The organism is Bacteroides sp. AM54-2NS, from assembly GCF_003602935.1.
GTDB lineage: Bacteria > Bacteroidota > Bacteroidia > Bacteroidales > Bacteroidaceae > Bacteroides > Bacteroides xylanisolvens.
Genome location: NZ_QTMZ01000022.1, coordinates 1 through 57,671, shown reverse-complemented (window position 1 = coordinate 57,671; position 57,671 = coordinate 1). Strand labels below are relative to the sequence as shown.

The 57,671-nt window shown below is 42.8% G+C and carries 42 protein-coding genes, 11 pseudogenes and 2 riboswitches (1 of these 55 running past the window's edge); of the genes and pseudogenes, 31 read left to right on the top strand and 22 right to left on the bottom strand.

The window, feature by feature from the left end:
• The 6 genes and pseudogenes from DXA05_RS14730 to DXA05_RS14710 form a co-directional block, all read left to right on the top strand.
• Positions 1-495 carry the 3' portion of an HU family DNA-binding protein gene (locus DXA05_RS14730; protein ID WP_049702164.1) on the top strand. The gene continues 18 nt to the left of window position 1, outside the view, so the window shows 495 of its 513 coding nt (coding positions 19-513); its start codon lies beyond the left edge, outside the window; the stop codon is at positions 493-495.
• 584 nt (positions 496-1,079) lie between these two features.
• Positions 1,080-1,963 (top strand): annotated as a pseudogene (locus tag DXA05_RS14725) (Rpn family recombination-promoting nuclease/putative transposase).
• Positions 1,964-2,271: 308 nt separating this feature from the next.
• Positions 2,272-2,461, top strand: a riboswitch (cobalamin riboswitch).
• A gap of 10 nt (positions 2,462-2,471) precedes the next feature.
• Positions 2,472-4,829, top strand: a pseudogene (locus DXA05_RS14720) (anaerobic ribonucleoside triphosphate reductase).
• Positions 4,793-4,885 (top strand): anaerobic ribonucleoside-triphosphate reductase, encoded by a 93-nt coding sequence (gene nrdD, locus DXA05_RS28410; protein ID WP_347812606.1) that lies wholly within the window; start codon positions 4,793-4,795, stop codon positions 4,883-4,885. The pseudogene DXA05_RS14720 and the gene nrdD overlap by 37 nt, the downstream one beginning before the upstream one ends.
• Before the next feature lie 194 nt (positions 4,886-5,079).
• Entirely contained in the window at positions 5,080-5,538 is a 459-nt protein-coding gene (nrdG, locus tag DXA05_RS14715; RefSeq protein ID WP_004313428.1) for an anaerobic ribonucleoside-triphosphate reductase activating protein, read from the top strand.
• Between the two features lie 235 nt (positions 5,539-5,773).
• A complete protein-coding gene (locus DXA05_RS14710) occupies positions 5,774-7,168 on the top strand; it encodes an MFS transporter (protein WP_128859307.1) in 1,395 nt (464 codons plus the stop codon).
• 83 nt (positions 7,169-7,251) lie between these two features.
• On the opposite strand, the gene rseP is transcribed toward DXA05_RS14710, so the two are convergent.
• The 7 genes and pseudogenes from rseP to tsaB form a co-directional block, all read right to left on the bottom strand.
• Positions 7,252-8,607, bottom strand: a complete 1,356-nt coding sequence (rseP, locus tag DXA05_RS14705) for an RIP metalloprotease RseP (RefSeq protein WP_004317003.1) — start codon at positions 8,605-8,607, stop codon at positions 7,252-7,254.
• Positions 8,608-8,731: 124 nt separating this feature from the next.
• Positions 8,732-9,898, bottom strand: a pseudogene (locus DXA05_RS14700) (1-deoxy-D-xylulose-5-phosphate reductoisomerase).
• Positions 9,899-9,995: 97 nt separating this feature from the next.
• Positions 9,996-10,856, bottom strand: a complete 861-nt coding sequence (locus DXA05_RS14695; RefSeq protein WP_004317001.1) for a M23 family metallopeptidase — start codon at positions 10,854-10,856, stop codon at positions 9,996-9,998.
• 139 nt (positions 10,857-10,995) lie between these two features.
• Complete coding sequence (gene rimM, locus DXA05_RS14690) at positions 10,996-11,547, bottom strand: ribosome maturation factor RimM (RefSeq protein ID WP_004317000.1); 552 nt, start codon at positions 11,545-11,547, stop codon at positions 10,996-10,998.
• Positions 11,544-12,848, bottom strand: coding sequence for a UDP-N-acetylglucosamine 1-carboxyvinyltransferase (murA, locus tag DXA05_RS14685; protein ID WP_087317904.1), 1,305 nt, complete (start codon positions 12,846-12,848; stop codon positions 11,544-11,546). The genes rimM and murA overlap by 4 nt, the downstream gene beginning before the upstream one ends.
• Before the next feature lie 150 nt (positions 12,849-12,998).
• Positions 12,999-13,610: a DUF4290 domain-containing protein gene (locus DXA05_RS14680; protein ID WP_004316998.1), complete on the bottom strand. Its 612-nt coding sequence runs from the start codon at positions 13,608-13,610 to the stop codon at positions 12,999-13,001.
• Between the two features lie 29 nt (positions 13,611-13,639).
• Positions 13,640-14,329 (bottom strand): tRNA (adenosine(37)-N6)-threonylcarbamoyltransferase complex dimerization subunit type 1 TsaB, encoded by a 690-nt coding sequence (gene tsaB / locus DXA05_RS14675; protein WP_004316997.1) that lies wholly within the window; start codon positions 14,327-14,329, stop codon positions 13,640-13,642.
• 89 nt (positions 14,330-14,418) lie between these two features.
• Here tsaB and DXA05_RS14670 point away from each other — a divergent pair, with 89 nt between their 5' ends.
• The 3 genes and pseudogenes from DXA05_RS14670 to nadD form a co-directional block, all read left to right on the top strand.
• Positions 14,419-15,297, top strand: a complete 879-nt coding sequence (locus DXA05_RS14670) for a YicC/YloC family endoribonuclease (RefSeq protein ID WP_004316996.1) — start codon at positions 14,419-14,421, stop codon at positions 15,295-15,297.
• Between the two features lie 186 nt (positions 15,298-15,483).
• Positions 15,484-16,053: a guanylate kinase gene (gene gmk / locus DXA05_RS14665; protein ID WP_008641270.1), complete on the top strand. Its 570-nt coding sequence runs from the start codon at positions 15,484-15,486 to the stop codon at positions 16,051-16,053.
• A gap of 208 nt (positions 16,054-16,261) precedes the next feature.
• Positions 16,262-16,834, top strand: a pseudogene (nadD, locus tag DXA05_RS27695) (nicotinate (nicotinamide) nucleotide adenylyltransferase); the annotation flags it as partial.
• Between the two features lie 22 nt (positions 16,835-16,856).
• Here nadD and DXA05_RS14650 read toward each other — a convergent pair.
• Positions 16,857-18,146 (bottom strand): ATP-binding protein, encoded by a 1,290-nt coding sequence (locus DXA05_RS14650; RefSeq protein ID WP_004316992.1) that lies wholly within the window; start codon positions 18,144-18,146, stop codon positions 16,857-16,859.
• A 197-nt stretch (positions 18,147-18,343) separates the two neighbouring features.
• A complete protein-coding gene (locus tag DXA05_RS14645; protein ID WP_128859325.1) occupies positions 18,344-19,423 on the bottom strand; it encodes a metallophosphoesterase in 1,080 nt (359 codons plus the stop codon).
• Between the two features lie 160 nt (positions 19,424-19,583).
• Between DXA05_RS14645 and DXA05_RS14640 the strand changes: the two are divergent.
• Positions 19,584-20,476: pseudogene (locus DXA05_RS14640) on the top strand (1,4-dihydroxy-2-naphthoate polyprenyltransferase).
• A 3-nt stretch (positions 20,477-20,479) separates the two neighbouring features.
• Here DXA05_RS14640 and rfbB read toward each other — a convergent pair.
• The 3 genes from rfbB to DXA05_RS14625 form a co-directional block, all read right to left on the bottom strand.
• Entirely contained in the window at positions 20,480-21,616 is a 1,137-nt protein-coding gene (gene rfbB / locus DXA05_RS14635; protein ID WP_004316989.1) for a dTDP-glucose 4,6-dehydratase, read from the bottom strand.
• A gap of 22 nt (positions 21,617-21,638) precedes the next feature.
• Positions 21,639-22,508, bottom strand: a complete 870-nt coding sequence (gene rfbA, locus DXA05_RS14630; RefSeq protein ID WP_117809290.1) for a glucose-1-phosphate thymidylyltransferase RfbA — start codon at positions 22,506-22,508, stop codon at positions 21,639-21,641.
• 99 nt (positions 22,509-22,607) lie between these two features.
• Entirely contained in the window at positions 22,608-23,102 is a 495-nt protein-coding gene (locus tag DXA05_RS14625; protein WP_009038686.1) for a metallophosphoesterase family protein, read from the bottom strand.
• A gap of 55 nt (positions 23,103-23,157) precedes the next feature.
• Here DXA05_RS14625 and DXA05_RS14620 point away from each other — a divergent pair, with 55 nt between their 5' ends.
• From DXA05_RS14620 to DXA05_RS14575, 11 genes and pseudogenes are all read left to right on the top strand, one after another.
• On the top strand, positions 23,158-24,822 hold the full coding sequence (locus DXA05_RS14620) for a polyphosphate kinase (protein ID WP_284515569.1): 1,665 nt from the start codon (positions 23,158-23,160) through the stop codon (positions 24,820-24,822).
• Positions 24,819-25,238, top strand: a complete 420-nt coding sequence (locus DXA05_RS27690) for a hypothetical protein (RefSeq protein WP_284515568.1) — start codon at positions 24,819-24,821, stop codon at positions 25,236-25,238. Before DXA05_RS14620 ends, DXA05_RS27690 begins: the two co-directional genes overlap by 4 nt.
• A 513-nt stretch (positions 25,239-25,751) precedes the next feature.
• Positions 25,752-28,000, top strand: a pseudogene (locus DXA05_RS14610) (inorganic phosphate transporter).
• Between the two features lie 235 nt (positions 28,001-28,235).
• Positions 28,236-28,742 carry an Imm9 family immunity protein gene (gene imm9 / locus DXA05_RS14605; RefSeq protein WP_128859305.1) on the top strand — a complete coding sequence of 169 codons (507 nt, stop codon included), beginning with the start codon at positions 28,236-28,238 and terminating at the stop codon, positions 28,740-28,742.
• Positions 28,743-29,024: 282 nt separating this feature from the next.
• The gene (locus DXA05_RS14600) at positions 29,025-29,651 is read left to right on the top strand and encodes an HU family DNA-binding protein (RefSeq protein ID WP_004314900.1); all 627 of its coding nucleotides are present in this window, start codon (positions 29,025-29,027) and stop codon (positions 29,649-29,651) included.
• 116 nt (positions 29,652-29,767) lie between these two features.
• A complete protein-coding gene (locus tag DXA05_RS14595) occupies positions 29,768-30,706 on the top strand; it encodes a site-specific integrase (RefSeq protein WP_008641278.1) in 939 nt (312 codons plus the stop codon).
• A gap of 403 nt (positions 30,707-31,109) precedes the next feature.
• Complete coding sequence (locus tag DXA05_RS14590) at positions 31,110-33,686, top strand: hypothetical protein (protein WP_121960492.1); 2,577 nt, start codon at positions 31,110-31,112, stop codon at positions 33,684-33,686.
• Positions 33,687-33,712: 26 nt separating this feature from the next.
• On the top strand, positions 33,713-34,579 hold the full coding sequence (locus DXA05_RS14585) for a BT1926 family outer membrane beta-barrel protein (RefSeq protein ID WP_049702173.1): 867 nt from the start codon (positions 33,713-33,715) through the stop codon (positions 34,577-34,579).
• Between the two features lie 26 nt (positions 34,580-34,605).
• A complete protein-coding gene (locus tag DXA05_RS27685; RefSeq protein ID WP_004296821.1) occupies positions 34,606-34,767 on the top strand; it encodes a hypothetical protein in 162 nt (53 codons plus the stop codon).
• Positions 34,727-35,205: pseudogene (locus tag DXA05_RS14580) on the top strand (DUF4369 domain-containing protein). Before DXA05_RS27685 ends, DXA05_RS14580 begins: the two are co-directional and overlap by 41 nt.
• A gap of 341 nt (positions 35,206-35,546) precedes the next feature.
• On the top strand, positions 35,547-36,467 hold the full coding sequence (locus DXA05_RS14575) for a hypothetical protein (protein WP_128859304.1): 921 nt from the start codon (positions 35,547-35,549) through the stop codon (positions 36,465-36,467).
• 206 nt (positions 36,468-36,673) lie between these two features.
• Here the strand turns inward: DXA05_RS14575 and DXA05_RS14570 are convergent.
• Together DXA05_RS14570 and DXA05_RS14565 are read right to left on the bottom strand one after the other, a co-directional pair.
• A pseudogene (locus DXA05_RS14570) lies at positions 36,674-37,569 on the bottom strand (MBL fold metallo-hydrolase).
• Between the two features lie 41 nt (positions 37,570-37,610).
• A complete protein-coding gene (locus tag DXA05_RS14565; protein ID WP_128859303.1) occupies positions 37,611-38,891 on the bottom strand; it encodes an O-acetylhomoserine aminocarboxypropyltransferase/cysteine synthase family protein in 1,281 nt (426 codons plus the stop codon).
• 130 nt (positions 38,892-39,021) lie between these two features.
• Between DXA05_RS14565 and DXA05_RS14560 the strand changes: the two are divergent.
• Positions 39,022-40,115, top strand: a pseudogene (locus DXA05_RS14560) (N-acetylmuramoyl-L-alanine amidase).
• Between the two features lie 601 nt (positions 40,116-40,716).
• Here the strand turns inward: DXA05_RS14560 and DXA05_RS14555 are convergent.
• From DXA05_RS14555 to accC, 3 genes and pseudogenes are all read right to left on the bottom strand, one after another.
• A complete protein-coding gene (locus tag DXA05_RS14555) occupies positions 40,717-42,252 on the bottom strand; it encodes an acyl-CoA carboxylase subunit beta (protein ID WP_128859302.1) in 1,536 nt (511 codons plus the stop codon).
• 19 nt (positions 42,253-42,271) lie between these two features.
• The gene (locus DXA05_RS14550; RefSeq protein WP_004316076.1) at positions 42,272-42,781 is read right to left on the bottom strand and encodes an acetyl-CoA carboxylase biotin carboxyl carrier protein subunit; all 510 of its coding nucleotides are present in this window, start codon (positions 42,779-42,781) and stop codon (positions 42,272-42,274) included.
• Positions 42,782-42,804: 23 nt separating this feature from the next.
• Positions 42,805-44,318 (bottom strand): annotated as a pseudogene (accC, locus tag DXA05_RS14545) (acetyl-CoA carboxylase biotin carboxylase subunit).
• Positions 44,319-44,449: 131 nt separating this feature from the next.
• Positions 44,450-44,654, bottom strand: a riboswitch (cobalamin riboswitch).
• Positions 44,655-44,712: 58 nt separating this feature from the next.
• Here accC and DXA05_RS27680 point away from each other — a divergent pair.
• The 4 genes and pseudogenes from DXA05_RS27680 to DXA05_RS14530 form a co-directional block, all read left to right on the top strand.
• Positions 44,713-44,835 (top strand): annotated as a pseudogene (locus DXA05_RS27680) (pyridoxamine 5'-phosphate oxidase family protein); the annotation flags it as partial.
• 95 nt (positions 44,836-44,930) lie between these two features.
• Positions 44,931-45,254, top strand: a complete 324-nt coding sequence (locus tag DXA05_RS14540; RefSeq protein WP_004308986.1) for a thioredoxin family protein — start codon at positions 44,931-44,933, stop codon at positions 45,252-45,254.
• A 238-nt stretch (positions 45,255-45,492) separates the two neighbouring features.
• Entirely contained in the window at positions 45,493-45,810 is a 318-nt protein-coding gene (locus DXA05_RS14535; protein WP_004308987.1) for a type II toxin-antitoxin system RelE/ParE family toxin, read from the top strand.
• A gap of 7 nt (positions 45,811-45,817) precedes the next feature.
• A complete protein-coding gene (locus DXA05_RS14530; RefSeq protein ID WP_004308988.1) occupies positions 45,818-46,132 on the top strand; it encodes a HigA family addiction module antitoxin in 315 nt (104 codons plus the stop codon).
• A 1-nt stretch (position 46,133) separates the two neighbouring features.
• On the opposite strand, the gene pncB is transcribed toward DXA05_RS14530, so the two are convergent.
• Positions 46,134-47,300, bottom strand: a complete 1,167-nt coding sequence (gene pncB / locus DXA05_RS14525) for a nicotinate phosphoribosyltransferase (protein ID WP_004308989.1) — start codon at positions 47,298-47,300, stop codon at positions 46,134-46,136.
• 166 nt (positions 47,301-47,466) lie between these two features.
• On the opposite strand from pncB, the gene DXA05_RS14520 reads away from it, so the two are divergent.
• On the top strand, positions 47,467-49,356 hold the full coding sequence (locus DXA05_RS14520; protein ID WP_004308990.1) for a hypothetical protein: 1,890 nt from the start codon (positions 47,467-47,469) through the stop codon (positions 49,354-49,356).
• A gap of 170 nt (positions 49,357-49,526) precedes the next feature.
• Here DXA05_RS14520 and DXA05_RS14515 read toward each other — a convergent pair whose 3' ends face one another.
• Together DXA05_RS14515 and DXA05_RS14510 are read right to left on the bottom strand one after the other, a co-directional pair.
• Entirely contained in the window at positions 49,527-50,306 is a 780-nt protein-coding gene (locus tag DXA05_RS14515; protein WP_004308991.1) for an SDR family NAD(P)-dependent oxidoreductase, read from the bottom strand.
• 372 nt (positions 50,307-50,678) lie between these two features.
• Positions 50,679-51,617, bottom strand: a complete 939-nt coding sequence (locus DXA05_RS14510) for a DUF1848 domain-containing protein (RefSeq protein WP_004308992.1) — start codon at positions 51,615-51,617, stop codon at positions 50,679-50,681.
• 437 nt (positions 51,618-52,054) lie between these two features.
• On the opposite strand from DXA05_RS14510, the gene DXA05_RS14505 reads away from it, so the two are divergent.
• From DXA05_RS14505 to DXA05_RS14495, 3 genes are all read left to right on the top strand, one after another.
• Positions 52,055-52,924 carry a hypothetical protein gene (locus DXA05_RS14505; protein ID WP_128859301.1) on the top strand — a complete coding sequence of 290 codons (870 nt, stop codon included), beginning with the start codon at positions 52,055-52,057 and terminating at the stop codon, positions 52,922-52,924.
• 266 nt (positions 52,925-53,190) lie between these two features.
• Complete coding sequence (locus tag DXA05_RS14500) at positions 53,191-53,994, top strand: helix-turn-helix domain-containing protein (RefSeq protein WP_128859300.1); 804 nt, start codon at positions 53,191-53,193, stop codon at positions 53,992-53,994.
• Positions 53,995-54,088: 94 nt separating this feature from the next.
• Positions 54,089-54,460, top strand: a complete 372-nt coding sequence (locus tag DXA05_RS14495) for a VOC family protein (protein ID WP_004317320.1) — start codon at positions 54,089-54,091, stop codon at positions 54,458-54,460.
• Between the two features lie 218 nt (positions 54,461-54,678).
• On the opposite strand, the gene DXA05_RS14490 is transcribed toward DXA05_RS14495, so the two are convergent.
• On the bottom strand, positions 54,679-55,536 hold the full coding sequence (locus DXA05_RS14490) for an AraC family transcriptional regulator (protein ID WP_004308996.1): 858 nt from the start codon (positions 55,534-55,536) through the stop codon (positions 54,679-54,681).
• A 311-nt stretch (positions 55,537-55,847) separates the two neighbouring features.
• Between DXA05_RS14490 and DXA05_RS14485 the strand changes: the two genes are divergently transcribed.
• A complete protein-coding gene (locus DXA05_RS14485) occupies positions 55,848-56,072 on the top strand; it encodes a winged helix-turn-helix domain-containing protein (RefSeq protein ID WP_004308997.1) in 225 nt (74 codons plus the stop codon).
• A gap of 261 nt (positions 56,073-56,333) precedes the next feature.
• Here the strand turns inward: DXA05_RS14485 and DXA05_RS14480 are convergent, their stop codons facing one another.
• Positions 56,334-57,437: an AAA family ATPase gene (locus tag DXA05_RS14480; protein ID WP_004317316.1), complete on the bottom strand. Its 1,104-nt coding sequence runs from the start codon at positions 57,435-57,437 to the stop codon at positions 56,334-56,336.
• Between the last annotated feature and the right edge of the window lie 234 nt (positions 57,438-57,671).

Genomic DNA, 57,671 nt, shown 5'->3' with positions numbered 1-57,671 from the left:
CCGTATCAGGCAACGCTTGCCAACAAGGAAGGACAGAAACTTTATTATCCCCGTCTGGTGAAATTCGGGAAAATGGTCAATACGCAGAAAATGGCGGAATTGATTGCAGAAAAAGCCTCGCTGACAGCGGGTGATGTTCATAACGTTATTCGTAACCTGATGTCGGTGATGCGTGAACAGTTGCTCAATAGCCGCACGGTGCGCCTCGAAGGCTTGGGGACGTTTACTATGATTGCCAAGGCAAACGGGAAAGGGGTAGAGTTGGAAAATAAGGTCAGCAGTTCGCAGATCACTTCATTGCGTTGCCAGTTTACGCCCGAATACACTCGTGCCGCCAACGGAAGTGCTACCCGTGCGTTGACCACCGGAGTGGAGTTTGTGCACATCAAGGATGTAGCGGGTTCGTTTGTGGCCGACGATGTCATTGACAAAGACCCGGATGACGATAATAAACCTGGTGGTGGAAGCGGAGAAGCGCCGGACCCGGCAGCTTAACCGGTAACTTGACTGTCAGCCGGACACGACCGACGGTTGACGGTTGACAGTCAAATCCCAACGGATATATAAACGGATCCCAACGGACATAAAACGGATTATTAACTTTTAAAAAGAAAACGGATGAGACTATTATTGGAGAAGTTGCTGGATATTCTTGAAGCAGTTCTGCGTTTCCGCCACCGGAGAAACGGCAAGGCAGAAAAGGATTAGCTAGCTGGAAAAGGCTTGGCATACCTGAAAAAAAAGGTATGAAACGGAATGACGTAAAAACATAGAACGTGCCGTCTGCACGTAGCTCGCGGAACAAGTAAAAAAAACGTGTAGCAACTCATAGAGTAAACATAAGTAAGGAGCAAGTAAAGAAGCTGTCTCGAATGGACGAGGCAGCTTTTCTTTTTTTCGTATTCCGAAAATACTTTTTCGGAAATATGGCGGAAACGAGAATTTTGATGATAATTTTTTTAAGACAGAAATATTTCTGAATGAGGCAGCTTTTTTTGTATCCATTTATTTTCTTCTATTCTTGACCGTATTCAACAAAAAAACTCTATCTTTGTTTTATAATTGAGACACAGCATATAATGGGAAGATTTATCAATCCCTTTACCGATTTTGGCTTTAAGTTTTTATTCGGCAGAGAGGTAGAAAAGGAGTTGTTAATCGACTTCTTGAACGATTTGCTCGTAGGCGAGCACGTAATCACCGACATCAGGTTCCTTAACAACGAACAGCCGCCGGAAGTAAAAACAGAACGAGGTCTTATCTACGACATCTATTGCGTAACCGATACCGGTGAACGTATTATCGTAGAAATGCAGAACCGGGAACAGCCTTATTTTAAAGATCGTGCCCTCTTCTATCTTTCTAGGGCCATTACGCAGCAAGCGAAAAGGGGAGTTTGGAACTTCCAGTTGGATGCCGTGTACGGAGTGTTCTTCATGAATTTCGTGATGGATAAGGATATGCCTCTAAAATCAGAACGGACATCGTTCTTTCTGACAGGGATACGGGGAAGCTCTTCAGCAACAAGTTCCGGCAGATTTTTATCGAACTGCCGAACTTCAACAAAGAAGAGGATGAATGTGAAAATGATTTTGAACGCTGGATTTATATACTAAAGCATATGGATACACTTGACCGGATGCCTTTCAAGGCTCGCAAGGCCGTCTTCGAGCGACTTGAAAAGTTGGCTTCCAAAGCAAATATGACCCAGGAGGAAAGAGCCCAGTATGAAGAAGAATGGAAAGTTTATAACGATTATTTTAATACGTTGGACTTTGCTGAACAGAAAGGCTTACAAAAAGGATTACAGAAAGGATTACAGAAAGGATTACAGAAAGGATTACAGAAAGGCTTGCAAAAAGGTAAAGAAGAAACAGCTCGTAATTTGAAAGAATTAGGTGTGGCTGACGATATTATTATGAAATCTACCGGGCTTTCGAAAGAAGAAATAGAAAAATTATAATTTCTTTCATTCTATTGGAAAGAAAGGTTTTGTCGAAAGTGAAAAAATAGTCTATAACTTATGAAGCAAACGATAGTTGTGGAGACTTTTAACACATCCTTTTTTCGCTTAACACATCCTTTTTTCGCTAAGGGTAAAGTATCTAAAAACTATATATGTCTTTGGGGTGAAATAAACGAATTTGGAATATTATCCACGTTAAAATCAGAAAAAAGTTTTCCGTTTTGGAAAACTTTCTGTATCAGCGAGAAAGAATAGTTTCCCGAAATTTAATGTTAAAAGCTAACCAAGCTATGATATAATCTCCTATCTTTGTATCCGGTTTCGGAACTAAAAAGAGGTTTAGTCAATGAGGGAACGCTGTGCAAATCGGCGACAGTACCCGCTGCTGTAATTCTCTAAGAATCCGCACAATAGGCCACTGCATCGATGCCGGTGTGGGAAGGTGTTGCGGGGGAGGGATAAGTCAGAAGACCTGCCGAAGAGATTTTCTATTTTTAATTTATTAATGCTTTCGGGAGTTAAAGTTATGAACTACGCGGAAATTTGTATCATCAAACGTGATGGTAAAAGAGAAGATTTCTCTATCAGTAAGATTAAGAATGCAATCAGTAAAGCATTCAGTGCAAGTGGAATTCAGGATGAGCAGCAGTTGGTTGCTGACATCACCATGAATGTTATCAGTCAGTTTGCTACCCCCACGATCACCGTAGAAGAGATTCAGGACTTGGTAGAAAAGTCGTTGATGAAAGTGCGGCCGGAAGTAGCGAAGAAATACATCATCTATCGCGAATGGCGGAATACGGAGCGTGATAAGAAAACCCAGATGAAACAGGTGATGGACGGCATTGTGGCTATCGACAAGAACGATGTCAATTTGAGCAACGCCAACATGAGCAGTCACACGCCTGCCGGGCAGATGATGACGTTCGCTTCCGAAGTAACTAAAGATTATACCTATAAATACTTGTTGCCGAAACGTTTTGCCGAAGCGCACCAGTTGGGAGACATTCACATCCACGACCTGGATTATTATCCGACAAAGACGACAACCTGCATCCAATATGATATGGATGACCTCTTTGAACGCGGTTTCCGCACAAAGAACGGTAGCATCCGCACCCCGCAAAGCATCCAAAGCTATGCTACGCTGGCTACTATCATCTTTCAGACCAACCAAAATGAGCAGCATGGCGGACAGGCGATTCCGGCTTTCGACTTCTTCATGGCAAAAGGAGTGGCCAAATCTTTCCGCAAGCATCTGGCATCGTTCATCAACTTCTATGTGGCTATGGAAAACGGAAATCAGGCCGATGAAAAATCCATCCGCACGTTGATTAAAGAATACCTTCCGTCTATCAAGTCCACCGAGGCCGAACGCGAAACATTGCGCATCGCTCTGGTCGCTTTACAGATCATTATAGATAAAGAACACCTTGCCCGCATCGTCGAAAAAGCCTACCAACAGACCCGTAAAGATACACATCAGGCAATGGAAGGATTCATCCACAACCTGAATACGATGCATTCTCGTGGCGGTAACCAAGTGGTATTCAGTTCCATCAACTACGGAACGGACACTTCTGCCGAAGGCCGCATGGTGATCGAAGAACTGCTGAAAGCTACCATTGAAGGCCTCGGCACCAGAGGAGAAGTGCCCGTATTCCCTATCCAGATATTCAAGGTGAAAGACGGCGTTTCTTACTCGGAGAAAGACTTTGAGAAAGCAATGAAAGCGGAGAACATCGAAGAGGCAATGACCGACAGTTACGAGGCTCCCAACTTCGACTTGTTATTAAAGGCTTGCCAGACTACTGCGAAAGCGTTGTTCCCGAACTTCATGTTCCTCGACACACCTTTCAACAAGAACGAGAAATGGAAAGCCGACGATCCGCAGCGTTACATTTACGAACTGGCAACAATGGGTTGCCGTACCCGTGTTTTTGAAAATGTGGCCGGAGAAAAATCTTCTTTAGGACGTGGCAATCTTTCGTTCACCACACTGAATATGCCAAGACTGGCTATCGAAGCCCGTATCAAAGCGGAAAATCTGGTAGAAGATGAACGCAACAAGGACGCCATCGAACAAAAAGCAAAAGAAATTTTCATCGAATCTGTACACCAAATGTCTGCGCTCGTAGCCGACCAGCTTTACGAACGTTATCAGTATCAGCGTACGGCCCTGGCACGCCAGTTCCCGTTCATGATGGGAAATAATGTGTGGAAAGGCGGTGGCGAACTGAATCCGAACGAACAGGTAGGAGACGCCTTGCGCAGCGGTACACTGGGGATCGGATTTATCGGCGGGCATAACGCGATGGTGGCTCTCTACGGACAAGGTCACGGACACAGCCAGAAAGCATGGGACACGCTGTATGAAGCGGTGATGGAAATGAATAAAGTGGTAGACGAATATAAAGAGAAATATAACCTGAACTACTCCGTTCTGGCTACTCCTGCCGAAGGACTTTCGGGACGTTTCACGAAAATGGACCGCCGGAAATATGGAAAAATCCCCGGAGTGACAGATCGCGACTATTACGTCAACTCTTTCCACGTAGACGTGAAAGAACCGATCAGCATCGTTGAGAAAATCAAGCGTGAAGCTCCGTTCCACGCTATTACACGCGGCGGACACATCACGTATGTGGAGCTGGACGGTGAAGCGCAGAAGAATGTGCGTGCCATTGCCAAGATTGTGAAAGTGATGCACGACGAAGGAATTGGATACGCTCTATCAATCACCCGGTAGACACTTGTCATAACTGTGGTTACAAGGGGGTTATCTTCGATAAATGCCCTGTATGCCAGAGTGAAAGTATTCTCCGTATGCGCCGTATCACCGGTTATCTGACGGGCGATTTAAGCTCTTGGAACTCTGCCAAACGGGCAGAAGAGAAGGACCGTGTAAAACATTTGTAGAATAAATGTTTGATAATTGATGAATGGATAATGAACGGTGCTTGATGAAAGCGTTACGGTTCATTATCCATTATTCGGTTATTGCTTGCAGCACGTTACTCTCATCTTGTACTGTTCTGTAACGAGTATTTATTCCACATTTATATGGTTATCATCCATTCTCAAATCTTTATTTTTCATTAGCTATTAAAGAAGTGAATTTACTAGGAACTTATTCTGAAACGATCGTTGACGGTGAAGGTATCAGGTATTCTATTTATCTTGCCGGCTGCTCCCATCATTGTCCCGGTTGCCACAACCCGGAGAGTTGGAATCCGGGAGCAGGGGAAGAACTGACGGAGGAGAAAATACAGTCCATCATCCGTGAAATCAAAGCGAATCCTTTGTTGGACGGCGTTACTTTTTCCGGCGGTGATCCGTTTTTTCATCCGGAAGCGTTCCTGCTTTTACTGAAACGGGTGAAAGAGGAAACAGGGATGAACGTGTGGTGCTACACCGGATACACATACGAAGAAATTAAGGCGCAGCCTCGTTTGAGTGCCGCTCTTGATTATATTGATGTATTGGTGGACGGACGCTTCGAACAGGCTCTTTTCTCTCCATATCTGGAGTTCAGGGGAAGCAGTAATCAGCGGATTTTGAAGCTGAAGTAAATGTAATTCGACATTTAGAGTAAGTTGAATCCAGTAGTTGAGCACTAAAAAAACTTATTTTTCAAAGGAAACAAAAACACCTGTACCGTTGTTTTGTTTACCTTTACGAAACCAAGTGAATCATTTTTCATCACAGAGTAACGCGGTGCTTTTTGGTAGCCGGTGGGGCTTGCGTCTGTGTTTGTGTCTGCTTGATGGTGAAGAAATAAACGACTACTTACAAGAATAAGTTTTTATGGTACAACCAATAAATCCAACTCAAAAAAACGATGAGACCGATGGCTTGCCAATGCCTAAACGTATTTGGGCGGTGGTGTCTGTCGGCTTTGCTCTTTGTATGTCAGTACTGGATATTAACATCGTCAATATCGTACTACCTACACTTTCACATGATTTTGGGACTTCTCCCGCTGTAACCACCTGGATTATCAACGGCTATCAGCTGGCCATCGTTATATCGCTACTGTCTTTTTCCGCTTTGGGTGAAATCATCGGTTACCGGAAAGTCTTTCTTTCGGGCATCGGATTGTTTTGCGTCACTTCATTGATCTGTGCCTTGTCCGATTCGTTTTGGACTTTGACGGTTGCCCGTATCTTTCAAGGGTTCAGCGCTTCCGCCATCACTAGTGTGAATACGGCACAGCTGCGTTACATCTATCCGAAGAGCCAGATCGGGCGGGGGATGGGGATCAATGCAATGGTAGTCGCTATATCGGCTGCCGCCGGACCATCTGTGGCGAGCGGTATTCTTTCCATTGCCAGTTGGCACTGGTTGTTTGCCATCAATGTGCCGTTAGGACTCACTGCATTGCTTCTCGGCATCAAACATCTGCCACGACAGGAGGAGCGTACGAAACGTAAATTCGATTACATCAGTGCCATCGCGAATGCGGTCACTTTCGGTCTGCTCATTTACACGCTGGACGGATTTGCCCACCATGAGAAAATGGACTTCCTTTTCATTCAACTGATTGTGTTGGCAGTGGTCGGTACCTACTACGTGCGCCGGCAACTGACGCAGACCACTCCGCTGCTCCCTCTTGATCTGCTGCGGATTCCGATTTTCCGGCTGTCCATCCTGACTTCCATCTGTTCTTTCATAGCACAAATGACAGCGATGGTTTCTTTGCCTTTTTTCCTCCAGAACACTTTGGGACACAGCGAAGTCATGACCGGACTTCTACTCACACCGTGGCCGTTGGCTACGCTTGTCACGGCTCCGTTGGCAGGATATCTTGTCGAGCGCATCCACCCCGGTATCTTGGGAAGTGTCGGGATGGCTCTGTTTGCCGTCGGACTTTTCTCGCTTTCCAGTCTGACTGCCGAGTCGTCCGATATTAGTATCATTCTGCGTTTGATGCTGTGTGGTGCAGGATTCGGATTGTTCCAGACACCGAACAACAGTACGATTATCTCTTCCGCTCCTACGCAACGTTCGGGCGGAGCCAGTGGTATGTTGGGAATGGCCCGCCTGTTGGGACAGACCACCGGGACAACATTGGTCGCATTACTTTTCAGCTTCGTTGCTCATGACCGGAGTACGGCTGTCTGCCTTATGGTAGGAAGTGGATTTGCTGTTGTGGCGGCTATCGTCAGCAGCTTGAGACTATCGCAGCCTTCCACTCTATAAAAAAAGTATCCCGGATGAGAGAGGAGTGAATACCTGTTCTCATCGGGATTGTTTTTTATGTTTTTCTTCTGTCGTTTGGTCTGTTAGAAGAAGAACCTTAGAATATCGTTGAAGTTAGCCCATATCAACAGACCGAAGAGTAGAATCATACCGGTCATTTGAGCGTATTCCATAAATTTGTCGCTCGGTTTGCGGCGAGCTATCATCTCGTAGAAGAGGAAGAGCACGTGGCCGCCGTCCAATGCGGGGATAGGGAGGATATTCATGAAAGCCAGAATGATGGAAAGGAAGGCTGTCATATACCAGAACTGGTGCCAATCCCATGTAGCAGGGAAGATACTGCCGATTGTTCCGAAGCCACCTAGCTGTTTGGCTCCTTCTTTCGAAAAGAGGTATTTCATGTTTCCTACATATCCTTTCAGGGTTTTTACGCCGAGGGAGACACCTGCCGGGAAGGATTCGAAGAAAGTATATTCTTTTTTCACCATAGGGAGCAGGCGGTCTGTGACGAGACAGGCGGTTACACCCATCAGGTAGGCGGAGTCTACACGCATATTCAATGTGTCGGTTACGCCGCCACGCACATAGGTCAGTGTAATCAGGCGCGGATCTATGCTGTCTTTGAGCAGGGTTTCCGCGTTTTTCTTACGTTCTGCCATCGCTTCTTTGAAGTCGGAGAAAGAAATCGGTGTTCCGTTCAGGGCGATAATGCTGTCGCCTGGTTGGATGCCTGCTTGTGCGGCAGGAGAATTCACCATCACACTGTCTATCACATACGGGAAACGGTAGGAGGCAAAACGGATGCTGTCTGCCAGAAGGCGTTGCATCAAGTCTTCAGGGATATAAACGGAGGCTTTCGCACCGTTGCGGATAACGCTTACTTCGCGGGCGTCGGCAATCTGGCTCAACATATCGCCGTCATAACGTTCAAAAGGAACGCCGTCGGCAGAAAGAAGGATGTCGCCGTCCTGAAAACCTACGGATTTGGCTGTTTCGTTGAAATCCATACCGAGAGGAGCTTCCTGCACCTTTATATATTGGTCGCCCCACGCAAATAGAATCATCGAGTAGATGAACAGGGCCAACAGAAAGTTGAACAGTACGCCACCCACCATGATTAGCAGACGTTGCCACGCCGGTTTGGAACGGAACTCCCACGGTTGTTCGGGTTGTTTCATCTGCTCGGTATCCATCGACTCGTCAATCATACCGGCTATCTTGACATAACCGCCCAATGGCAGCCAACCTACTGCATATTCTGTGTCACTTTTCTTGGGCTTGAATTTAAACAGGGTGAACCAGGGGTCAAAAAATAAGCAGAATTTTTCTACACGCACCTTAAACAAACGGGCAAAAAGAAAATGCCCGCCTTCATGAATGATAACGAGCAAAGATAAGCTCATAATCAATTGCAGGGCACGAATCAAAAATGTTTCCATATAGTCTATTTACAATTTAAAGCCTTCACTGGATTCTCTGCCAAAGAGAAGATATAAAGGCTATTTTCAATTTATATTAATACTAATCAATTTCTCTATTTTCTTTATTCCTCTACGAAATGAATTATATCAGACTTGCTGCTATCTTTCTTGCTTCCGCATCGGTAGCCACATAATCATCGTAGGTCGGGTTGGCAATGAAGGTGGCCCGTTCCATTGTTTTCTCTATCACGTCGCTCATGCCGAGGAAGCTGATGCCGTCTTTCAGGAAAGAGGCTACCACTACTTCATTGGCGGCATTAACGATGCAAGGCATGTTCCCTCCGCGATACATCGCTTCGTAAGCGAGTGCCAGATTGCGGAAACGTTTCGTGTCGGGTTGCTCAAACGTCAGGTTCGTGCATTTGGAGAAATCGAGCCTGTCGAAAGAAGAACTGATACGGTCGGGATAGGAGAATGCATACTGGATGGGCAGGCGCATATCGGCATGCCCAACTGTGCTTTTACAGCTCCGTCTTCAAACTGCACCATCGAGTGAATGACTGATTGCGGATGCACAACCACCTCAATCTGACTGGGTTGAACACCGAACAACCATTTGGCTTCGATCACTTCAAAACCTTTATTCATCATAGAAGCAGAGTCAATCGTGATTTTTGCTCCCATTTCCAATTGGGATGTTTCAAGGCCTGTGTCTTAGTCACGGACTTCAATTGTTCCAAAGTGTAAGTGCGGAACGGACCTCCGGAGCAGTCAATATCACTTTCTCAATCGGATTGCCCACTTCTCCCGCTAAACACTGAAAAACGGCGGAGTGTTCAGAGTCTACCGGCAGAATCGGAGTGCGATATTGTTGTGCCAGCTGGTTAATCAGTTCACCTGCTACTACCAATGTTTCTTTATTTGCCAACGCAATCGCTTTCTTGGCACGGATCGCGTTGATTGTCGGCTTCAGTCCGGCATAACCGACCATGGCTGTCAGTACCATATCAATAGGACCTGCTTCCACAATCTGACAGATAGCGTCGGTCCCTGCATACACCTTGATAGGCAGGTCGCTCAATGCTTCTTTCAGTTCGGAATACTTTTCTTCGTTGGCTATCACTACCACTTCCGGCTGGAACTTCCGTGCCTGGGCAATCAGTAGTTCCACACGGTTGTTGGCTGTCAGTGCGTATGCTTCGTACAGGTCGGGATGCTCTTCGATGACTTGCAAAGCCTGCGTCCCGATAGAACCTGTGGAGCCTAGAATAGCTATTTGTTTTTTCTTTTTATTAGTCTCTATATTCATTTTATCTATTTCTTCCTATTTTGTTGACAAACATATCATCGCTGATTATCACTTATATCTCATCACTCGCCATATCTCATCATTCATCATTGATAACCTAAAAAACAATGTATTTTTCCGGATTTACCGGATGACCTTTATACCAAAGTTCGAAGTGCAGGTGCGGCCCTGTACTAAGTGTTCCGCTATTTCCTACCAGGGCGATGGCTTCGCCTCCTTTCACCCGTTCACCTTCCTTTTTCAGGAGAGAGCCGCAGTGTTTGTAGATCGAAATTAAATCCTGGTTGTGTTGCACGCCAATCAGATAACCGGTTTCAGCGGTGTATGTACTAAGGATGACGGTTCCGTCCATGGTTGCCAGTACGCTTTCGTTGGGATTGGCGGCAATGTCAGTGCCGTAATGTTTCTTTTCGGCATTGAAGTGGTCGGACACCATGCCTCGTGTCGGACGGTATAATATCAATCCGGTCACGTCCGGTTGGGAAGTGATGGAGGTCAGATTGTATTTTTCATTCTCCTCATATTGGCGGCGGAATTCTTCTTCCCGCTTGGTTCGTTCCATCAACGTGTCTTCACGGGCAGCAGTCAGCGAATCAAGCGTTTGCACGCTGTCGATAGGCACTTTCCCGCTGAAAATGTCCTGAATATTCATGATGTAGAGGTTCTGCTTGTTGAGCACTTGTTGCAAAGAGTCTACACGCAGCGCATTATCTACAATCTGTGTACGGACTTCACTGTTCATATATCCCGGAAGATAATTGCGCAACGGGGTGAAAGTAATGATGCAGGAAGCAATCAGGAAAAGCACTGCCAGCACGCAAAGTAAAACGGATAGTCCATTGAGCTTGGATACACGAAGTCCGACAATTTCTTCAAGTGTATTTTCATTAACGATCGTTAGTTTATACTTGAACTTGAAATTTTTCCAGAAAGCTTTACTTCGTCTTCTCTTTGGCATCTTTGGTAATTAAAGATTAAAAATTAAACTATTAAAAGGGGCTGCGGCCGGACTAATCTTTGTTTTGCCACGGATGACACGGCTTCCCAGTGAATTTTGATTAATGAAAACCGTGGAATCTGTGTCATTCGTGCCTGATTTATCCGGGAGCTGTGTCATCCGCGTCCAACTCCTCCAGATTGAGTAACCCTTCGGGAAGTTCCACGGTGATGAGTTTCTGTTTCTGATCTATTCCTACGATAAATTCCTCTTGGGCGGGAACGAGTAGTTCCTCTTCTTCTCTTTCAACCACAAAAAGGGTGTTTACCGTAGTGTTATCTACATCTATCACTTCTCCCAGAGGTCCGTGATGAATGTCTTCCATTTGGAAACCGATAAAGAAGTTCCAGGACAATTCGCCGTCTTCCGCTTCTTCCGCATGCTTTACGGGGAAGTAAACTTCGATGTTGGTGAACATTCTGGCACGTTCGGCGGTGTCTATTCCTTCCAGTTTTACCAAAGCGGTGGAGTCGGAACGGAAACGGTACTCTTCAATGAAGAAGGGCACGAAAATACCGTCGAGCAGGCATATCAGATAATCGCAGTCCACACGGTCGAAAATGTCGTCCGTAAACGTAAACTGCAATTCGCCGTGAATACCATGCGGTTTATTGAATAATCCTATCTTATATACTTCTTCTTTCTTTATCATATTCGGGTGATTCTGGCTCCGATAGCGTTCAGACGTCCTTCGATGTTCTGATAACCACGGTCTATCTGTTCGATGTTACTAATGGTACTGGTTCCTTCGGCGCTCATGGCGGCAATCAGAAGGGCGATACCGGCACGTATATCCGGTGAAGTCAGGCGGGCACCGCGCAACTTGAAGCCATGATTGTGTCCGATGACTACGGCACGGTGAGGGTCGCAGAGGATGATCTGTGCACCCATATCGATTAACTTGTCCACAAAGAACAGGCGGCTTTCGAACATCTTCTGATGGATCAGTACGCTGCCTTTGGCTTGTGTGGCTACAACGAGCATCACACTAAGCAAGTCGGGAGTCAGTCCCGGCCAGGTGGCGTCGGCTATCGTCATGATGGAGCCGTCGATGAATGATTCTATCTGGTAGGTTTCCTGTGCGGGAACATAAATGTCATCTCCTTTCTGTTCGAGCTTGATGCCCAGGCGGCGGAAGCTCTCGGGGATGATTCCAAGGTTCTCGTAAGAAACGTTCTTAATGGTAATTTCGCTTTTTGTCATGGCTGCCATACCGATAAAACTGCCGACTTCAATCATATCGGGCAATACGGTGTGTTGCGCGCCATGCAATTCTTCCACACCTTCAATAGTAAGCAGGTTGGAGGCAATTCCGCTGATTTTCGCTCCCATCCGGTTGAGTAACCGGCAGAGTTGTTGCAGGTAAGGTTCGCAGGCAGCGTTGTAGATGGTAGTAGTGCCTTTGGCAAGCACGGCAGCCATTACGATATTGGCTGTTCCGGTGACGGATGCTTCGTCCAGCAGCATATAGCTTCCTTGAAGTCTGTCGGCTGTTATTTCATAAATGCCCCGTCCTTCATCATAACGGAAGTCCGCTCCTAAATTCTGAATACCTACAAAGTGGGTGTCCAAACGGCGGCGACCGATTTTATCTCCTCCCGGCTTGGATATCAACGCTTTGCCGAAACGTGCCACCATAGGGCCAATTAGCATGACAGAGCCTCGCAGACTGGAGCATTTCTTTAAAAACTCATCGCTTTCCAGATAAGCCAAGTCTACATTCTCTGCTTTAAAACTATAAGAATCAATGCCTTTCTTTGCAACCGTCACTCCCATCTCGCGCAAGAGCTGAATCAAGTTGTTGACATCAAGAATGTCAGGTATATTGTTCACTGTTACCTCCTCAGCGGTTAGCAATGTGGCACAGATTATCTGCAAAACTTCGTTTTTAGCTCCTTGCGGGTGAATCTCTCCGCAAAGCCGATGTCCTCCTTCGATTACAAATGAAGCCATTAATTAAAGTATTAAGTGTGATTAAAGTATTAAGTATCAAGTGTTAAGTATTAACCGTACGGTATCGCACGCTAAGTAAATAAGTAAAAGAAATCCAACCAGTGCCAACAAATGGCTGCGATTAATACTTAATACTTATTTCCTATTTTCTTAGTATCTTCTCTTGTTGTTCTGACGATTGTTGGTATAGTTCGTCTTCGGACGATAGTTCTGGTTCAGGCGTTCTGCCATCAGCCGGACGATATCGTCAGTCATTTGGAGTTCCCCGTTGGAGAGTTCGTACAGGTCTTCGGCGATCTTTTTGTCGTCCACTGTATCTTTGTTCCATGCCAGGTAGTCCTTCTTCATGTGGTTGCAGATGAGGGCAATCAGGTTTCTCTTTTCGTTTCCTTCGGGGAATTCGATTGCTTTCTTTATCAGCACTTCCAGTGTGCGTCCGTAGTGGCGATAACGCATACGGGCAGTGGAGTAGGGGATCGGATCCGGACGGGTCACCAAGTTGTCCTTACGGATGATTTCATACGGGTAGTCAATATCCAGCTCAAAACCGGACATGATAGCCAGATGATCCCAGAGCTTGTGCTTGAAGTCGGGCACATCACGCAAATGGGGGAACATATTTCCCATAATGTTGATGATGGTGTTGGCACAACGCTGACGTTCTGCACGATCCTGAATGGTCAACGCATAATCTACCATGTTCTGGATGCTACGCCCGTATTCGGGAAGCGGCATTCTTTTCTGTTGAGTATTGTATTGCATTTATTTAATTGAAAGTTTAAAATTAAAAATTAAAGAAGTTTTTTTGGCATGGAAGCAACGAATTCTTTCAGGTAGAAAGGTTCGAAGTAAGCCACGTCTTTATAATCTTCGTCGGCTATTGCTTTTTCTGCCAGCGGGAACATCATTTTAGCCAACGGGTGAATATTGTCGATAAAATGTGCGTTCGGATGCGTGATCTGTTCGCGGCATTTGTCGGCCCCGTTTCCAAAGAAATAAACCGGCTGCTCGTTCAGAAACTCCAAGTAAGAGTTTTCGTCTACAATATCGGCAGCTACTGCACGTTTCACCTGAAGTCTGCGGTCATAAACGGCTGCGTATACTTCCATGCGGCGGGCGTCGATCATCGGACAAAGCAAAGCGTCCTCGGGCAAGTCGTGATACAACAACACCGGAACAGTCAATACTTCCAGCGTCGGAATACCGATCAATGGGACGTTACGTCCGTAACAAACTCCTTTCGCCATAGAAACCCCGATTCGAAGTCCGGTATAAGAACCCGGCCCGCAACTCACTGCGACTGCATCCAAAGGGATGGCATGACTGTCTATGAAAGACAACGCTTCATCTACAAAAACTCCTAAAGACACGGCGTGTGAAGGGCCTTTCAAATCTTCTTTCACAAAAATCGTCTGTCCGTCTTGACTGGCCGCTACCGAGCAAACAGAGGTAGAGGTTTCAATATTCAGTATACACGACATAAAAATCAGCTTATTAAATTGTCGCAAATTTACATGATTATTTCCAATTCTTAAAATATTCGTGTACTTTTGCACAAAACTTTAAGGTTATGATACAGTCTATGACAGGATACGGCAAAGCTACGGCCGAACTTCCTGATAAAAAAATAAATGTAGAAATCAAGTCGCTCAACAGCAAGGCAATGGATTTATCCACTCGCATCGCTCCGGCGTATCGTGAAAAAGAGATTGAAATCCGTAATGAGATTTCTAAAGTGCTGGAACGTGGAAAGGTTGATTTCAGCCTGTGGATCGAGAAGAAAGAAACGGCAGAAAATGCGACTCCTATCAATCAAGTATTGGTGGAAGGTTACTACAAACAGATTTTGGCAATCTCGCAGAATCTTGGTATTCCTGTTCCTGCCGACTGGTTTCAGACATTGCTCCGTATGCCGGATGTGATGACTAAAACGGAAATCCAGGAACTGACCGACGAGGAATGGAAAATGGTGCATGCCACTGTGCTCGATGCTATCAGTCATCTGGTAGATTTCCGCAAACAGGAAGGTGCTGCACTGGAAAAGAAGTTCCGTGAAAAGATCGCCAATATCTCAAGCCTGCTCGAAAAGATCGCTCCTTACGAAAAAGAGCGTGTGGAAAAAGTGAAAGAACGCATCACGGATGCTCTCGAAAAGACATTAAGTGTGGATTACGACAAGAACCGCTTGGAGCAGGAATTGATCTATTACATTGAGAAACTGGATGTCAATGAAGAAAAACAACGCCTTAGCAACCATCTGAAATATTTCATCAGTACAATGGAAAGCGGTAACGGACAAGGTAAGAAACTTGGTTTTATCGCCCAGGAAATGGGTCGGGAAATCAATACGTTAGGTAGCAAGTCCAATCATGCCGAAATGCAGAAAATCGTTGTTCAGATGAAAGATGAGTTGGAGCAGATTAAGGAGCAGGTGTTGAACGTGATGTAATTTACTCACAATAAATTCATTTACGATAATTCATTTACGATTAGACGATTTACGATGTGCGATTGAAGTTAGTATTGCGAAATAATAGTGTACACATTTGGGTATTTATAAATTCAAAAAGTAATATCAACCGTACATCGTAAATCGTCTAATCGTAAATAACTTAATGTCAAATAAACTTTAATAATGACCGGTAAACTAATTATTTTCTCTGCCCCGTCAGGTTCGGGCAAATCTACTATTATCAATTATCTGCTGACGCAGAATTTGAATCTTGCGTTTTCTATTTCTGCTACCAGCCGTCCTCCGCGTGGGACGGAGCAGCACGGAGTGGAATATTTCTTTCTTACGCCGGAGGAATTCCGTTGTCGCATTGAGAACAACGAATTTTTGGAGTATGAGGAAGTATATAAGGACCGTTATTACGGAACGTTGAAGGCACAAGTGGAAAAGCAACTGGAAGCAGGTCAGAATGTTGTGTTTGACGTTGATGTGGTAGGTGGATGTAATATCAAGAAGTTTTATGGTGACCGTGCGTTGTCAGTGTTCATTCAACCGCCTTCGGTGGAAGAATTACGTTGCCGGTTAGAAGGGCGCGGAACGGATGCCCCGGAAATCATTGAAAGCCGTATTGCTAAGGCGGAATATGAATTGGGCTTTGCTCCGCAATTCGATTGTGTGATTGTCAATGACGATTTGGAAGCAGCGAAGGCAGAAGCGTTGAAAGTAATCAAAGAGTTTTTAGCCGAAGAATAAGACTTGAGAATGTACAAGAAGAATTGTAACACCCGAAAATGGATGTATCTGTGTGCCGTCACCGGTGTGATGAATCTTCTTGCTTTTATTGTATGCCTTTATTTTCAACAATGGTTCATAAGCGGCATTGCGCTACTTCTCACAATCAGACAAGCTATTGTTTTACCGAAGTGGAGAAAGAAAATAAAGCAAGAAAGAATAGCGGAAAATGAATCAAGTTAAAACAAGAAAAACCGGAATCTTCAGCGGGTCATTCAATCCGATTCATATCGGGCATCTCGCTTTAGCCAATTACCTTTGTGAGTATGAAGGGTTGGATGAAATATGGTTTATGGTAAGTCCGCAGAATCCTTTGAAAACGAAGGTAGAGTTATGGAGCGACGAGCTTCGTCTTCAATTAGTGGAGTTATCCATCAGTGATTATCCTCGTTTTCGAGCTTCAGACTTTGAATTTCATTTGCCCCGTCCTTCGTATAGCGTATATACACTGGAAAAACTTCGTGAAACGTATCCTAACCGGGAATTTTATTTCATTATCGGTTCCGATAATTGGGAACGTTTTGGACGCTGGTATCAGTCCGAACGCATCATTAAAGAGAATCAACTCCTCATTTATCCTCGTCCCGGCTTTCCGGTAAAAGAAGAGGAATTGCCGGAAACCGTGCGTCTCGTTCATTCCCCTGTTTTTGAAATCAGTTCCACTTTTATTCGGGAAGCCTTGAGTGCAGGGAAAGATATTCGTTACTTCCTGCATCCGAGAGCTTGGGAGCTATTAAGAAAGATAATATACGCCTTTGAATATATTATAATATGTGTCCGGCAGAATATAACGGATAATTTGTCAGCCACTCTTGTTCCCGATAATCTGACATGGAAAAACGGATGCCATGTAGTTCTGGATTCTTTTCAACAAAAGAACGCAGACTTTTCGACTGTAAATTTTCTTCAGCTTTCACTTCGACCGGAATAATACAGATTTCTTTTTGCAAAAGGAAATCCAATTCTCCTTTGGAAGTATCTGAAGACCAGTAATAGATATTCAAGCCTTTCACTGATTTCAGTTGTTGTAACACATATTGTTCGGTAATTGCTCCTTTATAATCGGTAAATAAAACATTGCCTTCCAATAATGCTTGTGGGGGGAGTCCGCTCATTGCTCCCATTAATCCGGTGTCTAGCATAAACAGTTTGAATGCGGAAAAATCTTCGTAGGCCGATAAAGGTATTCCACCTTTCTTTACCCGGTTTACTTTATAAATAAGACCGGCATCTATCAGCCATTCTATGGCCAGTTCAAAATCCTTGGCTCTTGCTCCTTCTTTTATAACTCCATAAATGAATTTGCGATTTTCTTTAGCCAGTTGTGCAGGAACCGAACGCCACACCATACGAATCCTAGGGACTTCGGCAATAGGAGCGTGTTTGGAAAAATCACGGTCATAAGAATCCAGTATGTTTTGTTGCAACTGGCGGACTTCGGTATAGTCTTTATGCTCAATAAATGCATTGACTACTTCGGGCATTCCTCCTACGAAATAGTACTGTTTAAGGAAGTCGGTGAATTTAGAACGGAAGGTAGAAATGAGGTTCCAATCTTGCTTTGCAAGCAAGCTGACAAAAGACTCTTGTCCGATAGCTTCTAAAAACTCGGAAAAAGAAAGTGGATATAGGTCTATAAAATCGACTTTTCCCACCGGGAAAGAGTCATTTTGATGCATAGCGATGCCCAGTAAAGAACCAGCTGCAATAACATGATACTGTGGCGCTTTCTCCAGGAAATATTTCATGGCTGTCAAGCCGCGTGGGGCTTCCTGAAGTTCGTCAAAAAGAATTAAGGTATCTGTATCTACTACTTTTCCGGTTACTAACTGGATAGCCATCAAAATACGTTCGATATCAAAATCTTTTTGAAAAACCTCTTTCATCACTTCATTGTCTTCGAAGTTGATGTAGGCAAACTGTTTGTAAGCAGTAGCCGCAAACTCTTTCATAAGCCATGTCTTTCCTACCTGACGGGCTCCGCGAATAATCAAAGGCTTTCGTGTAGACTTTTCTTTCCAATCGTACAATTGTTGCATTGCATTTCTTCTCATACTTCTTTCTTTTATTGTCAGCTACTTATAGGTACAAATGTAAGCACTAAAAAGGATAATAACAAAAAGTCGTATCCTAAAAGTGTGGTATTTAACAAAAAGTTATACCCTAAAAGTGTGGTATGTTACAGAAAGTCGTATCAGAAAAGTGTATGATGCTGCTATTTCTGTTTGTTATTGTACCAAGTTACGATACCTTACTCCGTCAATCGATGAAGAGTAATGACGATGATTTCTGCCGGAGCACCGACACGGATTGGTAACTTTGAAGTTCCTATTCCGTTTGTTATAATCAAAGGTGTTTTTGCTGTATTATATGCCAGTCCGGTGATAAAACGATTGCCGTAGTGTGAGTTCAGTGCCGGGGCGACTCCGAATACACGGACTTGTCCGCCGTGTGTATGTCCTGCGAGAGCGAGGTCTGTATTGACTACTGAAACGTCTTCTATGTAATCCGGCGTATGAACCAGTAAGATGACAAAATCCTTGGGAGAGAGTGCCAAAGTGGGTGATACTCCGTTGCGCCCCAGATCGAAAGGATTGCGCACTCCGGCGATAATAATCTGCTGGCCGTCTTTACGCAGCGTGTCCACTTCGTGTTCTAACGGACGCATTCCGTAATGTTTCATTGTGTTCACAATATCGTCGTGGCAACGTTCGTAATCATTATTACCCATCACTCCATAGGTTCCCATTGGTGTCTTTACACGTGCAAGTGCGGAAAACAAAGGTTCTACATATTCGCAACCTTCCTGATAATCACCACCCATCAAAAGAACATCTGCTTTTTGGGCAATCAATAGACGGACAAGATCGTTCAATCCTTTCTCTTTCAGCAGGCTTTTGTAATGTAAATCGGAAATAAAAGCGATGCGGAAACCTTCAAAAGCTTCAGGGACATCGCGGTGGGTGAAGTCGTATTTTACTACACGATCCACTCCTGTATAAACAGATGACACATCTACGCTGGAAGAGGTTATTTGGGTTCCACGGAGCATCCGGTCGGATTTGTCCGCGTCGGTATCAGTCTCCTTTTTCTTTGTATGTTGCTTTTTGTTTTTAGAAACAGCCAGTGCTTTGAGTTTCGAGTGGTCGGGAGCGAAGAGTCCGGCAATGGCGTTAGTCGTATCCGGATAAATGGAATCAGTATGTAAGACAGGGTGCGGCAAGCTAGCCACCATATTCTTTTTCGATTTGCAGGAAACAAGCAAAAGCAATGCCAACAGGATAACAGGGTAGATTGTTTTCTTCGTCAGTGGATAAATCGTTTTCTTCATCAATGGGGTATTTATTCTTTTCATCAATAGGGTATTTATTTTCTCCATCACAGGAGCATTTATTTTCTTCATCTTCTCTTAGTTTGAAGTTTTCTGGGGTGCAAAGATACGAAAAATCATGTATCTTTGTCCGTCAAAACTCTTTATAATATATTAAAGTATGGAAGAAGTAAAGCGTAACTCGCTACAAGCATGGATATTAGCTGCACGTCCCAAAACTCTTACAGGAGCCGTTACCCCTGTTCTGATAGGTACAGCTCTCGCTGCGATGGACGGGCATTTTCACTGGTTGCCGGCACTGATCTGCTGTCTGTTCGCAAGTCTGATGCAAATAGCCGCTAATTTCATCAATGACCTTTTCGACTTCCTCAAAGGGACAGACCGGGAAGATCGCCTGGGACCCGAACGTGCTTGTGCACAGGGATGGATTTCTCCGCAAGCGATGAAAACCGGGATTATTATTACGGTTGCTCTTGCCTGTCTTATCGGTTGCACATTACTTTTCTTTGCCGGATGGGAACTGATTGTCGTAGGAGTGCTTTGTGTATTATTCGCCTTTCTTTATACCACCGGCCCTTATCCTCTCTCTTACAACGCCTGGGGAGATGTACTGGTGATTGTCTTCTTTGGATTTGTGCCTGTTGGCGGAACATATTACGTGCAAGCGCTAACATGGACGCCGGATGTCACTATCGCCTCTCTGATTTGTGGACTATTGATTGATACGCTACTGGTAGTCAATAACTACCGTGACCGGGAAGCGGATGCGCGCAGTGGAAAAAGAACGGTAATCGTTCGTTTCGGTGAGAAGTTCGGCCGCTATTTTTATTTGATGCTGGGTGTTACAGCTTCTCTTCTCTGTCTGTGTTTCCTTCGTGAAGGTCATTTTTTAGCCGCTCTTCTTCCGCAACTCTATTTGATTCCTCATTTCCTCACCTGGAAACGGATGGTGAAAATATATAGTGGTAAAAATTAAACAGCATATTAGGCGAGACTTCGCGTAATATGCTGTTTATGGGTGTTCTTATTGCAATAGGAATGTTGGTAAGTTGAGAATCATTTCCCATACATCTTTTCGTAGTAACCCTGATAATCTCCGCTGGTAACTTCTTCCACCCAAGCCTGGTTGGTTAAGTACCATTCGATTGTCTTTACGATACCGACTTCGAATTTTGTTTCGGGATACCATCCTAAAGCATTTGTAATCTTTGTAGGATCGATGGCGTAACGTTGGTCATGCCCCAGACGGTCTTTAACGAACGTAATCAGATCTTCGTTGATCCAGTCGATCGAAATATTTCCGTTTTCGTCTTTCACCTTCTTTTTGAGAACCTGACGATATTCGGGATTCTCTGCCATCAGACGGTGGATAGTTGAAATAGTCAGTTTTACGATTTCGAGGTTTGTTTTCTCGTTATGTCCGCCAACGTTGTACACTTCTCCGTCTTTACCTTCACGTACAACGAGATCAATCGCTTTGCAGTGATCTTCTACATAAAGCCAGTCGCGTACATTACTGCCGTCACCGTAGACGGGGAGATGTTTTCCTTCGAGGATATTCTTGATAATCAACGGAATCAATTTCTCCGGGAAATGATACGGACCATAGTTGTTTGAGCAGCGGGTAATTGTTACCGGCATTTTATAAGTATCATGGTAAGCCATCACTACCATGTCTGCGCTAGTCTTAGAGGCACTGTACGGGCTATGAGGACAAAGCGGGGTTGTTTCTGTGAAATACCCTTCGGCTCCCAGTGAACCATACACTTCGTCGGTGGATACCTGATGATAGCGTACACCTTTTCTCCAGGTAGGGTATCCTTGTTCATCTTTTCCCATTACCCATGCGCGGCGTGCACAATCCAATAAGTTCTGTGTTCCGAGAATGTTGGTAATCAGAAACAGTTGCGGATTTTCAATGCTGCGGTCAACGTGACTTTCGGCAGCGAAATTCACCACATAATCAAAACGATACTCAGCAAAAAGACCGTCTACCACATCACGGCTACAAATGTCTCCTTTGATAAAGACGCAGCGTTCGTTGTCGATGTCTTTGGCAATCGTTCCTAAGTTACCTGCATACGTCAAAGCATCCAATATCACGACTTTGATGTCGTTATGTTTGGCCAAGATGTATTTGATGTAATTTGCCCCGATAAATCCTGCGGCACCGGTCACTAGATAAGTTTTCATATTTTATTCTATTATGTTGATTTTAGGATTGTTTTGCCAATTCGATAAGATACTTTCCGTACTCGGTCTTTTCGAGTTGTTGACCTAACAGAAGCAATTGCTCCGTCGGAATCCATCCCTGACGCCAGGCGATTTCTTCAATACAGCTGACGTAGAAACCTTGTCGGTTCTGAATAGTAGCCACGAAGTTAGATGCTTCCAGCAGACTGTCGCAGTTACCCGTATCCAGCCATGCGAATCCGCGGCCGAAGAGTTCCACTTTCAATGAGCCTTCTTCCAGGTACAGGCGATTCAGGTCTGTAATCTCATATTCTCCACGTGCTGAAGGACGAAGAGCTGCTGCTTTTTCCGTCACACTGGCATCATAGAAATAGAGTCCGGGAACGGCATAATTACTTTTCGGCACTTCCGGTTTTTCTTCCAGTGAAATAACTTTCCCTTGTTCGTTAAATTCCACTACACCGTATGCGCGCGGGTCTTTTACATAGTAGCCGAAGATGCAGGCACCTTTTTCTATATTGGCAGCCCGGCGGAGCATGGCAGAAAAGCCTTGTCCGTAAAACATATTATCCCCAAGAATCAGACAGCCCGGTTCACCGTTCAGGAAATCGGCTCCCAATACGAAAGCCTGTGCCAGTCCGTTAGGTTGTTCCTGTATTTTATAGGAGAAAGACATACCCAATTCCTCACCCGTTCCCAGCAAATCCCGGAACATAGGCAAGTCACGTGGAGTCGAAATAATCAACACTTCGCGTATTCCTGCCAACATCAGTGTCGACAATGGATAGTAAATCATCGGCTTGTCATACACAGGCATGATTTGTTTGGAAATCGCTTTGGAAAGCGGATAAAGTCGGGTGGCACTACCACCGGCCAGAATAATTCCTTTCATGTTCGTCTGAGTTATTCATTAACAGTGTGCAAAGGTCGGAAAGAATTCCGACGTGGCAAAATTTTAAAATAATTTTTCAGTCAGGCGGGGACATTTATTTTATTTGTCCGCCAGTTCGATAACTTCCAAGTCCTGAAACGCCCCTTGATTGATAACAAAACGCACCAAAGTCCGCACCTTATGGAAACCAGACATACCTGCAGCTCCCGGATTGATATGTAACATATCCAGCGTTTTATCATACTTCACCTTTAATATATGCGAATGTCCGCTGATAAAAAGCTTGGGCGGTCGCGTCATCAGACTACCGATGATGGAAGGATCATACTTTCCCGGATAACCGCCGATATGTTTTATCAGTACTTCCGCACCATCCACCGTGAAACGATTTATTTGAGGATACAGTTTTCTGATTTCCTGTCCGTCAATGTTTCCGTACACCGCCCGGAATGGACGGAATGCGGCTAACTTTTCCGCTACTTCCAGTGAACCGATGTCTCCGGCATGCCAGATTTCGTCGCACGGTTCGAAATATTCCAGGTATTTCTCATCCCAGTAAGCGTGAGTATCAGATAATAATCCAATTCTTGTCATAAAATTCTTTGTTTAATCCCACAAAGATACTATATTTGGAAAAATCTTAAAGCACATGGAAAGCAAATATAATTATTTCAAGCGAGATATAAGTTGGCTCTCATTCAATTACCGCGTATTGTTGGAGGCTCTGGACGAGCGTCTGCCGCTTTACGAACGTATCAACTTCATCTCTATCTACTCTTCCAATCTCGAAGAGTTTTACAAAATCCGTGTAGCCGACCATAAAGCTGTTGCTTCCGGCGCTACGGAAAGCGATGAAGAAACCGTACAGTCAGCCCGCGAACTGGTAGAGGAAATAAATAAAGAAGTCACCCGCCAGCTGGATGACCGTGTACGCATCTATGAACAAAAAATACTGCCTGCCCTGCGCAAAAATCATATCATCTTTTATCAGGACAACCATGTAGAACCGTTCCACCAACAGTTTATCAAAGACTTTTTCCGGGAGGAAATCTTTCCCTACCTGCAACCTGTGCCTGTATCCAAAGATAAAATTGTCTCCTTCCTGCGGGATAACCGCCTTTACCTGGCAATACGAGTCTATCCGAAGAAAGAAGAAAAAAACAAAGGAGAAGAACCTAAAGAAAATATAGAAAAATATACCGGAGAGTGCATAAATGAAAGAAATGACGGAGAAGGTATAAAAGTAGGTATGGAAGCAGCAAGGCCAAATGTAACAGACCTCCGACAACCCCTTTACTTTGTGATGAAACAACCCTACGCCAAAGTGCCCCGCTTCATCGAACTTCCGTCTCGCGAGAAAAATCATTATTTGATGTTTACCGAAGACATCATCAAGGCAAACCTCAACCTGATCTTCCCCGGCTACGATGTCGACTCCAGTTACTGCATCAAAATCTCCCGTGATGCTGATATACTGATTGACGACACCGCCAGCAGTGCCGACCTCGTCGCCCAACTCAAGAAGAAAGTGAAGAAACGCAAGATCGGTGACGTCTGCCGTTTCGTCTACGACCGTGCTATGCCTTCTGAATTCCTGGACTTCCTTGTGGATGCCTTCCGTATTCAGCGTGACGAACTTGTCCCCGGTGATAAGCATTTGAACCTCGAAGACCTGCGTCATCTTCCCAACCCGAACAAATCCCTTCATAGCCTCGAAAAACCGAAGCCGATGAAGCTGACCGTCCTCGATGAGAAAGAATCCATTTTCAATTACGTCGCCCAAAAGGACCTATTATTATATTACCCTTATCACTCTTTCGAGCACTTTATCCACTTCCTGTATGAAGCCGTGCACAACCCGGAAACCCGTGAAATCATGGTTACTCAATACCGCGTAGCGGAAAACTCCGCCGTCATCAACACCCTGATAGCCGCCGCCCAAAACGGCAAGAAAGTCACCGTATTTGTGGAACTGAAAGCCCGCTTTGATGAAGAAAACAACCTTGCCACCGCCGAAATGATGCAAGCCGCCGGTATCAAGATAATCTACAGCATCCCTGGTTTGAAAGTGCACGCCAAAGTAGCCTTGATCCGTCGTCGCGGATTAAACGGTGAGAAAATCCCCAGCTACGCCTACATCAGCACCGGCAACTTTAACGAAAAAACCGCCACCCTTTACGCCGATTGTGGTCTTTTCACCTGTCGCAAAGAAATAGTGGCCGACCTCTATAACCTCTTCCGTACCCTGCAAGGAAAAGAAGACCCGAAGTTCACCACCCTTTTGGTAGCCCGTTTCACCTCATCCCCGAATTGAACCGCCTGATCGACCGCGAAATATCCCTCGCAGACGAAGGCAAGCAAGGACGCATCATCCTAAAAATGAATGCCCTCCAAGACCCTACCATGATAGACCGCCTCTACGAAGCCTCCGAACACGGTGTACAAATCGACCTTATCGTCCGTGGTATCTGTTGCCTCATCCCCGGACAGTCATACAGTCGTAACATCCGTGTCACCCGTATTGTAGACAGTTTCCTCGAACACGCCCGCATCTGGTACTTCGGCAACGACGGCACCCCCAAAGTATTCATGGGCTCTCCCGACTGGATGCGCCGTAACCTCTACCGCCGCATCGAAGCCATCACCCCCGTTCTTGCCCCCGACCTGCGTGACAACCTGATCGAAATGCTCGACATCCAACTCGCCGACAACCAAAAAGCCTGCTGGTAGATGATAAGCTGCAAAACATATTCAAAAAAAGAACACCCGGCACCCCTGCCGTCCGAGCCCAATACACCTTCTACGACTGGCTAAACAAAACTAACAGCTAACATCAAATCCTTTCCGCAGCAACTATGCTGCGGAAAACACATCATTGCAAAACACATCATTACAACCATACCCCAGCCCCCCCATCGTACATACGATCACAATGACCTGCACCCCGCATGGTTTCCCGGCCTACTTTTTTCTCCGTCAAGCGAGCGCCCGTAACGTAGCGTCAAGAAGGGCAGACTGTTTGAGCGTAGCGAGTTTCTGCCCTTTAGCGAAGTGAAGGAAGCGAGTAGGAGAAAAAAGTCAGCCTTGAATTTTTCTTTGCTTCTTTCTTTTGTTTCAAGACAAAAGAAAGATGATTACGAGATAAAAGAAAGACGATTGTAATACAATTGTAACATGTATGACACCTCCCTGCAACGTCAAATCCCGTCCTTTGCAACTGGAAACAACATACACATATTATTTATGGAGACTATTTATTTATGCATTATCATCTTCCTCTTCGTCCTTGCCGTCTTCGATCTGATAGTCGGAGTCAGCAATGACGCAGTCAACTTCTTAAACTCCGCGGTAGGTGCCAAAGCCGCTTCGTTTAAAACGATCCTTTTCATAGCCGGCGTCGGCATATTTATTGGCGCCTCTCTATCCAATGGCATGATGGACATAGCCCGGCACGGCATCTACCAGCCGAGCACTTCTACTTTGCCGAAATCATGTGCATCCTGTTAGCCGTCATGCTGACCGACGTAGTACTGCTGGACGTATTCAACTCCATGGGTATGCCCACCTCCACCACCGTTTCACTAGTCTTTGAACTACTCGGAGGAACCTTCGCCCTCTCACTTATCAAAGTACATAATAGCGACACCCTCGGTTTGGGCGACCTTATAAACACCGACAAAGCCCTTTCCGTCATCATGGCCATTTTCGTATCCGTCGCCATCGCCTTCTTCTTCGGAATGATCGTACAATGGCTGGCCCGTGTGATATTCACCTTCAACTATACGAAAAAGATGAAATACAGCATTGCCCTCTTCGGAGGTGTAGCCGCTACCGCCATCATCTATTTCATGCTTATCAAAGGACTGAAAGACAGCTCCTTCATGACCCCCGAAAACAAACACTGGATACAAGACAACACATTAATGTTAATCGCCGTCTTCTTCGTGTTCTTCACCGTACTGATGCAAATCCTTCACTGGATGAAAATCAACGTTTTCAAAGTCATTGTATTGATGGGCACCTTCGCTCTCGCCCTCGCTTTTGCCGGCAACGACCTTGTCAACTTCATCGGTGTTCCCCTCGCAGGCTTCTCCTCTTTTATGGACTATACCGCCAACGGAGGAGGAAATCCGAACGGCTTCCTGATGACCTCCCTGCTGGGGCCCGCCAAAACCCCGTGGTATTTCCTTATCGGAGCCGGAGCCGTTATGGTCTACGCCCTCTGTACTTCTAAAAAGGCACACGCCGTAATTAAAACATCCGTCGACCTTTCCCGTCAAGATGAAGGAGAAGAAACATTCGGAAGTACCCCGATTGCCCGTACAGTAGTCCGCATCAGTATGACACTTGCCAACGGAATCTCCCGCATTATGCCAAGTGGCAGCAAAGAATGGTTTGACTCCCGCTTCCGCAAAGACGAAGCCATCATTGCCGACGGAGCAGCTTTCGACCTTGTCCGCGCTTCTGTCAACCTAGTATTAGCGGGGCTGCTCATCGCCTTGGGAACTTCCCTGAAACTTCCTCTTTCTACCACCTACGTAACCTTCATGGTAGCTATGGGTACCTCCTTGGCCGACCGTGCCTGGGGACGTGATTCTGCCGTTTATCGTATTACTGGCGTATTAAGCGTCATCGGTGGCTGGTTCATCACTGCCGGAGCTGCCTTCACCATCTGTTTCTTCGTAGCCCTCGTACTTCATTATGGAGGAAATATCTCTATCATCGCACTCATCGGTATAGCTGTATTCATCCTGATCCGTAGCCAAGTGATGTACAAAAAACGCAAAGCGAAAGAACAAGGTAACGAAACTCTGAAGCAACTTATGCAAGCCACAGATAGCACAGAAGCCCTGCAACTGATGCGTAAGCACACCCGTGAAGAACTTTCCAAAGTGCTGGAATATGCAGAAACCAACTTCGAACTGACCGTCACTTCTTTCCTCCACGAAAATCTTCGAGGACTGCGGCGTGCTATGGGTTCCACAAAATTTGAAAAACAGCTCATCAAACAGATGAAACGTTCCGGCACCGTAGCCATGTGCCGCCTCGACAACAACACCGTACTCGAAAAGGGACTTTATTACTATCAAGGCAACGACTTTGCCAGCGAACTGGTTTACAGTATTTCTCGTCTCTGCGAACCTTGCCTGGAACATACCGACAACAACTTCAACCCATTGGATGCCATTCAGAAAGGTGAATTCAGCGATGTTGCCGAAGATATTACATATCTGATTCAGCAATGCCGTAAGAAAATGGAAAACAACGAGTACAACAATCTGGAAGAAGAAATCCGTCGTGCCAACGACCTCAACGGACAGCTTTCGCTATTGAAACGTAAGGAACTGCAACGCATCCAAAGCCAATCAGGAAGTATCCGGGTTAGCATGGTATATCTCACGATGGTTCAGGAAGCACAGAACGTAGTCACTTACACCATCAACTTAATGAAAGTAAGCCGTAAATTCCAAATGGAGACTGAAATGCCGTAAAGGCTGGAAACGATAACGTTCTTCACTGGAAAAAACGAATGATAACTCGAAAGGAAAGGACTGTTTGATAAACCCTATTTATATAAGTGAGGGTATGTCAAACAGTCTTTTCTTTTTAGTAGGTGGTTGGATAAAAAAGCTCTGTTCTTTAGCATTTGATTTGATAAAATTGTATATTTATAGTCGGTAAGATATTTGAGACGATTTAAAATGCAATGGTATAAAAATGAAATGAATGAAATATCAATTAGAAATAACCACTTTACTGGTTCCTGTCAATGTGCATCAGTTGTTTGAGAAATGTGAATGGCCCGAACTAAACAGTTTTGACAAAGAAATGGTTGAGGACTATTTCTCTGATTTGGTAAATGGCATTCAAACCGATGAGGCTTTGGACGATTGGAAGCTGACGGTTGTCCTGTATATCGGTACTTATTTAGGAGCCAATCATATCAGTATCCGGAAACATGGAATCACCGATACGGCAACAAAAGAAAAAGTGTTGACGATCGGTATACCTCTCCCTTGCAATAAAACCGTTCGTTGGGGAGTGAAGAAGAAAGAACGGTTTACAGGTAAGATACCGGATGAAAACTATAGGAGAAATAACAGGCTGCTTCCCGTCTACTTTGCGAAATATGATACTATGGGAACCTATATTGAAGATAACATCCGGATAGCCCTTTTGAATTTGTTTGAAGTAGGTTTTACCTTGAAAGGATATAAAGTAAAGAAACGGTGATAGTAACTGAATCGTAATCAAACTTCCTTTTCATAGGGATTAAACTTGCTTATCCCGGCAGGAAAACGTATCTTTGTTGGTAAGAAAACTATAACCGCAAGTCTGATTATAAAACCGGAACTTTTGATTATGTAATCAGAAGTTTCAGTTATAAAACCAGAACTTGCGGTTTTAGTTTGCCCTAAGGGAAAAAGAACTTTTCTTCTAGGGGAGAACAAGTTTTCTACCTATAGCTAGGATGTTTTCTATTAGTAATCAATATTTCAAATAAACTTTAGTACTATGGCAATGTATGTAATGGAAGAAATGCCCGATATTCATGGAACGGGCGAACAAGTACTTTATCCGCGGTTTGCAATGATGGATCAGGTTTCTACCGAGGAGCTGATACGTCAGATAGCATCCAGCAGTGGTTTTAATGTCGGAGATGTGGAAGGCGTAATTACACAAATAGGTATTGAGATGGCACATCAGATGGCAGAAGGCAAGTCTGTGAAGCTGGATGGCATTGGAACATTCTCTCCTTCGTTGGCGTTATGCAAAGATAAAGAGCGTGAAAAGGCCGGAGAAGGCGAAACCCATCGTAACGCACGAAGCATTGTGGTGGGAAACGTGAACTTTCGTGTAGACAGGAAGATGATAAGGCGTATCAATGGAAGATGTCTGCTGGAAAGAGCTCCGTGGAAGTCGCAACGTTCTTCACAGAAGTATACTCCGGCGCAACGGCTTGCATTGGCTGTTAGATATTTGGAGGAACATCCTTTTTTGACGGTCTACGAATACCGGAAACTGACAGGTCTGCTGCGCACAGCGGCTACCAATGAATTGCGCCAATGGGCGTATACGCCCGGTTCCGGTATCGGGATTGATGGCAGAGGAACACATCGGGTGTATATAAAGAAAACATAATTCATCATATTTGTATGATGATACTTTGAGATTTTGAATTAAGAGCATTGGGGGGAATTGCGGTGAGGGCGCTTTTCTTCAGGGACGTGCTTGAGTGATAACTAAAATTAATAAAAATGGGGAATTTGATTTCATTTATGAAGGAAGTAGCTGAAGGGCTTCGAAAAAGTGGGAATTATGGAACTGCTCATGTTTACAGGAGTAGCATGAATGCTATCATTGCATTTAACGGGAGCAGGAATCTGTCATTCAAGAAAGTGAATCAGGAGTTTCTTAAAAGTTTTGAAACGTATTTGCGGGAAAAGGATTGTAGTTGGAACACGGTTTCAACCTATATGCGTACATTGAGGGCGGTGTACAACCGCGCGGTTGACCGTCGTATGGCATCTTATATACCGCATCATTTCCGGTATGTTTATACAGGAACGCGTGCTGACAGAAAGCGTGCACTGGAAAAGGAGGATATGGAACGATTGATGAAAGAGCTTCCCAAACAAATTCATCAGGGAAGGGAAGAATTACAACGTACGCGCGCGTATTTTTTCTTAATGTTCATGCTTCGTGGTATGCCGTTTGTAGATCTTGCCTATCTTAAAAAGCAGGATATGGTGGGGAATGTGCTTACTTATCGTCGTAGAAAAACCGGGCGGCTTCTAACTGTGACGCTTCTGCCGGAAACTATGAAACTAATAAAAAAGTATATGAACACCGATTCTGCTTCTCCTTATCTTTTTCCCATACTGACTGGCGGAGAGAGTACCGAAGCTACCTACAGGGAATATCAGATAGCTTTGCGTAATTTTAACTATCAGCTTCTGTTGCTGAAACAAGTACTTGCATTGACTTCTGATTTAAGCTCATATACGGCTCGGCATACTTGGGCTACAATGGCATATTATTGCGAGATACATCCAGGCATTATTTCAGAGGCGATGGGACATTCATCTATTATCGTCACAGAGACTTATCTAAAACCTTTTAAGAATAAGAAAATAGATGAAGCGAATGTGACGATTCTATCTTCGCTGAAGAGGAGCTATGTTTGTGGCAAGTGATTGATTAATAGTACTGTTACTTTGTAGGTAACGGGAAGAAAAGACGCTGCAAATATGAGCATATTTCTTAAAACATCCAAACAAAATCGTACATTTTTTCTAATAAACTACTCAAAATAGGAATAAACACAGAAGAACACGTGGATTCTTTGTCTTAGAGCTTTGTTAACGTCTAAATTTTGCAATAGATTTCCCGCCCCTCTACTTTTTCTCATAAGCAGGGGTAAGAAGATTCGTCATATATCGTATTATTTTCTAGTATAGACTACTCTAAAAGAGCAGGCACAAGGTTTTTCCCGTTACCTACAAAGTAACGGGAAGAGGGGGAGTGAAGCGAAATAAATCATGAATTAGTACAAACAAATTTTTTATTTATTAATTGTATAACATTTAATTTACTTTTATGAGAAAATGGACGTATTTAGTCGCAACCTTGCTCATGGCAGGTACGACGGCGACATTCACGGGATGTATTGATACCGATGAACCGGAAGGCATTGCAGAACTTAGGGGAGCAAAGTCTGATTTTATCAAAGCTCAAGCTGCAGTTGAGCTTGTAGAGGCTGAATTGAGAAAAGCACAGGTTGCAGAGCAAGAATTAGTTAATGCAGGTTTGGCACTTCAGAATAAATCTGCAGAAATTGATTTGCAGTTGCATGAACTGGATATTCAGTTGAAGCAACTCCTGATTGAAAAGGAAGAAGCTGCTACTGCACAAGCAAAAGCAGAAGCGGAAGCTGCCATTGCAAAAGCGGAAGCTGACAAAACTAAGTGGGAAAATGAAAAGGCATTGATTGTTGAGCAGTATAAGGAAAAAATGCTTCTTGCCGAAACTGCCACTGCTAAAGCACAGGAAGCTTACAAACAAGCTATGGAACAGATTGAAGCTTCCAAGGTTTTGTTGACAGATGAAGAACAAGCTCGTTTGAATGGTGTACAAGCGCAAGTTGCCTATGCAAAACAAGCAATGGACAAGGCAATGTATGGATATTCAACAACTGTTATCAAAAGAATTCTGTCATCGGAAGTTGCGAATTCCACTACTACTACAAATCCGGATGAAAGCACGGAGACTAATTCTTCTACGACTAAGTATTATGTTTATCTTATTACTGAAGATCCTACCCAGTCTGCGGATGGCTATAAAGCCGGTAGCTTGAAAAAACTTCAGGAGCAATTAGCTAACTATTCTGATATAGTAGCTGATAATAATTTAGAAGCGGTTTTGGATAATGCATTGAAAAATGCAGAATTTGCTTTAGAAATGACGCAGAAGTATGCTGATAACTTGAAAGCTATCTTGGATAATGAGTATACTACTGTTGCAGATTGGGAAGCAGAAGTCAAGAAGCTGGAAGAAGAAATTGCTGCTGCAAAGGTCAAGGAACAACAGTATAATATTGAAAAAGGCAAGTTGGAAGTTGCTAATTCTAAACTGATATCTGACTTGGATGCTACTAGTAATAAGTTGGAGACTGCTAAAAATAACCAGAACTCTAACAAGAACAAAGCTAAAACAGCTGCAGCTTATTCTAAGAAAGTAGAGGCTGAAAGTGTAAAGAAAGGATTGAATGATGTAATACCTAGTGGAACAACTGTTGCTGGTTATAATTCTTCTACTGGTACTTTTGCCTATGCTAAAAGTATACAAATTACTGAAGCACAAAGTCAGATTGATGGTTGGGTTAAGCTGATTGATAAGGCTACTAAAGGTGTTGATTTGGAAAATATAGAATGGGCCAAACCACAATTGGCTACAGCTCTTGCAGCACAAAAAGAAGCTGAAGAGAACTATGCTAAAGATTATAAAGCATGGGAAGATGCAATGGCAGCTTATGATGAAAGTCTGAAAATAGAATTGGAGAAATCAGAGGTAGCCGCTAATGCTGCAATAAAGAAATATAATGGACTTAAACCGGAAGATAGAAAAAAAGAAGCTAATATTGATGCTGTAGCTACGGCTTTAGTTGCATACTATAAGGATGCATTGGCTAAAGAAGCACAAGTTACTAAGGCAACTGCGACAAAAGGAAGTGATACGAAAAAAATCTCTGCTTGGCTGATAGCAGACGCTAATAACTTTAAAAAGGTTGTTGGAATAGACTTAGGTATTATTGTTTGGGGAAATGATGGTGACATTACTACTGCAAATGAAATATCTACTGCAAATATTGGAAAATTAATGGAGGTAGAGCAAGATTCTAATGTAAAGACTCCATTGGAAAAGTGGAAATCTGCTTCTTCTGCTGTATTTAGCGATAATTTCAATTCAGCTAATAATCCAAGAAGATTGCCGGTAACTAAGGACGAAGTAATAGCTGCGGCTGGTGGTAATCATGTAGATGCTTTGAAGAATGGTAATTATGGTTCTCTTGGTAAGATGATTTGGGCAACAGCAGAAACGGCTAGTCTACAAGCTATAATTGATCAGGTAGAAACTTACAAAGCTTTGAAAGAAGCATTTACTGCTCAAAAAGCTGTAGAACAGGCTGCTCAAGATAAAGCAAATACTGCTTTGGCGGATGCTGTAGATAAAGCTAAGAAAGCTAACGACGAAGCCCAGGCTGCTTATGATAAAGTCTTTAAAGAAGTAAATGATAATATTGCAACAGTACAAAAAGAATACGGCAATAATGAAATTATCAAAGGTAAGATTGAAACGGAAATCACTGTTTATTTGAATAATAACTTTACTAATGGTGATTTAGGTTCTTTGGAGGCTATCAAAAATTTGGTTAAGCAAGAACATATGATTGCTTTGGCAAATGTCACTGCCGCTAAGGCCGATGTTGCTAAAGCTAAGAGAAATATAGAGAAATTAGCGGCAGGTACTTATACTGATACAGATTATATTACTGAATCATTGGCAAGTATCCAGGAAAAGATCAAAGTAAAACAGGCTGAATATGATGCTGCCAAGGCAGACTATGATGCTGCAAGCGCTCAATTGAAAGCACTTCTTGCTATCTTCTTGAAATAATTCCCTAACTACGTAAAAGTAACAAGATGATAAAAAAACTATGCACATTACTTTTGCTGACCTGTATGACAGCTGCGCCTTCAATGGCGCAGCATTACAGCAGCAGTGATGATGCGTCGTTTGCCCCGAAGAAAGGACAGTGGCAGGTTTCAGTCCTGCTTGGTAGCGGAAAGTTCTTTAACGAGAACACCTCTTATCTGCTTCCTAAGTTCTCCAATGACGGAGGAGTAGTCGGACTTCCCAATGGAGGGAAGGATAACTCCGGCGATCTGAACCGCTATCTGAACATCGGGAGTCTGAATAATAATAGTCTGGTCAATATAGCCGGAATTGAAGGTAAGTATTTTGTGTCTGACAATTGGGATGTAAATTTCCAGTTCAGCATGAACGTTAGCCTCACTCCTAAGAAAGACTATGTAGAAGGAGACAACAGTGTACCTGACATGATTATCCCTGCGCAAAGTTATATCAATGCGCAGATGACTAACAACTGGTATGTATCTGTCGGTTCCAACTACTATTTCAAGACTCGCAACGAACGTATTCATCCATATCTCGGAGGCGCACTCGGCTTCCAGATGGCACGCATTGAAACGACCGAACCATACACCGGAGACACCTACAAGGATAGTGACGACTCGGAAGAACTTCCGTCACAGGTCTATGTTTCCGGAAGTAAAGCCGGTCAGATGTACGGTTTCAAAGTAGCTGCCGTAGCAGGTATTGAGTATAGCATTGCCAAAGGTTTTGTTTTCGGTTTCGAAATGCACCCTCTGGCTTACCGCTATGACTTGATACAGATTTGCCCGAAAGGATTTGATAAATATAACGCCAGTCACCACAATATCAAAATATTTGAAATGCCTGTGGTGAAACTGGGATTCAGATTCTAAGGATGAATGATTATACAAATGTATGAATGAAAAGAGAAAGCCGTTCAGCTGATAGTGCGGACGGCTTTTCTTTTTTAAAGAAGAATGAAGAGCTTAATGAACAGATATGTGAAACTTTTATCTTTTCTTCCGGGAATATGTCTGATAGTGGCTTGCACCGGGCATCAGATAAAAGGTTACGAGATTAACGCAGTGCACCTTTGCCCGAATTCGAAGGAAAAATGGTTTATATGAAAGATGTTTCGAGCGGGCAGCCGGTAGATAGTGCAGAAATAATCCACGGAAAGTTTGATTTTTCCGATACGGGGACTATTGTGTCGCCCGTAGTAAAAGTGCTTTCTATTCGTGCCAGCAAATCGGGACTGGAATACCGCCTCCCTGTTGTCATAGAAAATGGTAGTATCCAAGCCTATATTTCCGATGTGGTTTGCACAGGAGGAACAATGCTGAATGAACGAATGCAGGATTTTCTCATGGCTGTTGATGAATATTCTACAGCCTGCGAGAACAAGCAAACGGAACAGATAAAATCCGGATTTGCGGATTTATTGAAAAAATACATAGAAATCAATGATGACAATGCAGTAGGAGAATATATTCGGACTGCCTATCGTTCATCACTTTGATGCAATCAGATTGCTTTTAAGACTATAAACTAAATTTCCCACATAATAATATCCTCTCCAGATATTTCCTCCATATTTTTATAGAAGGGAATGTTGCATAAGAGAGACAGAAATGCGCCCTTGTGAAAGTCCATATTTCTGTATTGTTATGTTTTGAGGACGTTCCCGTATTTCCCATTCCCTTTTTCCCCCGGGAACGTCCTTTTTCAATGACCTTCTGTTGTATATTTCATATAACTTACACTGTATGGAAGAATCTAGTGGATCTGTACTATTGGTAACTTTTCATACAAAGATAGTGTTTTTTACAAATACTTTATATCTTTGCAAAACAATGGCATATGCCGGGATTTAACCATACCACTGAAAATATGAAAACAAAAACTTTATTGGGCTTCTTTCTTCTTTCTGTTATGGCTTTTTGTGTATCAGCCTGTCAAGATGATGCAGAGATTATCTTATTTAGTGGTTCCGAACTGGTTGACGAAACAGGAACTTGTACAAACACTGTTTCTTCTACAGTCTTGTATCTTAACGGATGGGAAGCGGAGAATATCGGGATAGCCAATGGAAAAGGTGGCTACTCTGCACAAAGCTCCGATGAAACAATTGTGACAGCAACAGTCATCGACAACCGATTATGGCTTAGTTCGCATGGTAAAAAAGGGAAAGTAACGGTTACCGTTACTGATAAGGATGGTAATTATGTCACCCTGCCTGTGACTGTTTCTTATGGCGTATTGACATTTATGTGCGTCGACCAACCTGAATTTCAGGTTTCCAGACCCAGTGAAGATATGTTGTCATTGGATTCGGAAAGCGAGTTGCAGGAAAAAGTAAATGTGGCAATGGCTCCTTATTCTTTTATAAATAAAGGAGATATCTGTATTTTGCGGCCGGATGATGTATATCATTTATCTGAAGAAGGAACAGGAGGGAAATTCATTTATAAGACAGAGGATGAGCAAATTCTTGTTGAAGGAACGTACCAGATAGAGTGGGCTTCATTGGGTGGAAAACAGAAAAAGGCTTTTGTCTTTACATATATAGATAAAAATAATGTAGAGCAACAACACACGTTTTTTTATTTTAGTCCGTATTTAGGAACTCAAAGTTCTACAAGAGAAAGAGGACCGATTACTACGGCATGGTTGGAGGAGGTATCCGATTCACCTTATCTGGAAGGAGTTTTGCCGGCGGATAGAACAGTTGTATATTGGGTGGATACAGTGATTTCCAGTTTGTCTGCCGAGGCTGTGTGATTGGAAGTAACTGATTAAAAAAGGAAAAGCTCTTTATAAGGGACTGAATGTTTGGAAAGCCCTTGAAGCGAAAATCATTCTTATTGAGATATTAAAGTGCACCCCAAAAGTTTTAGATCTAACTTTTGGGGTGCACTTTATTCAAGGTCCTTTCGGATATTCAGGTGAGTATATTTTCAGCCACTTTCTGATTATTTACGTATATCTTATTGCAAAGCCCGGATACGTACTTCTGTGCCTGTCTCATCTTTCAATCCGTCTTTTACTTTATGGATATCTGTTTCTCCGTAATGATAAGGGTACAAAACACGTGGCTTGATGATTTTGGCTGCCCGTATCGCTTGTTCCGGTGTCATGGTATATGGTTGGTTAACCGGCAGAAAAGCGATATCAATATCTTTCACCTGGTTTAGTTCCGGAATATCCTCCGTATCTCCGGCAATATAAATACGAGTTCCTCCTAAAGTCAGAATATATCCGTTGTCACGTCCTTTGGGATGAAATTTATCCCTGCCGGGAGTCGTATTATAGGCGGGTACGGCTTCCAGTTTGATATCTTTGGCGAGTTGAAGCACATCACCGTTCTTCATCTCTTGTCCTCTATTCAGCATTTTCCGGCAATTAGGATTAGCTATAATTTTGGTCTGGTTTGTTTCGATAGCTGCTATTGCTTTGGTATCGAAATGGTCGCCATGTTCATGCGTAATCAGAATGAAATCCGCCTCGGCTGTTGTGTATAGTCGGCATAATCGGAAACAGGATCAATGAATATTTTTTGTCCTGCATAGTCCAGTAATAAGCTGGCATGTTTGAAGAAAGTGATCTTCAAGCTTTTACCATTCTTGGTGGTAAACGAATCCATTTCAAAGTTTGACATCTTTGCTGTCTGATTAATTGGTTTATCAAACGAATGGGAATAAGAAAATCCGTAAGAAAGGCATAATACGAATGCTACTAATAGATTCTTTTTCATATCTCTACAGAATTTGGTTCCCTGCAAAGATAAACATCCGGGAGGATTTATCGGTTCACATTTGAAATGATTCTCTTCGAAATTAACTTTCTTTTTGTGGTAAATAAAAAGGCACGGAAAATCTTTCATTCCCGTGCCTTTTCTTAGTATTTGATACCTTTACGGTATTGTTATGCGTTCAAAGCCTGTTCGATATCAGCAATGATATCATCCGCATTTTCGATACCTACCGATAGGCGGATCAGGTCCGGACGTACACCGGCTTCCATTAGTTGCTCATCCGTCAACTGGCGGTGAGTATGGCTTGCCGGATGGAGCACGCAACTGCGTGCATCGGCTATGTGAGTAACGATAGCGATGAATTCCAGTGAATCCATAAACTTGATAGACACGTCACGTCCGCCTTTCAGACCAAAGGAGATGACTCCGCAAGAACCGTTCGGCATATATTTCTGTGCCAGGCTGTAATATTTGTTGTCCGGCAGACCACAGTAGTTTACCCAAGCTACTTTCTCATTTTTAGAAAGATATTCGGCCACTTTCTGTGCGTTACGGCAGTGTTGAGGCATACGTAAGTGCAGTGTCTCAAGTCCCAGATTCAATAAGAAAGAGTTTTGTGGGCTTTGGATGCTGCCGAGGTCACGCATCAGTTGCGCAGTTGCTTTGGTGATGTAGGCACCTTTGCCAAATGCTTTCGTGTAAGTCAGCCCGTGGTAAGACTCGTCCGGAGTACAAAGTCCCGGGAATTTTTCTGCGTGAGCATCCCAGTCAAAATTACCGCTATCTACGATACAGCCACCTACGCTTGTAGCGTGTCCGTCCATATATTTGGTAGTAGAATGAACTACGATGTCAGCTCCCCATTCAAACGGGCGACAGTTGATAGGAGTAGGGAAGGTGTTGTCAACAATCAAGGGGACCCCGTGACTGTGTGCGATACGTGCGAACTTTTCAATATCCAGTACTTCCAAAGAAGGATTGGAAATTGTTTCGCCAAACAAAGCCTTTGTATTCGGTTTGAAAGCTGCAGAAATTTCTTCTTCGCTGGCATCCGGATTTACGAAAGTCACATCGATGCCTAGTTTCTTCATCGTCACTCCGAACAGGTTGAACGTACCTCCATAAATAGCGGAAGAACAAACGAAGTGATCTCCTGCCTGGCAGATATTAAAAATGGCATAGAAGTTGGCTGCCTGACCGCTGGAAGTCAGCATAGCGGCTACACCACCTTCAAGAGCGGCGATTTTGGCGGCAACGGCGTCATTCGTTGGATTTTGCAGACGGGTATAAAAGTAACCACTGTCTTCCAAATCGAACAGGCGGGCCATTTGCTCGCTGGTATCGTATTTGAAAGTTGTACTTTGATAGATGGGCAATACGCGTGGTTCGCCTTTTTTAGGCGTCCATCCAGCCTGTACACACAGGGTTTCCGGTTTGAATTGTTTTGCCATAATGTTATCGGGTTTTAATGTTTTATTTCAAAAAATGTTTTAATGCTGCAAAAGTAGGGAAAATAATTGTATTTTTGCCCTGTTTATGAGTGAAATGATAACTCTTGCGAAGGAGATAGTTAATGTAGTTATGAAAAATAAACTCTATATTCTTTTATTCTTAGCTTTTCTTTTTTCGGGCACAACTCTTTGGGCGCAGCAGAAGGCAACTCCGAAGGCGGGTGAGGGCATCTCTTCTTTTCTGTTGAGGCACAACCGTTCTCCGAAGAAGTATTACGACGATTTTATAGAGTTGAATAAGCAGAAGCTGGGAAAGAATAATGTGCTTAAAGTAGGCGTGACTTATGTTATTCCTCCGGTAAAGAAATCGACAACTACTTCTGCCAAGACTACTCCTGCCAAAAATACGGGTGCCAAGAACACAACTTCCGAGGCGCCGGGACAAAGCAACCATCTTCAAAAGCTAAATCGACAAAAATAGGAACCACCATCAATGAGCCTCTGTTTGGAAAGCAACTGGCTAATGTGAAAGTCACTTCCAACCGTCTTGCCGGTGCTTGTTTCTATGTGGTCAGCGGACACGGAGGTCCCGATCCGGGAGCTATTGGAAAAGTGGGTAGATACGAACTGCATGAAGATGAATACGCTTATGATATTGCACTCCGTCTGGCACGTAACCTGATGCAGGAAGGAGCCGAAGTGCATATCATCATTCAAGATGCCAAAGATGGTATTCGGGATGATTCGTATCTGTCGAACAGTAAACGTGAGACTTGTATGGGGGATGCAATTCCTTTAAATCAAGTGCAACGCCTTCAGCAACGTTGTGATAAAATAAACGCCCTTTACCGGAAAGACCGTAAGAATCACTCTTATTGCAGGGCGATTTTTATTCATATCGATAGTCGTAGTAAGGGAAAACAAACGGATGTATTTTTCTATTATTCGAATAAAAAAGGAGACAGCAAACGATTGGCGAATAATATGAAAGATACGTTTGAGTCAAAATATGATAAGCATCAGCCTAATCGGGGTTTTTCCGGCACAGTGAGCGGGCGCAACTTATATGTGCTTTCCCATACCACTCCCGCTTCCGTTTTTGTGGAGTTGGGCAATATCCAGAATACGTTCGATCAGCGTCGGTTGGTGATAAATTCCAATCGTCAGGCACTCGCAAAATGGCTGATGGAAGGCTTCCTGAAAGATTACAAGGAGAAGAAATAACATTTTTGCTTCTCCTTTCGTGAACAAAATAAAAATCTGAATGTTTTATATATGCAAATCGCCTGATGGCTACTTGTAGGTATGCGAATATATATAGGCTAGTGAATATGCCTCCCCGGCATAACAGGAAGATTGCATAGTAGTTTTGTCGTGTTTTATTTTGTGTTTGTGTTGTGACGGTGCTGCGATGTGAATCGGGGTGCCGTTTTTTTCGTTTCTCTTGAATTCGTTAAAGAGCACGTTATTTCATTTTCTTATCATATTATTGAATAAAATTATCAATCCTGTGAACAAAATCCGGAAGTGTATGTTATTTATTGTGCAAATCGCCTGATAAAGCTTCTTGTGTGTATGCGAATATAGATAAGTCAAGCAAGGTATGCCTCCCCGGCATGACAGGAAGATTGCATAGTAGTTTTGTCGTGTTTTATTTTGTGTTTGTGTTGTGACGGTGCTGCGATGTGAATCGAGGTGCCGTTTTTTATGTATATAAAAAGACTTACTCATAAAAAGAGGGCTTACAAAGATTCTAAAGTATATCGTAGAATCTATGTAAGCCCGTCTTGATGGGAGGGTGCTTTATGCACACCTTATCTAGTTGTTATAAAGGCATATTACCGTGCTTCTTGGGCGGATTTGTCTGCATCTTGTTTTCCGTCATTTCTAGTGCCTGAATCAGACGTTTGCGAGTCTGTCTCGGATAAATGATTTCGTCAATATATCCCAGTTCGGCAGCTTGATACGGAGTAGCAAACTTTTCTTTGTAGGCTTCCAGTTCCTTAGTCTTTGTTGCTTCGTCAGCTTTGCGGAACAGAATGTTGATTGCACCGTCTGCACCCATCACTGCAATTTCTGCGCTGGGATATGCGAAGTTCACATCAGCTCCTGTCTGCTTGGAGTTCATTACGATATAAGCGCCGCCGTAAGCTTTGCGGGTAATAACGGTCAGTTTGGGAACAGTAGCTTCTGCGAACGCATAAACTATTTTTGCGCCGTGACGGATGATACCGTTGTTTTCCTGCGTATATCCCGGAAGGAATCCCGGAACATCTTCGAATGTAATCAACGGAATATTGAAACAGTCGCAAAAACGGATAAAACGACTTGCTTTGTCGCTGGCGTCGATGTCGAGAACGCCGGCAAGATAAGCCGGCTGATTGGCTACGATACCTACCGAACGACCTGACATGCGGGCAAAGCCGATGATGATATTCTTTGCAAAGTTCGGCATGACTTCGAAGAAATAACCGTTGTCTATCACGCGTTCGATAATGTCTTTCATATCATACGGTACGTTCGGATCTGCCGGAACGATTGTATCCAGAGAAGCGTCTTCGCGGTTGGTTTCGTCGGCGCAAGGTTGTTTCCTGGCTTCATCCATATTATTCTGCGGTAAGAAAGACAACAGTTCGCGGATACTCATCAACAGTTCTTCTTCGGAGTTGCACATAAAATGCGTCACACCGCTCTTGCTGCTATGTGTCATTGCGCCACCCAGCTCTTCTTTGCTTACTTCTTCATGAATCACGGTTTTTACTACATCGGGACCAGTCACGAACATGTGACTTTTTTCTTTCACCATAAAGATGAAATCGGTAAGGGCAGGAGAGTAGCAAGCGCCTCCGGCACAAGGACCCAGGATGGCCGAAATCTGTGGAATCACACCGCTGGCCATTGTGTTCTGATAGAAAATATCCGCATAACCGGAAAGACTTTCGATGCCTTCCTGAATACGTGCGCCACCCGAATCATTCAAAGCGATAATCGGTGCGCCGTTCTTCAACGCAAGTTGTTGTACTTTCACAATCTTTTTGGCATTGGAAGCAGACAGTGAGCCGCCATATACGGTAAAGTCATAAGCGTAAACAAATACCTGGCGACCGTCTACCTTTCCGTAACCTGAAACGATACCGTCTCCCGGAATTTTGTTTTTATCCATGCCATAGTTCGTACAACGGTGAACCATCAACTTATCCAGTTCAACGAAAGTACCTTTATCGAGCAACATCTCAATACGCTCGCGAGCAGTCATTTTGCCGCTTTCGTGTTGCTTCTCTATTTTATCAACGCCTCCACCAAGAGAAGCGATGCGGTCACGTTCTTCGAACGTGGCGTATGCTTTATTCATTTCTTCCATAATGCAATCCGTTCTTATATTATGCAATCGGTTCTAATGTTATTAATGTCTGGTCGCCGGTAATGTTATCACCTTCCTGAACCAGAATTTCTTTAATGCGGCAGTCTGAAGTCACTTTGTAGTTACTCTGCATTTTCATGGCTTCGATAACGATAGCGGTGTCTCCCGCCTTCATTTCCTGGCCGACTGCAACAGGTATTTTCACTACTTTGCCCGGCATCGGAGAAATGATACAGTCATTCTGTTCTTCTTCCCCTTTCTTGCGCATACGCAGATATTTTGCTTGGCTGTCCACTATTTCTACATTGAAACTGCTATAATGCGTATTCACTTTATAGCTTTTTCCGTTATCACGGCGAATCAGCTGTGCGTTCGAACTGCGTCCGTCCATCAAGATGTTGCAAGTACCGTTTTCTGCCATCACTACGTCTGCTTCAAACGTTTTTCCATCAATGGTGAGCACTACCTTGTTATCTTCCTTGCTGACCAGTTCTACTTCGGCCACACGGTTTCCTATATGAATTTCCATAATTGAATTCTCTTTGTTAAAATTTAGATTCTCAACACACCCTTATGCAATCCGAACTCTTTCCACTTGCTGATAGGGCGGTTGTCGGCAGCCATACCGCTGTTGTTCTCTTCGAGATTCATCAAATAGTCTATATAAGCAGCGATCAGGGCAATATTTTCGGAATATTCGCTGGTGCGCGTAATCCGTTGTTGCAGAAACTCGCTGTTCTTGGCGATGAATCCTGTGTCATAATGACCTTCTACAAAATCGGGAGTATCCATGATGGCACGCAGATAACTGATGTTGTTTTTCACTCCGGTCAATTTATATTCGTGGAGAACACGACGCATCCGCTCAATCGCATATTCGCGATTGGTAGCCCACACAATCAGTTTACCGATCATCGGGTCATAGTAGATCGGAATTTCATATCCTTCGTATACATAACTGTCAATACGCACACCGATACTGTTCGGCTCTGTAATCTGTTTGATGATACCCGGACTTGGCATGAAATTCATTTCAGTGTCTTCGGCACAGATACGACATTCGATAGCGTGCCCGCGTTGCCGGATATTCTCTTGTTTCAGTTGAAGCACTTGTCCGTCGGCAACTTTAATTTGCTCTTTCACCAAATCTACTCCGATCACTTCTTCCGTAATTGGATGTTCCACCTGCAAGCGGGTGTTCATCTCAAGGAATAATAGTTGCGGTGTTTATCAACAAGGAATTCGATAGTACCCGCACCGATGTAGTTCACAGCTTTAGCCGCCGCTACCGCTTTTTCACCCATGTCTTTTCGCAGTTCGGGAGTGACGAAAACCGAAGGAGTCTCTTCCACGATTTTCTGGTTACGGCGTTGCACGGAACATTCACGTTCGCACAGATGAATGACGTTTCCATGCTTGTCACCAAGAATCTGGAACTCGATGTGATGAGGCTCTTCAACGAACTTCTCTAGGTAAACCGTGTCATCGCCAAAGGAAGACAATGATTCGCTCTTGGCAGTGGTATATGCTTCTTCCACTTCTTCGGCACTGTGGATGAGGCGCATACCTTTTCCACCACCGCCCATAGAAGCCTTCAGCATCACCGGATAGCCGATTTTATTGCAAAGCTCTATGGCTTCTTCTACGCTTTTCAGGTTGTCTTGTGTGCCGGGAACTACGGGTACTCCCGCCTCAATCATTTTGATACGGGCAGCAATTTTATCTCCCATAGCTTCCATTGTTTCCGGATTGGGTCCGATAAAGATGATTCCTTCTTCCTGACATCGACGGGCGAAGGTAGCATTCTCGGACAAGAAGCCGTAACCCGGATGAATGGCGTCTGCATGAGCTGCTTTTGCCACTTCGATGATTTTTTCTATATTCAGATAACTCTCTTTGGATGCTGCCGGCCCTACGCAATAAGCTTCGTCTGCATAAAGCACGTGCTTCGCGGTCCGGTCTGCTTCGGAGAAGATAGCGATACTCGTTATCTCCATTTCCCGGCAGGAACGCATCACCCTTACGGCAATTTCACCGCGATTGGCTACTAAGATTTTTTTTATCATACTTTTTTCAATTAAGTACATACTTATTAATGTCTTCCCGTCTAATGGATATACTCCACCCGACGAAAAACAGTATTTTTTTGATTTGGGGCTTAACAAGTGATACTCTTTCTCCTAATCCACGAGGAGAGGGGCGTCTTACACAAAATGGCAGGTCTTCTGACTGACTCTTGTCTTATTTGCCTTCCCGAATAACATCAGTGGCGTTAAATTAGTTCAATTATAAGACATTGAACAGAGTTTCACAGCAGCGGGACTGTCCGGGATTTACACCCGGTTCCCTATTAATCATCGTCCGTTGGATACGGATTCTGAACCATTTCGGGGGGCAAAGATAAATAAATATTGAATAGGATGTTCCTTTTTTGCACGAAAGTTTCGATTTTGTGCAATGCTTGTTCTTAGTCCGGAAGATAAAGTGATAGGAGCAAAGTATGATGCGGAGAAGTCTTTTCATCGTACGGAGATGATTTGCTTGGATATTAATAGCTGGTCGGGTAAATGCAAACGGGTTTGATTCTTTAATTTGTGTGTAACCTTGCTTCTTTTCTAAACCATCTTTCTCCTGATATTGTTAGGTTGATAGTTATTAATTAAAAGGAGATATTCATTATGAAAGAAAAGAAAATAGCTCGTGAAGAAAGAAACCAGGAGAAGCTAGCTAACGGTGATTGGGTAATGGCAGAGTTTTACGCAACGTGGTGTCCTCACTGCCAGCGCATGAAACCGGTTGTTGAAGAGTTCAAGAAACTGATGGTAGGAACATTGGAAGTGGTGGAAGTGGACATCGACCAGGAGCCTGCCCTTACTGATTTTTATACGGTGGAGTCGACTCCTACCTTTATTCTTTTTAGAAAAGGGCAACAGCTTTGGCGGCAATCCGGCGAATTACCTTTGGAAAGATTGGAAAAAGCAGTGAAAGGATTCAAATTCTGAAAAAGATTTTAATCTAACTCCACGGATATGGATTTTGTCACTTTTGTCACAGATAGTATAAAGAAAGCACATGTATACTGTGCTGCTTGGATACAGTTATTTTAATAAGGTGATAGCAGTTTTTATCTAATACTTCTTGGTTTTAACTAAGTTTGATAGAACTGCTATCATTATATCCACTTTTTTAGTGTATTCTTGGAAAAACTACTATCTTTGTACTGTCGTAATAATTAGAGAAATGGTTATTGAGTTTGAAAAGGAGTATCTTTCAGAACTTTATTATGAAGGTAAATGTAACGATAAGAAGCATCGTTTTCAACCTCAAGTAATAAGGAATTATGTGAAGCGAATTGTCACTTTGGCTGAAGCATTGAATGTAGAAGCGCTTTATCCTTTAAATTCGTTGAATTATGAAGTATTGACAGGGAGTAAAAAAGATATTTCCTCTATTCGGATTGATAAACAATATCGACTGGAATTTAAAATATCGACTACGGACTCTGAACCAATCATAACTATTTGTTCTATTATTGACATAACAAATCATTATAAATAAGAATAGTATGTCTAACTTAGGGTATTCTTTTATTCCGGTGCATCCGGGAGAGATTATAAAAGAAGAATTACAATCTCGTGGTATATCGCAGAAACGATTTGCGGAAGTGGTAGGCGTGTCTTATACGATGTTGAATGATATATTGAATGGGCGTCGTCCTGTATCTACGGATTTTGCCTTATTGATTGAAGCTGCTACCAATATAAATGCGGAAATGCTGATGAATATGCAGACAAGATATAATATGCAGATTGCCCGAAAAGATAAGAATGTTATAGCGCATTTGGAGAACTTACGGAAAATATGTGCCACATTGTTATAATTTAGTTCAACCTCAACTCATGCAGGCATGCCTGCACTTCTTCAAGACTGCCGGTATGTTTTCCTTCATCATCCGACAGTTTGATACATTCCCTCCACTCCTGATTGACATTCATCTTGCATTGCGTCAGTTTCATCACGATGTTCGAAGGTTCGAACCCGGTATCGTTGGTGAGATTGGTGCCGATTCCGAAAGAGCAGCGGATTTTGTTTTTGCAGTATTCTTGAATGTCTAATGCTTTTGTAAAGTCGAGGGCATTGCTGAATACGATGGTTTTGGTTGTCGCGTCGATTCCCAACTCTTTGTAGCGGGCAACCAGTCGGTCGATAAACTCAAATTCATTACCGGAATCGCAGCGCACACCGTCGAAAAGTTTAGCTTGTTTACGGCTAAGGTTACTAAGGAAGATGCCGGAAGTATAGGTATCGGAAAGTGCGATACCCAAATCACCGTCATAAACATTCACCCAGTTTTCGAGTGCCATATAATTGGCATGTTTATATCCGAACTGTGCTCCATGAAACATAAACCATTCGTGAGGGTGAGTCCCCATCATTTTCATTCCATATTTCATTGCGAAGTTGCAGTTGGAAGTCCCGGTGCAATATTGCGCTGTCTCGTTCAGTCTTTTGATAACAGTTTCCTGCACATCAATAGAGAATCTTCTCCGTGTGCCGAACTCTGAAAAGCGGAGCTGATGTTGGTTCGATAACTCTATTTTCTCCGACAGCTTGCAAAGAATCCCGTTCATGTCTGCTACATGGCCGAAGAACCGGTTTTTGATTTCAGAAACAATAGCGAGCAAAGGCACTTCATATAAAGTCACTTTATAAAGCAAGTCAGTCACTTCGATGTGGAGATGACAGGCTTCATCCAGATGAATATCAATCTTATTCGGGTCGAAACGAAAAGAAGACAACCACTCCCAGTAGACTCTCGGGAGAAATCTGCAATTCTTCGTCATGTATTCCAACTCCTCTTCCGTGAATCTCAACTGACTAAGATTCTTGATCTCTGCCTTGAGTGTTTCCAGAAAAGCTTCGGTATACTTTGTTTCGTTCCGGTCATTGAAACTAAAAGTACCCATTGCATAGGGGAACAGTTTGATATAAGCGTACGAGGTGGTAAACTTATAGAGGTCTGTATCTAGTAGTGTTTTAACAATCATGACGTTCGTTCTTTTCTATTAATAACGTTGTAAAGTTAGTATTTGTTGAACGAAATAATAGCCTGCTGACAGATAATTATTCCATTTTTGGGATCGATTTATACCTGATTATCTGATATTATCATTAATTTTGCCGTAATTATGTATTAAATAAAAGATATTTGGTATGAAAAACGCTTTGGTATATAGCTGCGTATTACTGTTGTTATCATGTGGCGGAAAAACCGGAGGAACTTCGCAATCTTCTTCCACGAATCAGGAAACACAGGAAAACGCTTTAAGCGAAAAAACTACTGCTATTTCCGAAGCTTTCTCTATGGATTTTTATAAAGGAAGTGATTGGATTATTCCTGATACGCTTTCCGAATCATTGCTAAAAGAACCGGAAGCATCTTCTTTGAAGGTCTATGACTCCGACAGTATTTGCCGGAAACAAGTAGATGGCGTGGAACGTTGTTTTTACAAGGACTCATTGATGAACGGTGCTTATAAGCACTTTTATTTTCGCTCGACTGATTCTTTTGTGTCGGAACCCTATTATTCGGTAGTTGTTTATAAAGACGGAATAAAGAACGATACGGTGCGTCATTACAGTATCTCTTCCCATTGTATGACAAGTCGTATAATCACTCTTGACAGTATTTGTGAACTTTATCAATCTTATTATTCCAACGGATATCCCCATATCTTTTACCAGGCTACACGAGGTAAACTTAATGGAGTACGTCAGAGATGGTATTATGATGGAAAGCCGGACTGGTTTGAACACTATAAAGATGGGAAGCTAAACGGAGAGGAAATGAGATGGCATGCCAACGGACATCTATGGCAGGTTAATCATTATATTGACGATCAGGAAGTGTTACCGACCGAATGTTGGTATTATAGCCATTCGGAATACGCTTATAATGACCCTGACGGGGTAGCGGAGGCTCCCGACTGGTATGAGTATAAATATCAGGCATCAGAAGGGACTCCCTTTTATTACATTCAAGAAATTTATGCATTGGAGAACGGCAAAAAGTATCTTCTGAAACGAAAATATTTTGAAAAGGATTCCGATGAGCCGATATACTTCATGGATGATAAGTGTGATTCTGTAAAACGAAGCATTGTGACGGTCGGAACTCAAAAGCGGCTGGATATAAGGAATTATTCTGGCGGGCGGCTACGTCGTTTCGAGAGTTATCCGTACTCGGAGAAAGGCGTGCCGGGTGTCATGACTGAAATTTATTCTGAAGAAGGCAACCGGATTGAAAAGAGTATGTATGACTATCATAGTGGAAGAATGATCTCCTTGCGTATGTATAGCAATACAGGGGCAGACGTGAAAAAACTTGAATTTGCTGAATATACGAATATGAAGGCGGATAGTTGTAATAAACAGCTTGATTCTGGTAAAGGGCGTTATACAGACAATCAGAATAAACTGTCCGTGCGCTGGAAAAAGGGGGAACTCGCACTGCTGAATTCTCCGGCGAAAGAAGATGAAGATGGATTTATAAAATGGTACTATGATGGGTATCAGTCTGATTACGGTCTGCATTTTTTTCACTATTCAGGGTTTGAGAGCTGGGGCTATTTTGTGATGAGTGATGTTACAGGAGAAGTTTACGAATATCGTAGTATAGATACCCCTTTATTCTGTGGAAAATCCGGTCTTTTCCTTGTCGTAGATGAAAATCCGTATAAGGAAGAATGTTATGTCCGCGTTTACAAGATGCTTCCCGAAGGACGTTTGGCGGAAGTTGCCGCACTCAATCGGGGAGGAGGGGATTATTTTGAGGTTGATTTGGACGATTTTGTCTGGGTGGGTGAAAGTTCATTCATTGCCAATAAAAAAACGTCGGAAGATGAACTTCAATGTGACTTTTATGGAGGATGCTCTGACAGTTGCCTGGAAGAGTACAGGAAGTGTGGCTATCTGCAAATCGACGAAGACGGCTGGGGGTATGTGCGCGTCGATCTTCGTCCTGATGCTTTGCAGACTAAGCAGGAGCTTCCGTCTTCACTAGAAGCTATTAACGAAATGAATGCATGGGTAAAGTCATTGTGAAACCCAGAAACAATGGAAAATCATGCATCCACTCTTCCCCCTTTTTGATAGATATTTTAAGATCATTACTGTCTATTCTACTAATTCCCGGTTGCATCCGCTATTGATAAATAGCGAAAGAAGCCATATTCTCATTATTGTCATTTTATTCATTGTATTAAAGTTATGTTCTATGATAACGCTACTGTCGGGTTATGAGCAGTCAGGCCACCATCTACGACGATTGTTTGTCCGGTGATGTACCTTGCATCGTTCGAAGCCAGAAAAGCGATGGCAGCTGCGACGTCTTCCGGTTCTCCTAAATAAGGAGTGGCACATTGGCCGAGAAAGATGTTGCGTACATCTTCATTCAGGTTATCCAATGCCGCGGGGGTAAGTACCAATCCCGGGGCTACGGCATTGCAGCGGATATTTTTCTTTCCCATTTGGGTAGCGATGTATTTCGTCAGGTTGATGACGCCCGCTTTGCTGGCACCATATAATGTACCGTTAGCATCAGCAGTAAGTCCGCTTATGGAAGCTACGTTGACAATGTTTCCGCCGCCATTGGTAGTCATGATAGGGATGACCTGTTGAGAAAGGTACATAGTGCAGCAGAGATTCAGGTGGAATGCCTCGTCAAAGTAATTGATATCCAGCTTCTCGATGTTAAGGTCACGTTTGGGATCGGTTCCTCCTACATTATTAATCAGTACATCTATTCGTTGATATTCATTCATAGAAAAATCAATCAGCTCTTTGCAACTCTGGAGTTCGGTGGCGGAGAAATAGACATGGCGCACGTCGGCCCCTGCATGAGTAAGTTCGTTGGCAAGCTGTTCCGCCTTTTTTTCAGAATGGTCAGCGATGACTACTTTGCCCCCTTCGGAGACAATGCGGCGTGTGGTTGCTTCGCCGATACCACCGGCAGCACCGGTGATGACAACTACTTTATTTTCGAATCTGTTCATATATTGTGAATTTGATGGTTACCTTCTATTAGAAACAGCTGGCAGAGGAATTTGTTAGACCTCATAAACGCTCTTTAATAAGATAAGGTGTCCGATTGGAAAACATTTGCATCTCCTCCAGTTTTATGCCCTGATTATTTAAGAAAACTGTTAAATGTTAATGCTTAACCGCTTATTTGTTAATACGGTTCAGATTCTATTAAACCATGTTATAAGATACGCTGCATTGGGCCGAAAATTTGGAGATAACCGAAAAGTCCGTATCTTTGTACTGTGTTTTTCATAGTATTAGATTTAAGGTTAACAAAAGATTGGCTGTCTGGGATAGATAGCCTTTTTTTATGCCTGTAAGTCAGATACGGATCAGGAAGACTAAAACAACGAATATTGGTTATCCCGCAGACTCTTCATCTCCCGTTCCTTTACTATATCATCTTCGGATAAATGACCGATGAGCAACGGCGAGTTTTTATCATGTTTCTTCATATTATATGCTGCTGTATTATAATTACCTTTGATGGCATAGCAATAAACACATCCGTTCAGACAACTTTCATAAGTCCCGATATCAATACTTTCGATACAGTTGCAGATATTACGCTGGTTTTTATCCTTTTGAGCAAGGATAGGATAACCGGTGATCTTTTCAATCAGCCCTTTATCAATGCACAAGCCGCTGGGAATACCCAAATGTCTTAAATCTACCTTGACGGTACAAGTGTCCAGCTGTATACCGGGATAAATATCTATTGTCTTTTTAAAGGAGACGGCCATTTCTTCTATTTCCTCTTTGGTCAGCGGATTGATGTTGAATGGTTGTATCGAGTTTCGGATATGGGGGTAATGATCTATAAATCCCAACATACATTTCGAGGTATGGTCTTTGAGTTCATGGGCAATCCGGGCGAATGCTTCCTGGTGGAAAGAAACGTTGTATTCCTCATTCGTCAGTATCGGATCATATCTCCAAATCATTTTTTCTCTGCCAATTTTGTCTGCCAGCTTTTTAAAGGTATCAATTCGTTTATCGATAGATGGCAAACGATTCTCCAATTTTTCTCCGTAAGGGTTGAGTGTAAATTGGAAGTAATAGTTGTAATCCTGTAATTTATCCAGCTGGTTAAGCATCGGGGCCGGGTTCTTGGTCCAGAATACGAAACAATCAACCACAGCAGGAGATAAGGAAATCCTGCTAATCATTTTCGGATGATAAGGATTGGGCACTAATACATATCCTTCTTTTATCCGGTTGAAAAACCATTGAGAATAGAATGCCGGAATATCTGTCCGACGGCTGGCACTGATTATCATAGTTCAAAGTTACGAAAAAAAAACAATGTCGTTTCCATGATTAGCCTTTTTTCTACTCTTACTTATCCGGGGAGCAACTTATGTGAATGAATATGTTAAATGTTAACGGATGAAGTCTGAAATGTTAATGCGATTCTCGGAGTATTAAACCCTGTTATAATATCGTTTGTTTAGGCGCTGAAATTTGCTATTTATCTGAAATATGGTACCTTTGTACTGTGTTTTTTTCATAAGTATTAGATTTAAGGTTAACAAAAGATTGGTTGCTCGTGATGAGTAGCCATTTTTTGTTTTTATACACGTTGGTTGCTTATTCCTTAATCATCGTTAGCAGCATTTTAAATTTCTCCACTACACTTCTCGAATATGCATTGTTTGTCTATAACAAAAAACGATTTTTATTGTTATAGTACGAAAGACTTAATAAACGAACCATTATGAAGAAGAATATTTTATTTTTCGGAGCACTTGTAGGTGCTCTCTTGTTGGTTTCTTGTTCGGGAGGAAACAAGAAACAGGCTGCGTCCTCTGTCGCTTCGGAGGAATTGGACAATGCCAGTAAGGTGATAAACTATTATCATACATCGCTTATCGTGTTGAGGCATGTAGCCAATGCGAAAGACATAAATGCAGTTTTGGGATATATGGAACAGATAGGAAAAGTTCCTGAAGTATCTCCGATTGCACCACCTGAAGTATCTGCCAGAGATACAGCGGAATTGATGGATCCGGGAGATTATTTTAATATAGAAGTCCGTCAGAATCTGAAGCAGAGTTATCGAGGACTTTTCAGTGCAAGGACGCAATTCTATGATAATTTTAATAAATTCCTCTCTTACAAGCAGGCAAAAGAGACTGCAAAGATCGGCAAGCTCCTCGACGAGAACTATCGGCTTAGTGTAGAAATGTCGGAATATAAACAAGTGATCTTTGATATTCTAAGCCCTCTGACAGAACAAGCTGAAAAAGAACTGCTTGCCGATGAACCGTTGAAAGATCAAATCATGGCCATGCGTAAGATGTCCGGCACCGTGCAAAGCATCATGAATCTCTATTCACGCAAACATGCGCTGGATGGTATGCGTATTGATATGAAGATGGCCGAACTGAAGAAAGAACTCGAAGCTGCAAAGAAACTTCCTGCTGTCACAGGTTATGATGAAGAACAGAAGAATTATTATAGCTTCCTGACTTCCGTAGAATCATTTATGAAAGATATGCAGAAAGCCAGAGATAAAGGTAGCTATTCCGACGAGGACTATAATGCGATGTCGGAGGCCTACGAATACGGACTTTCCGTTATCTAAAGAATCTTCCTCTGTTTGAATGTGAGCTACAATCATGCTCTTTCAAACAGAGGATGTTTTTTTATTAAGAAAAGGTTTGCCGTCTTTTCAATTGTACCTTATTCTCAAATAAGGATCCTGCCTTAAATCCTTATCTGTTTATCATTTCGGCATATCTGTTCTTAATAGGACGACTCCCTAATTTATAAAAAGTCCTTTTTTTACTATACCTCTTTAAACAGGAGCTTTACTTTTGCATTTGAATTAAGAAATAATATCTTTGCTCTATGCAATCATTTCAACTTATAAAACCTTGTTTGGCGCTTGCTCCTTATATACGGCATTACTGGATATTGCAAGACGATTCAGTGACTCCGGTTTCCGAACGGACTCTGCCCATTGGCTGTATGCAACTGGTATTTCATAAAGGGAAACAACTCCTTTTGTCGGGCGAGTCGGAACTACAACCTCAATCCTTCATTTCCGGACAATCGGTCGGCTTCTCGGATGTACAGTCGACGGGTAGGATAGAAATGATTACTGTTGTTTTCCAGCCTTATGCAGTTAAAGCATTGTTTCATATTCCCAGCCATCTGTTTCACGGACAAAATGTAGATACCGATGCGATGGAAGATGTAGAACTGTCGGATTTGGTGAAACAGGTCACTGACACTTCTGATAATGCCGTTTGTATTCGTTTGATAGAGCAGTTTTTCCTTCGTCGTTTATACACCCTTCCGGAGTATAACCTCAAGCGGATGTCTGCTGTGTTTCATGAAATAAACCTCCAGCCACAAATCAACATTGTTCATCTGTCGGAAACAGCCTGTTTGAGCAGTAAGCAGTTTGGACGTATCTTTGCCGATTATGTCGGCACTACTCCCAAAGAATTTATTCGCATTGTCCGTATGCAGCGGGCATTGTCAATGTTGCAGCAGGATGCCACTATCCCTTTTGTACAAGTAGCTTACGAATGTGGCTTCTCCGATCAGTCTCACATGATAAAGGAATTCAAACTCTTTTCCGGTTACACCCCTGCAGAGTATCTTTCTGTCTGCGCTCCTTATTCCGATTATTTTTCCGAACTTTAAAGATGTCCCTTTTTTCCTATCAGGCTTCCTCGTGTTGCCCTACTTTTGCAGTGTCTTTGCAAAGGCTTAGTAGTAACGATAAAAAAGAAACGAAATGAAAAAACTAATTGCATTTTTTGAGATTCCTGCTTCCGATTTCCATCGGGCTGTCGATTTTTACGAAACAGTATTAGGTATGCAACTTCCGACTTTTGAATGTGAAACAGAAAAAATGGCTTGTTTCACAGAAGAAGGTGAAACCGTCGGTGCTATCTCTTATGCTTCAAATTTCGACTTTCTTCCTTCAACGCATGGAGTGCTTATCCATTTCAACTGTGAGGATATAGAACAGACCTTGGAAAAAGTACTTCTGAAAGGAGGGAAAGTAGTCATTCCCAGAACAAAGATTGAGGCGGACGGCAAAGGATGGTTTGCCGTATTCACTGATAGTGAAGGAAACCGGATTGGCATTTATGCAGAAAAATAACAGGTAGGAGAGAGGAAGGCAGCCTGTTATAGCATAATATGCTTTTAGATGCGGATAACGCAAAATGACACGGATAAGAAGATTATAAATCTGCTAAATCCGTGTCATCCGCGTCTAAATGATAGACTTATCAGGGTTTTGCACTGTCCCCCCAAAAAAGTCAGACGTTAAATCACATCTTTATTCATTCTCTTTATTCCGCCATTTGTCTGTCCGCATTATTCTACCGGAATATAAATTTCCGTCAACAACTCTTCGGGAGCAGTGTCGCATGGATTGTTCAGATAACGTTCCGCGCTGGCTTCATCACGTAGCGTACATTCCATTTCGGGCAGACACTTTCCGTAAATCGTATCATACACAGCTTGCAAATTGTCATACGGACCTTTATACAAGAAGATAGCATAACGTCCGGCCGGGATCACCTTAAATCCGACATCACTTTTGGGGGCTACCTTTACAGGCATTACCATACATACGTCTGTACGCAGTTTTTCTGCCGGTGTCACTTTCGGATCATCGTGATAGATGCAAAGCGGGCTGAAATCTCCCATCGGCAACTGTTGTTCTTTGATGAATTGGAATAAACGGCCCCAGGTGCCACCGTAATCATTCAGTTTGTAATCGCCGGTGAGGCGGATATAAATCACATTCCGTTCGGAAACGTTTCTGATCTCTCTTTTTAGTTCCAGGTCTGGCCTGATAATCGCTGGTTTCATAATTACAAAGTTTTTATTGTTTCTATACTCTAAAGGTGAAATGCCATAAAATTGCTTGAACACTTTCGACAACGAAGAAGGAGAAGAGTAACCAATCCGATAGGCTATGTCGGCAATCGGAACATCCGAGTAGCGGAGTAGACGTGCGGCAGCTTCTGTCCGCGTCCGGACAATAAACGTACCAATCGGTTCACCGAGAAAAGCTTTCATGATCCGGTGAAAGTAAAAAGGAGAAAAGTTTGAAATTCTGGCCAGAGATTTTAAATCAATGTCTTCTCCCAAATGTTGGTTGATGTATTCCACTACAACATTTACGCACTTTTGATATTCTTCTTTCGTTGTTTTTTTCTGTTGCATAACTTATTCTGGTATTTCACTCCGCAAAGGTATTGGTAAAAAAGCGAAATGACTTGTCCGATATTGCGGAAATGTCAATTTCCTATTTTCTTTCTGTGATTGCCCGATTCCTGTTTTGAGAATTTATTTTGATATATAATGTTCCTTTTAGTGGTGTTATGGTACGAATTATTACCAAGTTTTTAATCACTAGACGCGAAATTGATTTCTTTGTTTTAAATAATGTCAAAAACTAAAACAAAAAAGTTGGTTTTGTTATAAACAATTATTAAAATGACTATATTGTAACCAAATTATTAATAAAAATAGCCATGGATAAAACAATTGTAGGGAACAATGCCGGAAAAGTTTGGTGTGCCCTGAAAGAAATTGGTGAAATTTCAATACCTGAATTGGCAAGAAGATTAAACCTAAGCGTAGAAAGTACAGCATTGGCGGCCGGTTGGCTGGCAAGAGAAAACAAAATTTGTATCCAGCGAAAGAACGGATTAATTGCTTTATCTGATGAAAGCACTTTCCCTTTTAGCTTTGGATAATTACAGATTTTGCGAGTGAGTATCTTTGGATTTCCGTTAACTTGTAAGTAAGAAAATGTCGATATAAGGTATCACATGCAAAGTTTGAACTTAAGAAGTTTAATATTTAAAAGAGTTGCTCCGTAATAGAGCAACTCTTTTAACGTATAAAAAACGTATAAAAATATCAAATCGTTCTTGTTGATAGGTAAAATATAGATACTTATATTTCGCAATAATAATAGTCGATTTTTCTTTAAAAGTTCTACTTTGGAGGATTTTTCAGAATCCTACCCGCTTTCTTCCTAAAGAGAAATCCATGCCTTCGTAATTATAGATTTCAGCCAGTGTCATAGGTTGTGTCTGTTGGGGGATATCCAGTCCTTCTTCCTTTATCAGTTGGTTTACTTTGTCGGTTGTCAGGTCTTTAAATTCGTACCGGGCAGCCAGACGTCCTTTTCTAAGCAAGGCTTCGTCAATATCTTTTAGTGGAGCGTTGAATGTGCAGATAAATTTGATACATAATTCATCGCTTAATAGTCCGTCGCTGATATTCAGTATGTTGACTAGTCCGGCATTCATGCGGTTGCTTCCGTTGCGGCTTGATAATAGCTCTTCGCAGTCTTCTACGATAAAGATCGAATTCTTTTGTTGACGGATAAAAGTGATAAAGCTAGGGTCTGAAAGTTTGTCTACCAGGTCGCCGCTCATATAAATCATTCTCTTTTTTCCGAGATTGATGAGATGACGGATATAAGTTGTTTTCCCCGTACCTTGTTTCCCGTGCAGAATGATTAAACCGCTTTTATTCTCTTCTAATAGGAAGTTTTCGATTTCAGCGGCTACGGGAGCAAAATCATTGTTATAGTGGCGGTCAATCTGAATGGCCGGCTTATTGATTTGCGATTGTTTCAGGCTGAAGTAGTTATGAGCGTATGTTACTATAAATAGGTTGTTCAGTTTCTCATTCTCCTTTTTGTGGTTTTCGCAAATCTGATTGATACGATCGATTTCTTCCTTATCAATATTGGAATAGGCTATTTTTATGCAATTATCAAAATAGCCAATCATTAAATTCTTTTTGCAGATAACGATGCAATCATACAACTCTTTTGTAGATGTATCTTCTTCTTCCTCCTCTTCCTCTTTTTCATTCTCAAAATGATTGCAATATATATGCTCGAATATATCGAACGCATCGTCTTGCTGATAAAGTTCTTTGATTTCTTTCAGGAAATCCTGGTTTACTTTATATTTCACCATTTTCATAGAAGGGAATCGTTTGAATATCTGATAGAATAGACTACAAATGCTACTGTCGCTGAACCAGCCTGTGGAGTAATCGAAAATATCTGTGAAATCTGCGAGTGTGTATTCTTTACTCATTTTTTCTTTTTATATAAATAGGATGGCAAAGGTACTAAATAAATCTATGATATGGACTTATCCGATTTATCATTTTCTTGAAAAACATTGGTATGATAGTTTCCTGCATTTACATCAGTGCGCCCCTGCAAACGATTTTTCATTTTCATTTCTCATATTCTCATAAATAATACGGTAATTATATGTAAATCAATAATATAATAGTATGAGAAATAAAATATAAAATGGTATTTC

Excerpts from the sequence above, each read along its gene's own strand:
- nrdD (WP_347812606.1), top strand. The coding sequence starts at position 4,793 with ATGCGCCGTATCACCGGTTATCTGACGGGCGATTTAAGCTCTTGGAAC.
- DXA05_RS14710 (WP_128859307.1), top strand. The coding sequence starts at position 5,774 with ATGGTACAACCAATAAATCCAACTCAAAAAAACGATGAGACCGATGGC.
- rseP (WP_004317003.1), bottom strand. The coding sequence starts at position 8,607 with ATGGAAACATTTTTGATTCGTGCCCTGCAATTGATTATGAGCTTATCT.
- DXA05_RS14695 (WP_004317001.1), bottom strand. The coding sequence starts at position 10,856 with ATGCCAAAGAGAAGACGAAGTAAAGCTTTCTGGAAAAATTTCAAGTTC.
- rimM (WP_004317000.1), bottom strand. The coding sequence starts at position 11,547 with ATGATAAAGAAAGAAGAAGTATATAAGATAGGATTATTCAATAAACCG.
- murA (WP_087317904.1), bottom strand. The coding sequence starts at position 12,848 with ATGGCTTCATTTGTAATCGAAGGAGGACATCGGCTTTGCGGAGAGATT.
- DXA05_RS14680 (WP_004316998.1), bottom strand. The coding sequence starts at position 13,610 with ATGCAATACAATACTCAACAGAAAAGAATGCCGCTTCCCGAATACGGG.
- tsaB (WP_004316997.1), bottom strand. The coding sequence starts at position 14,329 with ATGTCGTGTATACTGAATATTGAAACCTCTACCTCTGTTTGCTCGGTA.
- DXA05_RS14670 (WP_004316996.1), top strand. The coding sequence starts at position 14,419 with ATGATACAGTCTATGACAGGATACGGCAAAGCTACGGCCGAACTTCCT.
- gmk (WP_008641270.1), top strand. The coding sequence starts at position 15,484 with ATGACCGGTAAACTAATTATTTTCTCTGCCCCGTCAGGTTCGGGCAAA.
- DXA05_RS14650 (WP_004316992.1), bottom strand. The coding sequence starts at position 18,146 with ATGAGAAGAAATGCAATGCAACAATTGTACGATTGGAAAGAAAAGTCT.
- DXA05_RS14645 (WP_128859325.1), bottom strand. The coding sequence starts at position 19,423 with ATGAAGAAAACGATTTATCCACTGACGAAGAAAACAATCTACCCTGTT.
- rfbB (WP_004316989.1), bottom strand. The coding sequence starts at position 21,616 with ATGAAAACTTATCTAGTGACCGGTGCCGCAGGATTTATCGGGGCAAAT.
- rfbA (WP_117809290.1), bottom strand. The coding sequence starts at position 22,508 with ATGAAAGGAATTATTCTGGCCGGTGGTAGTGCCACCCGACTTTATCCG.
- DXA05_RS14625 (WP_009038686.1), bottom strand. The coding sequence starts at position 23,102 with ATGACAAGAATTGGATTATTATCTGATACTCACGCTTACTGGGATGAG.
- DXA05_RS14620 (WP_284515569.1), top strand. The coding sequence starts at position 23,158 with ATGGAAAGCAAATATAATTATTTCAAGCGAGATATAAGTTGGCTCTCA.
- imm9 (WP_128859305.1), top strand. The coding sequence starts at position 28,236 with ATGAAATATCAATTAGAAATAACCACTTTACTGGTTCCTGTCAATGTG.
- DXA05_RS14600 (WP_004314900.1), top strand. The coding sequence starts at position 29,025 with ATGGCAATGTATGTAATGGAAGAAATGCCCGATATTCATGGAACGGGC.
- DXA05_RS14595 (WP_008641278.1), top strand. The coding sequence starts at position 29,768 with ATGGGGAATTTGATTTCATTTATGAAGGAAGTAGCTGAAGGGCTTCGA.
- DXA05_RS14590 (WP_121960492.1), top strand. The coding sequence starts at position 31,110 with ATGAGAAAATGGACGTATTTAGTCGCAACCTTGCTCATGGCAGGTACG.
- DXA05_RS14585 (WP_049702173.1), top strand. The coding sequence starts at position 33,713 with ATGATAAAAAAACTATGCACATTACTTTTGCTGACCTGTATGACAGCT.
- DXA05_RS27685 (WP_004296821.1), top strand. The coding sequence starts at position 34,606 with ATGAAAAGAGAAAGCCGTTCAGCTGATAGTGCGGACGGCTTTTCTTTT.
- DXA05_RS14575 (WP_128859304.1), top strand. The coding sequence starts at position 35,547 with ATGCCGGGATTTAACCATACCACTGAAAATATGAAAACAAAAACTTTA.
- DXA05_RS14565 (WP_128859303.1), bottom strand. The coding sequence starts at position 38,891 with ATGGCAAAACAATTCAAACCGGAAACCCTGTGTGTACAGGCTGGATGG.
- DXA05_RS14555 (WP_128859302.1), bottom strand. The coding sequence starts at position 42,252 with ATGGAAGAAATGAATAAAGCATACGCCACGTTCGAAGAACGTGACCGC.
- DXA05_RS14550 (WP_004316076.1), bottom strand. The coding sequence starts at position 42,781 with ATGGAAATTCATATAGGAAACCGTGTGGCCGAAGTAGAACTGGTCAGC.
- DXA05_RS14540 (WP_004308986.1), top strand. The coding sequence starts at position 44,931 with ATGAAAGAAAAGAAAATAGCTCGTGAAGAAAGAAACCAGGAGAAGCTA.
- DXA05_RS14535 (WP_004308987.1), top strand. The coding sequence starts at position 45,493 with ATGGTTATTGAGTTTGAAAAGGAGTATCTTTCAGAACTTTATTATGAA.
- DXA05_RS14530 (WP_004308988.1), top strand. The coding sequence starts at position 45,818 with ATGTCTAACTTAGGGTATTCTTTTATTCCGGTGCATCCGGGAGAGATT.
- pncB (WP_004308989.1), bottom strand. The coding sequence starts at position 47,300 with ATGATTGTTAAAACACTACTAGATACAGACCTCTATAAGTTTACCACC.
- DXA05_RS14520 (WP_004308990.1), top strand. The coding sequence starts at position 47,467 with ATGAAAAACGCTTTGGTATATAGCTGCGTATTACTGTTGTTATCATGT.
- DXA05_RS14515 (WP_004308991.1), bottom strand. The coding sequence starts at position 50,306 with ATGAACAGATTCGAAAATAAAGTAGTTGTCATCACCGGTGCTGCCGGT.
- DXA05_RS14510 (WP_004308992.1), bottom strand. The coding sequence starts at position 51,617 with ATGATAATCAGTGCCAGCCGTCGGACAGATATTCCGGCATTCTATTCT.
- DXA05_RS14505 (WP_128859301.1), top strand. The coding sequence starts at position 52,055 with ATGAAGAAGAATATTTTATTTTTCGGAGCACTTGTAGGTGCTCTCTTG.
- DXA05_RS14500 (WP_128859300.1), top strand. The coding sequence starts at position 53,191 with ATGCAATCATTTCAACTTATAAAACCTTGTTTGGCGCTTGCTCCTTAT.
- DXA05_RS14495 (WP_004317320.1), top strand. The coding sequence starts at position 54,089 with ATGAAAAAACTAATTGCATTTTTTGAGATTCCTGCTTCCGATTTCCAT.
- DXA05_RS14490 (WP_004308996.1), bottom strand. The coding sequence starts at position 55,536 with ATGCAACAGAAAAAAACAACGAAAGAAGAATATCAAAAGTGCGTAAAT.
- DXA05_RS14485 (WP_004308997.1), top strand. The coding sequence starts at position 55,848 with ATGGATAAAACAATTGTAGGGAACAATGCCGGAAAAGTTTGGTGTGCC.
- DXA05_RS14480 (WP_004317316.1), bottom strand. The coding sequence starts at position 57,437 with ATGAGTAAAGAATACACACTCGCAGATTTCACAGATATTTTCGATTAC.